The sequence below is a fragment of the Deferrisoma sp. genome, from assembly GCF_054681715.1.
In genome coordinates this window covers 1-47,498 of the sequence record NZ_BAAHFQ010000017.1, presented here as the reverse complement: position 1 = coordinate 47,498, position 47,498 = coordinate 1, and the positions used below count along the sequence as shown (strand labels likewise).

Below are 47,498 nucleotides of genomic sequence, written 5' to 3'. Positions count from 1 at the left end.
CTCCTTGTCCTTCCGGAGGATCGTGAACTCCCGCTCCCGGGTGCGGCCCTCCTTGTCGTAGATCACCATCTCGGCCCGGGCCATGCCGTCGTCCCCGGCGTAGTAGCTGGCCAGGTTGGCCTTGTGCACGATCTCGTCCACGGTGAGGGCCCCGGCAAGGGGGGCAACGAAAAGGGTCAGTGCGGCTGCGATCCAAACGCGCTTCATGGCGAACCTCCTGTCAGTTCGGTCGTCGGTCAACGGTCAACGGTCTTCGGTCGTTCTCAGGCCGCGGCCTTCTGCCCGAGCTCCCGGCGCTCCTTTCGGAACAGGGGGCCCCGGAGCACCTGGATCATGGCGGGCAGGATCACGAGGGTGGCCACGCCCGACACGGCCATGATGGTGGCCAGGAAGAAGCCCACGGTCTTGTAGGGCACCAGAGGCGCGAGAAGGAGCGGCAGGAACCCCACGGCGATCACGATGGCGTTTCGGGTGATGGCCCGGGTCGGGGCCATGGACATGAGGGTCGCCGTCTCGGCCCAGGAGCCGGTCTCGCGGAAGAGTTCCCGGGCCCGCTCGATGTAGTGGATGGCGAAGTCCACGCTCATGCCCAGGGTGAGGCTCGAGAGCACGGCCACCGGCATGTCGTAGTCCTTGCCCACGAGCCCGATGAGCCCGTAGATGAATGCGATCGTGACCGAGAGCGGGATCATCGACAGGAGCCCCCACAGCACCGACCGGAACAGGAACGCCATCATCACGAACACGATGGCGAAGCTCCCCAGGAGGCTCGAGAGCATGCCCTTCACCATCTTGTCCTGCCACACCACGTTGAGATACGTGAGCCCGGCCCAGGCGTGCTGGAGTGCCACGGGCGGCGGATTCTTCTCGAAGTACCGCTCCACCTCCCGGACCACGGCCTCCATGTCCTTGTTGTCCCCGCTCTTGAGCTGGAACCAGAGGTTCGTCTTCCGGAAGTCGGGGGTCACAAAGTGCCAGATGTCCTCCGGGTCGTGGCTCCCCTGGTACGAGAGGATCGTCTGGGCTACGGCGGCCGGCGTGTCGGGAATCCGGAGCGCCTCGGGTTTGCCCTCGAACAGCTCCATGTGGACCTTCTTCACGATGTCGGTGAGCCCGTTCGTCTTGCCCACGATGTGGTGCGTGGCGAGGTGCTTCTGGAAGGCCTCGATCCACCGGAGCACCTCGGGGTTCTTGAACGTGTGAAGGGCGGTGCGCTGGTCCTCGAGCCCTTCGGCGAGCACGTCCAGGGCGTCCAGCACCTCCACCTGGCCTTCCGGAACTTGGTCGTAGAGCCGGTTGAGTTCATCGGCCAGGGCTTCCACCACCCGCACGGGGCTCGGCCGCTCGGCCTTGGCCTCCTCGGCCTCCAGTTCCGCGAGTTTCCGGCGGAGCTTCATCACGGTCTCCCGGACGGCCTCGCTCTCGGCCGCCTCGGTTTCCTCGGCCAGGAACCGGTACACCGGCGCCAGGGAGGCCTTGAGGCTCTCGGCCGTGCCCGGCGCCTCGAGCACCAGGTAGGCCTCGTAGGTGCCGCCGAAGTGGCGGTTCAACACCTCATCGGCCACCCGGATGGGATGGCTTTTCGTAAACCATTTGACCGGGTTGTCGTTGATCTGGATCCGACTGATCCCGTAGGCCGAGATGGCGAGGATCACGCCGGTGAGGCCGAGCCACAGCTTCGCCCGTTGCCGGGTGATCCGGCCGCCCCACACCAGCAATCGAGCCAGCGGCGAGTGCCCCTCGTCCTCCTCCCCGTGGGCCGTGGCCCCGAAGTTCTCGAGCTTGCGCTCCGGGATGAAGAGGAGGATGTAGGCGGGGACCACCGTCACGGTGAACAGCCACGCCATGCCCACCCCGAGGGCCACGAACAGCCCGAACACCTGCACCGGCGGGATCGGCGTGAGCGCGAGGCTCGCGAACCCGGCCGCGGTGGTGAGGCTCGTGTAGAGCATGGGCATGAAGAGTTCGTCCATCACCACGTAAAGGGTTTGCTTGCGGTCCTTGTAGAGTTGGTACCGGTCGAAAAACACCGAGAGGATGTGCACCGAGTCCACGACCGAGATCGGCATGAGGAAGATCGGGATCATGGAGCTCATGATGTGCACGGTGTGTCCGGTGCTGATCAGCGCCCCCATGGTGAAGATCACCGTCAGCATGGCGACCACCATGGGCGAGACCACGAGCACGAGCTTCCGGAAGAAGAAGAGCATCAGGAGAAACACGATCAGGCCGGCGAGCGGCGCGGAGATGGCCATCTGCTTGAACATCTCCACCCCGAAGGTGTCCTCGGCCACCGGCAGGCCCGTGAAATGATACTCCTCAGCACCGGGGGGTTCGGCCGCGATGAGCTCTTGGATCTCCTCGCTCACCCGGTGGGCGATGCTCTTCTTCTCGATCGGCACGTAGATCGCGAGCGCCTTGCCGTCCTCGCTCACCAGGGTGCCGTAGAGGAGCGGGTTCGCCATGGCCCGGTCCCGGATGTGGAGCGCCTCGTCCCGGTCCTTCGGGGGCCGCTCCATGAGGTATTTGAACCGCACCGACCCCAACCCGGCCTGCAGGATGTCGTCCACCGTGCTCGGGGCCATGAGGTCGGAGGTGACCACCCCGTCGATCCGCTTGATCCCCTCGGTGATCCGGTAGACCTTGCCCAGGGTTTCGGGGTTGAACACCCCGTCGGGATCCTCCTCGTTCACCACCCCCAGCACGATCATGTCCGACAGGGCGAACTCGCGCTTCACCTGGTTGTGGAACACCCGGACCCATTCCTGCTCGCTCAGCATGTTCTCGGGGTCGGTGTCCACGCGGATCGTGTGGACCCGCACCAGGGCGGTGGCGGTCACGAGCACCGAGAGGAACACGACCCATTTCGGGTGGTTCACGGCGAACTGGGTGATCTTGCGGCCCATGGAAGCTCCTCCTCCAACGAAGTCGATGTGCCGGTTCGGGTTGTGCGCCCGGTTGGATGCAGGCCCGGCCGAAAGGATACAGGGCGGGAAACATACGTCGGATTCCGGGAATTGCAACCGGGCCTAAAGTTCCCGGGGGCCCGTGCCGAACCGAGACGAGATCGGCGAGGAGCGGGGGAGGGGGAGGACGGCGCATGGAGGCGGGACGCGTGGCGAAGATCCTGTGGTCGACGGCGGAGGCGGGGCCCGGTGGGTTCCCGGGGGGGGCGTACCGGGTGGAGGTGGAACCGGACCCCCTGCTTGTGATCGAGCGGGTCGAGGCGGCCCGGGCGGCCGACGACCCCTACGCCGTGTGCTTCGCGGCCTGGGGCCTGGGCCGGTGGGGCCGGGAGGAGGTGGCCGACCTGTTCCGCGCCGCGCCGGACCTCTTCCTGGTGCTCGAGGGGCCGGCCGAGGACCTCCCGGGCCTCGACGACCTGGGGGCCTGGGCCCGGCCCGACCACTGCCTGACGCTTCCGCTTCCCGCCCCGCCGGCGCTCCGGCGCTCCCTGGCCGAGCACCTGGCGGCCCGGTGGGTCCAGGAGGAGGCCGACCGCAGGCGGGTGGCCCTCCTGGAAACCGAGGCCCGCCGCGACCGGGCCCGGCGCCGGAGCCACGAGCAGCGGCTCCAGGTGCTCTACGGCATCGTGGAGAAGCTCCACGGCTCCGAGAGCCTCGAGGAGGCCCTCCACGTGGCCCTCGGGGAGATGAGCCGGTTTTTGGGAGCCACCACCGGGTCGCTGCTGCTCCTCGAGGGGGACGACCGGCTGCGGGTGGTCGAGGCCGTGGGGCCGAGCCGCCAGAAGATCCGGGGCATCGAGGTGCCGCTGGCGGAAAGCCGGGTGGCCCGCCACGCCCTGGCCGAGGGAAAGCCCATCCTGGTCGAGGACATCCGGGACAACGACCGGTTCCACGACGCGGCGGACGGTGTGCGGTACCGCCCCCGCTCGTTTCTGAGCGTGCCGCTCTTCGCCGACGGGGTGCCCCTGGGGGTCCTGAACTTCGGGGGTGACGACCCGGTGCGCCGGTTCGGCCCCCACGACGAGCGGCTCGTGGTGACCCTGGGGCGCCAGGTGGCCGTGGCGGTGGAGAAGGCCCAACTCCTGGACGGGCTGCGGCGCACGGTGACCGAGTCGATCCGGGCGCTCGCCGGGGCCATCGAGGCCAAGGATCCCTACACCCGGGGCCACTCCGACCGGGTGACCCACTATACCCGGCTGATCGCGAAGGCCCTGGGCCTCGCGCCCGACGAGGTGGACGTGGTGGTACGGGCCGCGGTGCTCCACGACGTGGGGAAGATCGGGGTGCCGAGCGCCGTCCTGAACAAGCCCGCCCGGCTCGACGAAGACGAGTTCCGGCTGATCCAGCGTCACCCGCTGGTGGGCACGGAGATCGTCCGGGAGATCCGGGCCATGGGGGAGACGCTGTCCATCATCCGGCACCACCACGAACGCGTGGACGGCCGGGGCTACCCCGACGGCCTGGCGGGCGAGGGGATCCCCCTGGGGGCCCGAATCCTGGCCGTGGCCGACACCTTCGACGCCATGACCTCCGACCGGCCCTACCGCAAGGGGCTCCCCAACGAGGTGGCCTATGAGGAGATCGAGCGCTGCTCGGGGATCCAGTTCGACCCCGAGGTGGCCCGGGTGTTCCTTGACCACGCCCCCTCGTGGCCCGACCTGGAGCCCGCCGCGCCCCCTGCCGAGGCAGCGACGGGATAATACCAAGTTGCGTTCAAACAGACACCCATCCCAGGCCGAATCAGGAAACGGCAATCGGGTATAAAAGGGGCTCCGGGCGGGCTCAGCCGGGTCGCCGGAGCACTAGGGCGGCCCACTCCCCCTCGGTTTCCTGCCGGACGGGTTCGAGCCCCTGTGCGCCGTACACCCGCGCTGCCGAAGCGGTCTCGGTGGTGAGGAGGCCCGACAGGATCAGGGTGCCCCCCCCTGGGGCCACCCGGCGGCCGAGTTCCGGGGCGAGGCCCAGGAGCACCTGGTAGAGGATGTTGGCCACCACGAGCGGATAGGCGCCCCGGAGGCTCCGAAGATCCCCGCACACCACCCGCAGCCGTTCCACCACGGCGTTCGCCCGGGCGTTCTCCCGGGTCGCCTCGGCGGCCAGGGGGTCGATGTCCAGGGCCACGGCGCGGCGCGCCCCCAGCAACAGGGCCCCGATCGAGAGGATCCCCGACCCGCAGCCCACGTCCAGCAGGTCGGCCCCGGGCCTCGCCGCCAGTTCCTCGTCCAGGAGCCGAAGGCACAGCCGGGTCGTCTCGTGGGTGCCGGTGCCGAAGGCCCGGCCCGGGTCGAGCCGGATCACCCGCACCGCCCCGAGTTCCGGCGGCCAGGTTTCCCACGAAGGGCACACCCCCAGCCGGGCCGAAACCCGGCTGGGCTTGTAAAAGGCCTTCCAGCGGTCCCGCCACCCCTCCTCGGGCTCGTCGTCCCACCGCCAGCCCACCGGCGCCCCCAGATCCAGGGCGTAGCGCTCGATCCGCGCCTGCACCCGTCCGCGCTCCCCGGCGGGGAACCAGGCGACGAGGGCCTCGCCCTCCTCCGCGGTCCCGGGGGCACCCCAGTCCACGAGGAGGGCGCCGAGGGCCTCCCGCACCTCGGCGGGGGCCGACACGGTCAGCCGCAGCCAGGGGTCCGTCGCGGTCATTTCGGGGCGGTCAGGCATCCGGGAGGCGGTCCAGGACCTCGGCCGCCCGGCGGATGGCGTCGAAGATGAGGGTCGAGCTGATGGTGGCCTGGGTCACGGCGTCCACCGCCTCGTCGAAGGTGAGATCCCGCATGGACCGGCCCACGAGCCGGGCCTCGATCGCCCGGCGGTCGGCCTCGGTCCAGGGCGCGTTACCATACTTGTACACCCGCACCGGGTCCACCCCCCGGATCGTGCCGTTCCGGGTGAAGGCGAAGAAAAAGTCCACCCCGTGGCAGATGGCGCACACGGCCTCGCGGCTCCGGGCCAGGGCGTAAAGATCCAGGGGGCCCCGGGGGCCCACGGCCCGAAAGAGGGGCAAGTCCGCGCCTTCCACCGGCTCTGCCGCCACGTCGGTTCCGGCCACCCGGCTCAGGAACGCGGCGGCCAGGCTTCGAAGTTCCTCGGGGTCCTGAAACGCGGCCAGGGGCGGGGTGGGGTTGGGCACGGGCTCCGGCGGGAGGTCCGGGTGGGTGCCGTCGAGGAAGCTCCGGGCCTCGGCCAGGAGCCATTGGGCGTCGTGGATCCCGAAATGGGAGTCGCCGAACGCCCAGTTGCCGTTGCGGCGGACGCAGAACACGGTGAACGGGGTGCGGCCCGGGCGGCCGAGCTTCGACCACTCGTCGAACCGGGGATCGGCCGAGATGGGAAACGTGAGCCCGCGTTTCTTCCGGAACCGGGGCAGGTACCGCAGTTGATTCCCGGCGCCCACGGCCAAGAGCCGCACCCGGCCCCAGAGGCCCTGGTCCCGTAGGGCGCGGTAAAACCTCTCGACGTGCCGGACCTGGGTCTGGCAGGGCACGCAGCTCTTGTTGAAGAACTCGATCACGAGGAGTTCCCCGCCGATGTCCCCGATCGCGACGGGGCCGGCGCGCCGGTCGAGCCCGAGCGCCTCGTAGTCGCCGGGCTCGAGGAGCGCCTCGAACCGCAGTTCCGGCATGGGGTCGCCGGGCCGCAGGGTCACGTTCTCGGTGAGGGCCCGAGCGGGCGGGGTGGCGGCTAGGAGCACCACTAGGGCGGTCAGGATCACGCGCATGGGACGCCTCCGTGCAAGCGGCACGGGGCCCTGGGGAAGCAAGGCGTGTGCCACGGGCGTCCCTTCCGGAAGGCGGGGAACCGCGCGCTGCCCCGGGGGAGGGGATGGAGACGGGGTGGGGGATATCGCGCAGCGTCACAGCCCGGGGGCGCGCAACCGCTCCCAGGCCCACCGGCCCAGGAGCACGGCCTCGGCGGCGTCGGGTTTGAGGGGCGTGGGCGGTGCCGCGCCGGCCTCCCGGGCGAAGCGTTGGGCCGCGGCCAGGGCGTGGCGCTTGGCCTCGGCGCCGGAGCGGCGCTGGCGGGGCAAGAGCATCTCGGCCCGCCACTGGTCGGCCTGGGTCACGAGCACCCCGAGCCCCCGGCGGCGGGCCTCGGTTTCCCAGAGGTCCCGGAGGGGCCCCCCGCCCTCCAGGACCACCCAGGCGAGATCGGGCAACTCGGCGAGCCAGCCCCGCACGGCCCGACGGAGCCGGGTACGGTCGGGCAGGTGCCGGGTGCGGGCCCAGAGCAGCCGGCCGTCGGCCGTGAACAGGGCGAGGCCCGTGGTGAGCCCCAGATCCACGGCGAGGAGCCAGGAAAGGGGGACTCCCCCCTTCGTTCTCCCGGCGGTGGGGGGAGATTCCCCGTGGGACGATCGAGAGTCGATCGACGAACGGTCAGCCATATTTCGGCCGTCAAACGGGCCCGCCCAGGGAATGGGGCATGCTGGAGCGGCGGACCTCGTTTCTCCAACGGTCAGATACTAACACCAACGGAAGCATTGTCAGATCCCCGTCGTTGCTACGGAAATCGGCGGGTGGGGGGCTGGTGGACAGCCGGGTGCCGCACTCACGCCCGGCCGGAACCAGCCCCCCCACCCGCCGCGGGCAATCCCTCTCAAAATTGCGATCGCGCGGGGCAGAAGCAAATCCCCCGGCCGGTGTGATCGCCTCCCCGCGCCCGGGTTCCAGGGAATCAGGCGGCTTGCTGTTCGACCGGCGGCAGGGGGAGTCGCACGCGGAAGGTGGTTCCCTGCCCCACGGCGCTCTCCACATCAATGGTACCGCCGTGGTTTCGGACGATCCCGTAGGAAACCGAAAGCCCCAGCCCGGTGCCTCCGGACTCTTTTGTGGTGAAGAAGGGGTCAAAAATCCTCGGCAGGTTTTCCTCCGGGATTCCCACACCGGTGTCGTGTATGGCTACCTCCACGAAATCGTTTGCTCGCAGAGCCTCCACGAAAAGGTCCCCAACGCCCTCCATCGCCTGGGCCGCGTTCAAGATCAGATTGAAAAACACCTGCTGCAACTGATTTGCGTCTACCATCACCTCCGGGAGGTCCGGTGCGTACGCTCGTCGGACCCGCACGTTGTGAAAAATGGCCTGTCCTTCAAAAAGCCGCAATGTCTGGTCGAGAAGTTTAGGCAGGGCGCAGGGGCGCTTCTCGGGCACGCTCTCCCTGGAGAAGTCCAGCAATCCCTTGACGATTCGCGCGCACCGGTGGGTTTCGCCCAGGATCTGCTCTAGGTCCTCCCGGATCCCAGGATCCACATGGTCGTTGTCCCGAAGTTCATCCCGGAGGAGGGAGGTCATAACCAAGATCCCCGTCAGGGGATTGTTGATCTCGTGCGCGATTCCGGCGACGAGCTCCCCCAGCGCGGCGAGTTTCTCGGCCCGCACCAGTTGGGATTGCATGTTTCGAATCTCCGCCGTGCGTTCCTTCACCCGTCGTTCCAGTTCTTGCGTCCAGGATTCGATCTGTTCTCTTGCGACCCTGAGTTTCTCGGTCATGTCGTTGAACGCGCGGGCCAGATCTCCGATTTCGTCCTTGGCGCCGGCTGGTATTTTGTGATGGAAATCGAGGTTGGCGACCCGGCGAGTGTGTTCGAGGATCTCGCTGACCCTGCGGCTTACGAGTCGCTGGACGAGCAAGGTGAGGGAACCCGCGAGCGCAAAAAGCATGACAAGGCTCGTTAAGATAAGGCGCTGTGTGTAGGCCGCTGTCTGCGCCAGTACCCTGTCCAATGAGACCACCGTGTCTAAGACGCCCAAAACCCTTTGCCCGTCGGGATGTACGTGACAGTCGGCCGAGGAGCACTGCGGGTTGTTGTAAATTGCCTTTGTGATGCCCATCACTTCGATGCCGTCAGGCCCCTGGAAGACCCGACTTCGGTTCATGGGGGGGGCATCGGCGAGCGGAATTTCGGACGAGTGACACACGTCGCAAGCGGCCGCAGATTTATCCAGGTACGAGCCGATTTCGTCTGCCATGGTGGAAAAGATGATGCGCCCCTCTTTGTCGATCAACCGGATCGTGCGGATTTCTTTGTGGTTTCCAGCCTCTTGGATCAACCGGTATACGCGTTCCCTGTTGTCTTGCAACATATCATAATGAGTTGTGCGAACGATGGTTTCGCTAACGTTGTCTGCGGCTGCAACGGCTTCTTCCATGAGCAGTTGCCGAATGGACCGGACCTTGAGGTAATAGAACGGTATGGTCGTGACAACGATTGCCGCGCTGATACCAATCGTCAGCTTGGAGGTCAGAGTCATCGGGTCGCTTCCGGCGAGGCCGCGTCCGATGCGCGGGCGTCTCGAAGGGAAATCCCCAACTTCCGCATCATGGCGTGGAAGTTGGGTCGGAGGATCCCGGTTTCCCGTGCAGCTTGACTGACGTTCCAGTTGTTCCGCTTCAGGGCTTCGAGAACGAAGGCGCGCTCCACCTCCTCCACGGCGCGTTCCCTCGCCCTTCGCTTCGCCTCCTTCAACTCTTCCACCGACTGGGGCGGGCCGATGTCGCCCGAAGGGGCACTTTTCGGTTCGTTCAATTCCAGGTCTTCCCGGCGGATCCGATCTCCCGGGCACAGCACGACCGCCCGCTCCACCAGGTTTTCGAGTTCCCGAACGTTACCCGGAAACGAGTAGGCAGTTAGGGCGGCAAGGGCGTCCGGATAGAACCCTTGGATTTCTTTCCCCAGCTCCGCCGCGTAGCGCTCCGCGAAGATCTGGGCGAGCAGTTCCACGTCTCCTTCCCGCTCGCGCAGGGGCGGCAAACGGATGGGGATCACGTTCAGACGAAAATAGAGGTCCTCGCGGAACTTCCCCTGCTGGACCAGTTGTTTGAGGTCCTGGTTTGTCGCGGCCACGAGTCGGACGTCGAAGGGGACGGGGGCGGTGGCGCCGATGGGGATGATCTTGCGTTCCTGAAGGGCTCGGAGGAGTTTTGCCTGGACCGTGAGGCTGATGTTCGACACCTCGTCCAGAAACAACGTGCCGCCGTCGGCTACCTTAAGGAGCCCCACCTTGGTGCGGATCGCGCCGGTAAACGAGCCCTTTACGTGTCCGAACAGTTCGCTTTCGAGGAGGGTCTCCACGAGGGCGGTGCAATCCACCGCCACAAAGGGACCCTTCGCCCGGGGACTGGCCTCGTGGATCGCCCGGGCCACCAACTCTTTGCCCGTCCCGCTTTCCCCCGTAATCAAAACGGTCGCGTCCGCGGCGGCCACCTGAACAATCCTCTGATAGACCTCCAGCATGGCGGCGCTGCGCCCCAGGATCGGGCCGTGGCCGAGGGAGTCGGGAGGCAGCGTGGGTGCTGGGGTGTCGGGTTCTGCCTCGGGGGACTCTAGCGCGGCCCGAACCTTTTCCCGGATCGATTCCGGGGTGAAGGGTTTGGCCAGGTAATCGAGCGCTCCCTCTTTCATCGCCTCGACCGCGGTCTCCACCGTGGCGTACCCGGTGATCACAATCACGCGGGCCCGCGGCTGGAGGATGCGGATCGCCTTGAGCACCTCCAAACCGCTCATCCCGGGCATCTTTAGGTCGGTTAGGACCACATCGAAGGGGACCTCCTGCACGCGTTGCAGTGCCTCGGCCCCGGAGGCGGCAACCTCCACCTCGTACGCCGGCCCCCTGAACACTTTGCGAAGGCTTCTCCGAACAATGGGCTCGTCGTCGACGACAAGGATCCGGTACGCCATGGGTCCTCCTCCCCTCTTGAAGCAAAAAAATCGCAACGGAAAGCCCGGCAGCTTGTTCTGTGTTGCACAATCTTGAGCCAATAAAGCGCGCGTCCAAGGGGGTGTCAAGGTTTTCATGTGAATTCTGCGTGAATGAATTGCCGAGAGATAACCTCGGTATTCACGCGGTCCGGGCGAGGCGTTGCGTCCGAACATGTTGGAAACACCAACCTTTCTTGGTTCTCAAACGGACCGGACGGATCGGAGCCGGGTGGGGCGGTGTATACCAAACCTGTACACCCTGGAGGCGCCCGCGTCCGAAAGATTCGGGGGGGTTGGATAAAATAATGAGCCATAACAGCTAATTAAGGAAATATCGGACGCGGCGGACGGATGCTGTGCGAGTTGGCACATACCGTGCACTCTCCGGGGGCGAACGCGGTCGGAAAGCGAAGGCCGGCGAAGGCCGGGAAAAGGAGGGACGCCATGAACACGAAGAGGATGCTTTGGGCGCTGGTTGGAACGGTGGTGGAAGGCGCGTGGGCGGTGGCGTTCGCGGCGGGGGGCGGGGCAGGGGGAGGCGGGGTGAGTTGGTTGACCGTGGCGTTTCTGGCCTTCGGCGGGCTGGTCGTTCTCACCCAGGCACTGCCGGCCGTCCTGATGGTGGCCGGGATGGTCCGCGGGTTAATCGCCGAACCCCGCGAGGAAGCAGGTCCCGCGCGGTGAATCGCCCCCGTTCCCCGGGGGCGGAAAGGAGAGGGACATGCGAGGCGTAATCGTGGCGGACGGCGACCCGGAAGCCCGGGTGCGATTGGTGACCCAGTTGCGGTCCGAAGGCTGTTCGGTGTTCGCGACCGACTCGGCGGCGGAGGCGGTTGCGGCGGTTCTGAGGGGAGAGGGCCCCGTGGTGGTTGTGGGATCCCGGGTGGCGGGCATGAGCGTCGTGGAGTTGTTGGGAATTTTGGAGCGGTGCAAACGCCCCTTACGGGTCATCGTGGCCACCGAGGAGACACGAATACCCGCGCTGCGGCGCATCCGGCAGGAGCGGGTGTTCTACATGCTGGCCAAGCCGTTGGAAGCCGACGACGGGGCGGAGATCCGGCAGGCGGTACGGTGCGCGCTGGCCTCGGTGGACACGGAGACCCGGCGAAGGGGTAACGAGGAACAGGTCGGTATGCTTCTCGACCCTGTCTTGTTGAGGTCCGGCTGAAGAGCCTTGTTTCGGCCTTTGGTGTCGGTGGGGAAGGGACTTCGCGAAGTGTTTTTCAACAGCGGTGCGCCGAGGGCGCACGGAAGGAGGCGACCATGTGGCGGGCGATCCGAACGACGGCGGCAGCGGCTCTTGTTCCGGTGGCTTGGGTGACAACGGCGGTGGCGGCCACGCCCGGGGTCCGCGAGGACCGAAGCGGTCTTCTGGTCTGGGCATTTTTCGGGGTATGCGCCGTGATCGTGGCGGCCCAGCTCATCCCGGCGATCCTCATGCTGATCGGTGCGGCCAAGGGCGTTGCCCAGGGCCTCACGGAAAAGCACCCGGCGACGGAGGAGGAAACGGTCGGACGTTGAGCAAGAGAACAGGCCGGTGGGACCACGGATCTCGCGCCCGCCGGCCTGCCTCGTTCCGGGATCAAGCGGCGTCGCCCCTTGGGGCACGCCCTATGGGGGTGGGAGGAGAAGCCAGAACGAATCTGCGACTCGTTTTCTTGGCGGTTGTTCGAACGCCGAGCGTTTCGGCGAAAGCAAAGGAGAAGGCCATGACAACTCGGCTGGCATCGAAGGGGCGCACGGCTGCGTGGGTTTTCGCCCTGGCGCTGTGCTGGGCGCCCGTGGCGGGCCTCGGGTGGGAGGCGGAAGACTGTGTCGACTGCCACGGGGATCGGACCATCGTGGAGGGTGGGAATCCCCGCCTTTTCGTGAATGTGGAAACCTTTGAACGGACTGCGCATGCGGAGGTGGGCTGTCCTTCGTGTCACGACGGGGTCACGGAAGACCATCCGGACGACGGCATCCGGCCCGGCCGGGTGCAGTGCGGGGAGTGCCACGCCGACGCGGACGGGGAATACCAGACAAGCGTGCACCGGGACCACGCAGCATGCACCGATTGCCACGACCCGCACCGGGTGACGTCGCTTGCGGGGACGCTGGCCATGGAGATGAACGACGCCTGCCGGGAGTGTCACGATCTCGACGGTGTGCTCGGCACCCATTCGCCCTGGTTGGCCCAGGCCGAACTACACCTCGTGCGAGTCCCGTGCATCACCTGCCACACCGGGTCCCGGGCTTACACCATCAGCTTCTATGTGGTCCGGAGGGGGCGGGTTTCCTTGGAACCCGGGGAATGGAGGCGGCTGGTGGAGGCGCCTGAGGTCGCGTTGGTAACGGGAATCCCCGGGCCGAGTCAGGCCGTTGACCGGGACGGAGACGGTGTTGTTTCGGTCCTTGAACTCGTGGAGTTCAACCGCCGGTGCCGGAAGGCCGGGTTGGCGTTGTGGGCCATGCTCACTCCGGAACGGGCGAGTCACCGGTTCGATATCCTCGACGATCGGTGGGACTGTACGTTCTGCCACGTTAAGGGGCGGGACGCGGCCCAGAAGAGCGCTCTGGTTCTGCCCGAGAGAGGCGGCTTCGTTCGGCTGCCGATCGAGCCCGGTGCCATCCTCGAGGCGATTTACGGGAGCCCGGATTTCCACATGGCCGGGGTGACCCGATCGCCGGTTCTCACCCGGCTGGGCCTTTTTATCGTTGCGGCGGGGGGCGCGTTCGTGCTGGCCCACGGGTCGCTTCGTCTCGTTACCCGCGGCCGCCGCAAAAGGGAGGAGGGCTGATCATGAACTCCAAGCATCGCGTGTACCTGACCCCCGCGCCCGTTCGGGTGTGGCACTGGCTGAACGCCTTTGGAATCCTCGTGCTGTGCGTTACCGGGGCCGAGATCCGGTTTCCCGACATTGTTAGCGTGTTCGGTGACTATCGGGCCGTGGTCCGACTCCACGACGCCGCCGGGGTGGTCGTGGCGCTGTCCTACACCATTTGGTTCGTCTACTACGCCGTGGTCGCCCGCCGGTTGGTGCGGCTGTACGTGCCGACGAAGCGGGAACTCCTGTGGGGGCTGCCGCGGCAGGCGGCGTATTACTTTTATCATTACTTCCGGGGGACTGCCCCCAACCCCCACCGCCCCGGGCCCAACGACAAGTTCAACCCATTGCAAAAATGTGCCTATCTCGTGGTCATGTTCATCCTCACGCCGCTGGTCATTGTGAGCGGCCTTCTGCTCCTGAATGTGGCCCCCCTGCGGGCCTGGGTGACCTCGGTGGGTGGGTTGCGATTCTTGGTGGAGTGCCATTGGCTTTTGGCCTGCATGTTTTTTGCCTTCGTGCTCGTCCATGTGTATCTCGCCACGATGGGGCACACGCCGGTTGCCCATATCGAGGCGATGTGGACCGGCTGGGAGGAGCACCCGGCCCACGACGCTACGGAGGCTGCGTAGCCCGTCGGGGCAACGGGAAAGCGAGGTGATCTCATGGCACGCACGATGTCCTTGCGGGCGTTGATTCCCATTGTGGTTGCCGTGGGGGGGTTGGTCGCGGTGTGCTCCCTGTTGCTGTACTCTGGAATCCGGGCGGATCTGATGAAGGGGTACGTCTTGCACGCGACCGAAACGGCCCAGTTGATCGTCAGGTCCGCGAAGGACGCCATGCTCAAGGACGACCGGGAGTCGCTTCAGAAGATCGTGGCGAACGTCGGGGAGGAGCAAACCGTCGAGCACCTCAAAATCTTCAACAAGAAGGGGGTCATTGTGTTCTCGAATCGGACGTCCGAGGTGGGGGGCATCGTGGACAAGTCCTCGGACGGGTGCGCGATGTGCCACGCCTCGGACGTGCCGCTCGAGCGAGTCGGCCTGATGGAGCAGGCTCGGGAGTATGTGAATCGGCAGGGGGAGCCGGTGCTGGCCATCACCGTTCCCATCTATAACGAACCCGGTTGCTGGAATGGGGCGTGTCACCGCCACCCGCCCGACCAGAACGTGTTGGGCACCCTGGATATTGGTCTTTCCACGGCGGCCCTCCAGGAACAGCTCGGCACCCTGAGGCACCGCCTCATCGGGTTTGCCGTGATGGTCACCGTGTTGTGTGCGGCGGGGGTGGCCGCCCTCCTCCTCCTCACCGTGATCGCTCCAGTGCGACGGTTGGCGAAGCAAGCGCAGGCCGTCCTCCGGTTGCGGGGTCGAGCGGACCTTCCGGGCGGGGAGTTGGAGGTGCTCTCCGAGGCCTTGCGCTTGTTGGAGTCTGGGGGGCAAGGCGGCCGGCCCGGCGGGTAGGGGGGCTCTGGGTTCAGCGGGCCCTTCGGCCCGCCGGGCCGCCCCACCCGCGCCGGGGCATCGGTTCAACGGTGGGAGTGACCGACGGAGCGCCGGGACATGACGAAGGGACGCCGGGGATCAAAGCGGCAAGGGGGAACCCCTCGGGGCCGGCTTCCCGGGCTGGTGGGGAGCGACAGGCCGGAGTGGGGGCTCTGGCCCATGGTTCTCTTTGTCGCTCTGTGTCTATGGGTGAGGCGCGGATGCCCCGGGGTTCCCGACTGGGTGCGCGGGTTGCTCGAGACCCTCGGTCCGCCGCCTCCCGTGGCGTGGATCGACGCGGTGTTCGTGTTGTACGCCTTCTCTGCCATGGTACTGAGTCTGACCCGAATGGCCCGCCCCGACCGACCCGGAACGGGCTTCCAGCACCTCGGGTATCTGGCAGGGTTTTTTCTCTTCTACGGGGCTGCGGGAGCGCTCCGCGACCACTACTGGGCCCTGCTGGTGGGAGGGTTGGTGATTCTCTCGTTGGAGGCCTACCGGCACTGGCTTTTCCTTCTGGAGGGCAACCAGGAGGGGAAACCCTAACGAGGTGCCCACTCCTTCGCAGGTGGGAGGCGCCCTCGCGCGGGCAAAATCGCCCCTCCCGCCCGGCGTACTCGTTCGTGGGTCTTTGTGCCCAGGGCGATTCCGGATTCCCCAGAGGGCCGTGCGCGACCTTCGAACGCTAGGCGGGGATCGCCAGTCCCTCGAACGAGGCCACGGCCACCCGCAACGCCTCGGGTACCCGGCGCACCTGCCGGGTGGGGTAGTGGAAGATCACGAGCGGGGTTTCGCCCTCGGCCGTCAGGGTTCCGGAGCGCTCGATCCGGTACTCCATCCGCAGGCCCGAGCGGCGGAGTTCGGTCACCCGCACCCCGATCTCGAGTTCGTCCCCCAGGAACATCTCGGCCCGGTACCGCACGTGGGCCTCGGGGATGATGAGGGCGCACCCCTCGCCCACGTCCATTTCGGAGAAGGGCCCCAGGTTCGCCAGGTAGGCGATCCGGGCGTCCTGGAAGTAGTAGAGCACCGCCGCGTACGACACGTGGCCGCCGTAGTTGATGTCCTGGATCCGGGGGCGGTAGGAGAGGGTGAAGCGAAAGCCGTCCATCGGTTCTCCGCTAGGATGCTGGGACGCTAGGAGGCTATTAACCCGGCGTCAATACAGGCGCGCAAGGAGATCGCGAGGGCATGGGGCCTGCTTCCGGCCGTGCGTGAGTGCGGCATCCGGCTTACGCTGCATCCGGCACTCAGCCGGATGGATGGAACCATTCGGGAACTCTGGGCGTTTTCGTCAGTCCGCTTGGCCGGAAGAGTCCCAGTCGTTGGCTGAGTGCCGGATGCAGCGACTGTAGGAGCCACGCCCGGCGCTCCAGCAGGCCCCATGCCCCCGGCCGTGGCTATTTAGCCGCCGGAGTAATAGAAGGCTAAAATCCTTTGGGATCCCAGCGCCGATGCCCGTCGCTGTGTGCACAGGTCCTGCTCAAACGGCGACCGGTCCTTAGGGCGGGCGGTCAGCCCGCGTCGCGGCGTGGGCGGCGCTGCCACACCGGGCCTCATCTCCCGCCCGTGTCAAATCCCGCAAAGGCCTAGGGAGGGACGCAGGGGAGAGCGCGTCGCCGCTCTTCGGTCCCCCCGTTCGAGCCCTGCCGGTCAGGCCGGCTGAGGGGCGGGCTGCCTCCGGCCCCGGGCGATCTGGCTCCCCAGCGCCGCGAGAAAGAGGAGATACCCGGCGGCGTCGGTCCAGAGGCTGGGCCAGAAGCACCCCAGGGCCGCGGCGGTGAAGAGCAGGGTTTCGATCCAGGTGGCGCTCCGCAGGAAGTACCGATCCAGGGCCGCCGCGAAAGCCATGAGGCCCACCGTGGTCGCGACCATCGTGGCCACCACCTCGAAGGGCGGGCCGTTCATGAGGAGCGGCCGGTAGGCCATGACAATGGGGATGATGTAGAGCCCCTTGGCGAGCTTCCACGACACGAACGCGGTCTTCATGGGGGGGGCGCCGGCGATCCCGGCGCCGGCGAAGCTCGCGAGGCTCACGGGCGGGGTCACGTTGGCGTCCTGGGAGTACCAGAACACGATCATGTGGGCCACGAGGAGCGGCACCCCCATGTCCACGAGCGCCGGCCCGGCCAGGATCACGAGCACGATGTACGACGCCGTGACCGGAAGCCCCATGCCGAGAACCAGCGAGGCGAGCCCGATCAGGAGGATCGCCAGGATCTCGTGGCCGAAGGAGAGCTCGAGCACGATGCTGCTGAACTTGAGCCCGATTCCGGTGAGCGACACCACTCCCACGATGATGCCGGCCGCGGCGCAGGCCACCGACACCACCACGGCGCCCCGGGCGCCCTTCTCGAGGGCCTCCAGGAGCTTGCGGGGGCCCATGCGGCTCTTGGCCCGGGCGAGGCTCGCGAGCCACACGCTCACCACGGCCAGGAACCCGGCCTTCATGGGCGAGACGTGGGCCAGGAGTGCGGCGACCAGAACGGCCACGGGAATCAAGAAATGGAGGTTTTCAGCGAGCACCTTGCCGGCTCGGGGTAGGTTCTCTTTTGGCTGGCCGTGGAGCCCGGTCTTTTTCGCCTCGAAGTGCACGAACAGCAGCACCGTGAAGTAGTAGAGCACCGCGGGTACGAACGCGATCTTGATGATCTCCAGGTAGCTCGTGTTCGTGAACTCGGCCATGAGGAACGCCCCGGCGCCCATGATCGGGGGCATGAGCTGGCCGCCGGTGCTGGCCGCCGCCTCGATGGCCCCGGCCACGTGGGGCTTGAAGCCGACCCGCTTCATCATGGGGATCGTGAACGCGCCCGTGGCCACCACGTTCCCCACGGCCGACCCCGACACCGATCCCATGAACCCGCTGGCGATCACCGCGGTCTTGGCCGGCCCGCCGCTGAACCGGCCGGTGAGGGCGTAGGCGAGGTCGATGAAGAAGTTCCCTCCGCCGCTCACCTCCAGGAACGCCCCGAACAGCACGAAGATGAACACGAAGGTCGCGGCCACCCCGATGGGGATCCCGAACACCCCCTCGGTGGTGAGCCAAAGCGTGGTGGCCATCCGCTCCACGCTGTAGCCCTTGTGGATGATGAGATCGGGCATGTAGGGGCCGAAGTAGGCGTAGAGCAGGGCAGCGGCGCAGATCCCGGCCATCACGGGCCCGATCACCCGGCGGCAGGCCTCGAGCACCAGGAGCACCCCGATTACCCCGACCCACACGTCCTGGGGTAGCCAATCGCCCTGGCGCTCGAAAATCTCAAGGAGGTTCACGTCGAGATAGAGGATGGAGTACAGCGTGAGCCCAACGAGTCCGAGGTCGAGCACCCACCAGAGGTTGAACCGGTCCTTGCGAACCCGCCGGAAGGGGGGGTAGGTCAGGAACACGAGGCATAGGATCGCCCCGAGGTGTACCGAGCGCTGGACCAGGGCCGTGAGGGCCGTGAGCCCGGCCGTGTACAGCTGAAACAGGCTTAAGGCCACGGCCAGCACGGTCACGACCCGGGCGACGGCGCGGGGGAAGGGGGTGTTCGCCTCCATGGTCACTCGTCCTTTCGTCGGGGATCGGCGGGAGGGGGAAAGACCGCCCGCACCCACCGGGTGAGCCGGTCCACGGGCCGGGCGGTGAACCGCACGGGTTCCCCCGCCGCCCGGGCCGAGAGGTTCACGGCCGTGCCCCTCCATTCGATCGTGTGGTCCACCCCGGGGCTGCCCACCCGGAGCACGAACTCGCCCACCGGGTAGTGCATCCCCTCGATCACCTGGAGCCCTCCGGCGCCGGTCCAGCGGCCCCGGCCCGGCAGGTCCCCCATGCCGGCGCCGATCAGGACGAACCGCTCGTCCTCGACGAAGATCCGGCCCACAGCGTCCACGGAGTGGACCTCCCAGATGGGTTTGCGGTCCACCGAATGGACATAGTGGAGCGTGAACCGCTCCCCGGGGTCAAGGAGGGCCGTCCACAGGGGCGGGCCTCCCCGCACCGGCACGACGGTGAGCTCCACGCCCCCGGGTCCGGCGGCCCAGGTCCCCAGGCCCACAGCAAACAGCCCGGCCAGCGCGCGAAGCGCCGGCCGGGCCCGAATGTCCCTCACGGGGGGCCGGGATCAGGGCCGCAGTTTCGCCGGCACGGTCACGCCCTTCTCCTCGATCGCCCGGATCGCACCCGGGTGGAGGGGGATCGGCGACTTGCCCACGGCGTTCTCGGGGGTGGTGTACTTGGCGAACGGGTGGATCTGCTCGAGGTAGGACCGGTTGTCGAACATCGCCTTCGTGAGCTGGTACACGAGGTCCTCGGGCAGGTCCTTCTGGCAGATGATCACGTTCCACACGCTGATCGTGGGTACGGGCTGGTCCACCCCCCGGTACACCCCGCCTTCCAGATCCCAGGCGGAGTAATAGGAATAGGCCTCCTCGACCTTTTTTTGCTGCTCCGGGGTGAAGCCCACGATCTCGATGTCGTGGGTGGTGGCGAGATCCATGATGGAGCTCGTGCCCGGCGCCACCACCCAGAACCCGGCGTCGATGGTGCCGTCCCGCAGGGCGTTCGCGGTCTCGTTGAACGACAGCCGGAACACGTTGAAGCTCTCGAGAGGCACCCCCAGGGTCGTGAGCACCGCCTCGGCCATGAAGGCGGTGCCGCTCCCGGGCGCGCCGATGCTCACCCGCTTGCCCTTGAAGTCGTTGACGTTCTTGATGCCCGAACCCTTGAGGGTCACGATCTGGAGCACATTGGGGTACATGGCCGCCATGGCCAGGATCTTCTGGGGCTTGCCCTCGAACTTGCCCTTGCCCTGGTACGCCTGGTAGGCCACGTCGCCCATGACCAGGCCGATCACGGTCTCGCCCTTGTGGGCGAGTTTGACGTTCTCGACGCTCGCACCCGTGACCTCGGCCACGGCCTTGACGCCCGGGACGTGCTTGGACCAGATCTCGGCCAGGCCGCCGCCGTAGGGGTAGTACACCCCGCCGGTGCCGCCGGTACCGATGGAGATGAACGTGGTCTTGGCCGCGGCCGGGCCGGCCACGAGGGCGGCGGCGACAAGTGCCAACAGCGCGGTTCGTTTGCGCATGGGAGTCCCTCCTGCTCTCCGAAACGGGGTTAGTCCGCCATGGTCTTGACGAGCACGGTGAGTTCGCCCGGAATCCGGGTGAGCCCCTTGACCGGGTAGGTGAAACTCGCCTCCTCGCCGGGTTTCAGCGCCGGCGGCTTCCCCTTGCGGGGAATCAGGCCGCCCACGGCCTTGCCGTCGTCGAGGAACAGGTTGACCCGGTACCGGTGGGGCGCCTGGGAGACGTTCTTGATCTTCACCTGGAAGTGGAGCGACGGCGTTCCTTTGTAGGGCTTGATCATGCAGGCCAGGTCCTCCAGGCTCGCCTCCGGCGCGATCTGCTTCTCGATCGCTCCGCTGGCGCAGGGGACCGGGCCCTCCTTGACCTGGGTGCCCGCACACCCCGCGGCCAACAGAAGGCCGGTTCCGGCCGCCAAGGCTGCCAGTTTCGTTCCCCATCGTTTCATCGCCATCCTCCTTTCCCCCATCTGGGTGCCGGCAAGGGTTCAACGCCAAAAAACGTTTGTATCTGGGGCGGGCGCGCTCAGGTTGCCATTCGGGGAAGGGCCTGTCAACCCTCGGGTCGGTTGCCGGGAGGGCCTTCCCGGCGGCCACAAGGCGGGTTCTGCTCCCGGCTTCCCTAGGCGGCCCGGGGCAGGATCACGGTGAAGGCGGCGCCGCGGCCCGGGGCCGAGTCGAGCACGATCCGGCCGCCGTGGTCCTCCACGATGGCGTGGGCGATGCTGAGCCCCAGGCCCGTGCCCTCCGATCGGGTGGTGTAGAAGGGGTTCCAGATGCGGTCCCGCTCGGCCGCGGGAACCCCCGGCCCCTCATCCTCCACCCGTACCCACACGGTGGCGCCGTCGTCGCCCCGGCCCGTCGCGATGCGCACGGTGCCGCCCCGCGGGGAGTGCTCGAGGGCGTTCACCACCAGGTTCGTGAGCACCTGCCGGAGCTTGTCAGGGTCGCCCCAGGCGGCCGGGAGGTCCGGGTCGGCCCGGGTTTCCACGGCCACCCGGTTCTTGCGGGCCTGGGGCGCGGCGAGCTCCAGGGTCTCCACCACCAGCCGGTGGAGGTCCACGGCCTCGCGGCCGGCCTCGGCCCGGGGCCGGGCGAAGGTGAGGAGGCTTGCCACGATCTTTTGGATCCGCTCCACCTGCTCGGCGATCGCCTGGGCCTCCTCGGCGATCTCGGGGTCGGCCTCGGCGCGAAGGAGCAGCAATTCGGTGTTGGCCTGGATCGCGGCCAGGGGGTTGTTGATCTCGTGGGCCACCCCGGCGGCCAGGGCCCCGAGGGCGGCCAGCTTGCCCGAGCGCACGAGTTCGTCCTGGGTGTCCCGCAGCCGCCGGAGCGACGCCTCGAGCTCCTCGTTCGTCTCGCGCTGGCGCTCCATGAGGGCGAGGAGTTCCGCCCGGGCCCGGAGGAGGTCCTCGTTTCGGCGCTCGAGCTCGGCGCTTCGCTCCCGGACCTTTCGCTCCAGATCGCGGTTCAGGGTTTCGATCTCCCGGTCCCGTTCCCTGAGGGCCTGGATCATGGCCCGGAACTCCCGGGCGAGTTCGGCCAGCTCGTCGTCGCCGCGAACGGGGATCTCGGCCTCGAGCCGGCCCCCGGCCACGTCGCGGGCCGCCCGGGCGAGCAGGCGCACGGGCTTTACCACCGAGCCGGCGAGCGCCGCGGCCACGAGGAGCACGGGCACGAGCCCGACGCCGTGGAGCGCCGCCACCCCTGCCAGGGTTTTCCAAAGGAGCGTCCGGTAGGGACCCTCGGGGAGCCCCACGTAGAGGATGCCCACCGGCTCGCCCGCCGCCGAGCGCAGGGGCGCGTAGGCCGAAAGGTACCACCGGTCCACCACGAAGGCCCGGTCGATCCACGGCTCCCCTCGGCCGAGCACCTGCCGGGCCACCTCGGCGCTGGCCCGGGTGCCCACGGCCCGGCCTCCCCCTGGGGCCGGCACGTTGGTGGCCACCCGGACGTCCCGCAGGAAGAGGGTGGCCGTGCCCGGGCTCGCCTCGCCGAACACCACCCGGCGGATCCGGTCCACGAGCCCGGGGTCGGCGCTCAGGACGTCCAGGGCGTACACGCACCCCCGGATCCGTCCCCGCTCGTCGGACACCGGCGCCGCGGCCACCGCCACCAGGGCCTCGTCGAGGCTCGAGGGCCCGCCGGGCGCGGCCCGGGGGGTGGAAACCACCTCCAGGCGGGCGGCCCGGGCCAGGTCGGGTGCTTCCCGTTCGAGGAGGGACAGCGGCACCGCCTCGGTGCTCACCGTGGCCTCCCCCAAAAGGGCCCGGCGCACGGAGGGCAGGGCGGTGACCGGGTCGCCCGTGCGGCTCGGGTTCCGGGCCCGGGCGAGCGCCAGGCCCCCGGGGCCGGCCGCCGACAGCACGTCCTCCCCCAGCCGGACCCTGGCCGCCTGGAGTTCGGCGGTGAGGTTCGGGGCGTCCCCCGCCACCAGGGCCCGGCGGACCCCGGGCAGGCCGGCCGCGAACCGTACCCCGTCGAGGAGCCGCTCGAGGCGGGCGTCGTAGATCTCCCGGGCGGCCCGGAGGTGGCCGGCCATCTGCGCCTGGACCTGGCTCACCAGCACCCCCCGCACCACCCACGCGGCCACCCCGGCCGAGATCACGAGCGACAGGAGCCCCAGGGCCCCGAAGGCCAGGACGACCCGGCGGTGGAACCCCCGGCGCGGGATCATGCCGGACCCTCCCCGGGGGCGAGCCCGTACTCCCGGATCTTGCGGTCGAGGGTCTTGCGGCTGATCCCCAGGATCCGGGCCGCCGCCGATTTGCCCCACCGGGTGCGGCGCAGCACCTCGGCGATGTAGGCCGCCTCCACCTCCCGCAGGGTCAGATTCCGGCCGGGCCACCGGATCTCGCCCTCGGCCGTCGGCCCGGCCGCCTCCCCCAGCGCCAGGAGGTCGGGGCCGATCCACTCCCCGGGGCACAGGATCACGGCCCGCTCCACCACGTTCTTGAGTTCCCGAACGTTTCCGGGCCAGGGGTAGGCCCGGCAGGCCTCGAGGGCGGCGGCCGAAAGCCCCCGCACGGCCCGGCCGGTCTTTCGGTTTGCCTCCTCCACGAAGGCCTGGACCAGGGCCGGCAGGTCCTCGAGCCGCTCCCGCAGGGGCGGCACCCGCACCGTGAACACGTGAAGGCGGTAGTAAAGGTCCTCCCGGAACCGCCCGGCCCGCACGTCGGCCGCCAGGTCCCGGTTCGTGGCCGCCACGATGCGCACGTCCACCCGGCGGGGCCGGGTGGCCCCCACCGGAAGGCACTCCCCCTCCTGGAGCACCCGCAGGAGCTTGGCCTGGAGCCCGGGGCTCACGTCGCCCACCTCATCGAGGAACAGGGTGCCGCCGTCGGCCTCCTCGAAGAGCCCCCTTCGGTCCTCTTCGGCGCCGGTGAACGCGCCGCGCACGTGCCCGAAAAGTTGGCTGTCGAGGAGCGATTCCGCCAGGGCGGCGCAGTTCACGGTGAGGAACGGGGCGTCCCGGCGGCGGCTCCACTCGTGGACCAGGGCGGCGAGCCGCTCCTTGCCGGCCCCGGTCTCCCCGGTGATGAGCACGGTGGCGTCGGTGGGCGCGGCCCGGCGCACCATGTCGAGCACCGCGGCAAACGCCGGGCTCTGGGTGGCGATGGTCCCGGACTTGCGGGTCTGGCGCAACTGGCGGCGGAGCCGCTCGTTTTCATCGAGGAGCCGCCGGCGCTCCAGCGCCCGCTCCACCGAGGCCAGGAGCTTCTCCCTGGGGAACGGCTTCATCAGGAAGTCCACGGCCCCCCGCCGCATGGCCTCCACCGCGGTCTGTACCGAGCCGTAGGCCGTGAGCACCAGGCAGGGAAGATCGGGCCGTGCCTGCCGGAACTCCTCCAGGAGTTCCAGGCCGTCGCCGTCCGGGAGCCGAAGGTCCAGAAGCGCGAGATCCAGGGCCTCCGGGTCGGCGTGGAAAGCCCGCCGGGCCGCCTCGGCCGTGGCAGCGGTCTCCACCTCGTAGCCCGCCAGGGCCAGGGACCGGGCCAGGGTGCGGGCGAGCACCCGGTCGTCGTCCACCAGCAGAAGTCGGTTGGGTTCCATGGGCACCTCCGGTCTGGAAGGGTACCCGATCGCCCCAAAATGGGTCAAAAGGAAACAAGCAGGGTCGTATTGACCCGGTTGGTCCGGCAGTTCAGAGGAGCTTGTGCGCACAAGAGCTTGTATCTACCTCGGTTTGACGGCTGGCACGGGCCTTGCTCGGGGAGACGGCGTGCGGCGGGGGCCGGTTAACGTGGGGCGCGAGTGGCGCCCCCCATCCCGGAAGGAGGGAACGCATGGCAAACGACCCGGTTTCCGGCCCCGGCGGGTGTTCCCGCCGGGGATTCCTGAGGGCGTGCGCCTGGGCCGCGGCGGCCGTGGGTCTGCCGCCCGGACTCGCCCCCCGGATGGCGGCCGCCGCCACGGCGCCCGACCGGCCGCCCGTGGTGTGGCTCCATTTCCAGGAGTGCACAGGGTGTTCCGGGGCCCTCCTGCGAGCGAGTCACCCGGACGTGGCGAGCCTGCTCCTCGAGGTGGTGAGCCTCGACTACCACGAAACCCTGATGGCGGCGGCCGGCCACCAGGCCGAGGAGGCCCTGCGGCACACCCTCGAGGCCGACCGGGGCCGGTACCTCCTGGTGGTGGAGGGGGCCATCCCGACCCGGGACGCGGGCCGGTTCTGTCGGGTGGGCGGGAAAACGGCCCTGGAAAGCCTTCGGGAGGCGGTCGAGGGGGCCGCCGCCGTCGTGGCCGTGGGCACCTGCGCCTCGTTCGGGGGCATCCCGGCCCTGCCGCCCAACCCCACGGGTGCCGCCGGGGTGGCCGACGTCCTCCCCGGAGCGGCCGTGGTGAACCTGCCGGGCTGCCCCCCGAGCCCCTACAACCTGCTCAGCGTGATCCTCTACTACCTCACCTTCGGGCGCCTCCCCGACCTGGACGACCGGGGCCGGCCCCGGTTCGCCTACGACCGGGTGATCCACGAGCACTGCGAACGCAGGCCCCATTTCGACGCCGGCCGGTTCGCCCGGGCCTTCGGCGACGAGGGCCACCGCAAGGGGTGGTGCCTGTACCACCTGGGCTGCAAGGGGCCCATCACCCATGCCAACTGCTCGGTCCAGGGATTCAACGACCTGGGGCTGTGGCCCGTGGGGGTGGGGCACCCGTGCGTGGGGTGCGCGGCTGCCGGCGGGTTCGGCCTCGGGGTGCACGACCTCGCCCCGATCCACGCGGCCACGCCCCCCGACACCTACCCCCCGGTGCCCTCGGGCGACCGTGGCGCCGGCCCGGAGCCCGCCGCGGTGGGGGTGTTGGGGGCCCTGACCGGTGCGGCCCTGGGGGCCGGGGCCGTGGCGGCCCGGAGGCTGCCCGACGGGGAGGACGGCGATGCCCAGGGGTAGGCGAGAGGTTCTGAAGACCCTGTGCGCGGCTGGCGCCGCGGTCGCCCTTCGGCCCCCCCGGGCGCGGGCCTCCGCCGCGCCGGTGTCCGACGAGGGGGTGGGCCTTCTCTACGACGCCACCCGGTGCGTGGGGTGCAAGGCCTGCGTGGCGGCGTGCAAAAGGGCCAACGACATGCCGGCCGAGCGGGCCGCCTTCGACGAGGCCGGCCTGTGGGACGCGCCCTCCGACCTGAGCGGGTCCACGCGGACCGTGATCCAGCTCTACGAGGGGCCCGAGGGCCGGTCGTTCGTGAAACGCCAGTGCATGCACTGCGAAAAGCCGGCCTGCGCCTCGGCCTGCCCGGTGTCGGCCATGGAGCGCGCGGCCTCCGGCGCCGTGGTCCATGACCCCGGGCGGTGCATCGGGTGCCGCTACTGCATGGTGGCCTGCCCCTTCAACGTGCCCCGGTTCCAGTGGGGCTCGGCCGCCCCCCGGATCGTGAAGTGCGACCTGTGCTTCGGCACGGCCCTGGAGCGCGACGGCCGGCCGGCCTGCGCGTCGGCCTGTCCGGCCGGGGCCGTTTCCTTCGGCACCCGCCCCGGGCTCTTGGCCGAGGCCCGCCGCCGGCTCGCGGCCGAGCCGGGCCGGTACCAACCCCGGATCTACGGGGAAACCGAGGTGGGGGGCACCCGGGCCCTGGTGCTCTCGGCGGTGCCGTTCGAGCGCCTCGGGCTCCCGACCCTGCCGGACCGGTCCTACGCGGCCCTTTCGGAAACCATCCAGCACGGCATCTACCGGGGGTTTGCGGCCCCCGTGGCCCTCTACGCCGGGCTGTTCTGGCTGGCCCGGCGAAACCGGCGCCGCAGCGAGAGGAAAGGAGGCGACCATGGCGACGGCCCACGCTGAGGAACACGCGGCCCTGGGGGGCCGGCTCTGGACCCTGCCGTTTACGGTGCTCGTGGCCGTGGCGGCGAGCGGCATGGCGGTGGTGGCCTACCGGTTCTGGGCCGGGATCGGGGCCGTCTCGAACCTGAGCGATGGCTACCCCCTGGGGATCTGGATCGCCTACGACGTGGCCACGGGCACGGCCCTGGCCTGCGGCGGGTACGCCCTGGCGCTGGCCGTGTACGTGGGGAACGGGTTCCGGTACCACGGCCTCATGCGCTCGGCGCTCCTTACCGGGCTGTTCGGGTACGGGCTCGCCGGGTTCTCGGTGCTCGTCGACCTGGGGCGGTACTGGAACCTGCCGAACCTCTTTCTCCACCCCAACCTGAACTCGGTGCTCCTGGAGATCGCCCTGTGCGTGATGAGCTACTGCCTCGTGCTCGGGGTGGAGTTCCTGCCGGCGGTGTGCGAGGGCGCGCCCGACACGGCCTGGGGCCGCCGTCTGCGCCGTCTGGGCCCGGCGCTGGAGCGGGTGCTCCTGCCAGTGATCGTGCTCGGCATGACGCTCCCCACCATGCACCAGTCGAGCCTGGGGTCGCTCTTTTTGATCGCCGGGACCAAGCTCCACCCGTTCTGGCACACCCCGCTCCTGCCCCTTTTGTTCCTGGTGAACGCCGTCCTCATGGGCTACGCCGTGGTGGTGTTCGAGTCGGTCACCTCGTCCTACGCCTTCGGCAGGCCCTACGAAACGGAGCCCTTGGCGGGCCTGGGCCGCATCGCTGCCGGCGCGGCGTGGGCCTGGACCCTGATCCGGGCCGCGGATCTCGCCTGGCGCACCCCCTGGGCCGGCACCGGCTGGAGCATGGCGGGGTGGGTCGCGGCCGAACTCGCCCTGACCGCCCTGCCGGCGGCGGCGCTCCTGGCAGGGCGGGTCCGGCGCTCCCCCCGGTGGCTCTTTGTGACGGCGGCGTCCCTTCTGCTCGGCGGGGGGCTCTACCGCATGGACGTGTACCTCGTGGGGTTCGACCCGGGGGGCGGGTGGCGGTACTTCCCGTCGCTCGCCGAGCTCTGGATCACGGTGGGCATCGTGGCCCTGGAGCTTGCGGGGTACCTCTTTTTCGTCAAGCGACTCCCGGTTCTTCCGGTGCACCACGGCCCGGCGGCCGTGGAGCCCGTGCTCGAAAGGAGAGCGGCATGACGCGACGTATCACGATCGACCCGGTCACCCGGATCGAGGGCCACCTGCGGATCGACGTGGAGGTGGACGCCGGCCGGGTGACCGACGCCTGGGCCTCGTCCCAGATGTGGCGGGGCATCGAGACGATCCTCCGCGGCCGGGATCCCCGGGACGCCTGGGTCATCACCCAACGGTTCTGCGGGGTGTGCACCACGGTGCACGCCATCGCCTCGATCCGGTCCGTGGAGTCGGCCCTCGGGGCGGCGGTGCCCGTGAACGCCCAGTGGATCCGGAACCTCATGATCGCCCAACACGCGGTCCAGGACCACATCGTGCACTTCTACCACCTCTCGGCCCTGGACTGGGTCGACGTGGTCTCGGCCCTCGAGGCCGACCCCCGGGCCGCGGCGCGCCTGGCCGAAACCGTGTCCGACTGGCCGGGGAACTCGGCCGCCGGGTTCCGGGAGGTCCGGGAGCGCCTGCGGCGGTTCGCGGGGTCGGGCCGGCTGGGGCCGTTCCAGAACGGGTACTGGGGCCACCCGGAGATGCGGCTTCCGCCGGAGGCGAACCTGATGGCCGCGGCCCACTACCTCCAGGCCCTGGAGGTCCAGCGCAAGGGGGCCCAGGCCGTGGCCGTGCTGGGGGGCAAGAACCCCCACATCCAGAACCTGTGCGTGGGAGGGGTGGCCACGGCCGTGGACCCGGACGGCATGGCGGCCCTGAACCTGGAGCGGCTCGCCCTCGTGCGAAGCCTCGTCGAGGAAACCCGGGACTTCGTGCGGCGGGTGTATCTGCCCGACCTCTTCGCCATCGCCCGGGCGTACCCCGAGTGGTTCCGGGTGGGCCGGGGGGTCGACGCACTGCTCGCGGTCCCGGAGTTCCCGGTGGACGAAACGGGGGGCGCGTTCCTCCTGCCGGGCGGGTTCTTCCCCACGGGCGGCCTCTCCTCGTGGCAGCCGATCCGCCGCCACGACGACGAGCGGCTGGTGCGGGGCATCGCCGAGTCGGCCGAGCACAGCTGGTACGCCGACCCGTCGCCCCGCCACCCGTGGGAGGGCGCGACCGAGCCCGTGCCGGCCGACTACGACCCGGAGGGCAAATACACCTGGTGCAAGGCTCCCCGGTTCGAGGGGGTGCCCGTCGAGGTGGGGCCCGTGGCCCAGGTGCTCGCGGCCTATGCCGACGGGGACGCTCGGGTCCGGGCCCTGGTCGACGGGGCCTGCGGGGCGCTCGGCATCGGGCCCGACGATCTCCACTCGGTGATGGGCCGCATGGTGGCCCGGGGGCTCCGGGCCGCCCTGATGGCCGACCTCTCGGTGGAGTTCCTGAACCGGCTCGAGGCCAACCTTGCCGCGGGCGACCGGGAGTACGCGCGGCCGGCCGAGATCCCGGCCAAGGGCGAGTTCCGGGGCGTGGGGTTCCACGAGGCGCCCCGGGGCATGCTGTCCCACTGGATCGTGATCGAGGACGGCCGGATCGGCCGGTACCAGGCCGTGGTGCCGAGCACCTGGAACGCCTCGCCCCGGGACGCCCAGGGCCGCTCGGGGCCCTACGAGGCGTCGCTGGTGGGGCTCCCGGTGGCCGACCCCGAGCGGCCCCTGGAGGTGCTGCGGGCCATCCACAGCTTCGACCCGTGCATCGCCTGCGCGGTGCACACCCTGGACGTCCGGGGCCGGGAGATCGCCCGGGCCCGGGTGCTTTAGGGACACCCTCCGTCGCGAAAGGAGTCGCCATGACACTCACAACGCTCGTCCGACGCGCCCCCCGGCTGCACCGGGCCGGGTTCACCCCCTTCGTGCCCGAGGCCCCGGCGCTCCTGCCGGTGTGGCAGGCCCTCGAGGACCTGGTGACGGCCGAGCCCGGCCCCTGGGAGGTCGTGACCGACGGCCGGCGGGTCTGGGCCGTGGAGGAGGCCGCCGAGGGCCGGTTCCGGGCCGTGGAACTGGGCCCCGGCGGCTGGGCCGAGGTGCCCGCTCCGCCCGACGCCCTCGCGGCGGCCTACGACGCGGCCGCCGACGCCGTCCGCCGGCCTCTGGTGGTCGGGGGCCGCACCGTTCTCGTGCTCCGGCATCCGGGCTTCGCCCGGCGCCTGGCCGAACTGGGGGCCCGGGCCGCCTGACCCCACCCCCCTTCCTCAAACCGATTTGACCTCCGGCGGGATCGGGATAGGCTGGTTTCGTGCCCCGACCCCCACCCCGCCGGAGGTCTCCCCATGTACCTGGACCGGTTCGACCCCCTCAAAGGCGAGCGGCTCGAGATCCTCGACGCCGACGGCAACATCACGGACGAGTCGCTTCGGCCCGACATCCCCGACGAGCGGATCCGGGAGCTCTACGAGTGGATGGTGGCCATGCGGGCCGCCGACGACATGGCCATCCGGCTCCAGCGGGAGGGCCGGATGGGCACCTACGCCCCCGTGGCCGGCCAGGAGGCCGCCCAGTGCTCGGCCGCGGCGCTCGCGCCCCAGGACTGGCTCGTGCCCTCGTACCGGGAGACGGGTGCGCTGTGGCTCCGGGGCGTGCCCCTCCACCGCCTCTACCTCTACTGGGCCGGCGACGAGCGCGGCTCGGCCTGGGACCCGGAACTCCGGACCCTGCCCATCTCGATCCCGGTGGGGAGCCAGGCGCTCCACGCGGCGGGCCTCGGATGGGCCCTGCGCCTCAAGGGCGAGCGCGCGGCCGCCCTCGTCTACTTCGGCGACGGGGCCACCTCGGAGGGCGAGGTGCTCGAGGCCATGAACTTCGCCGGGGTGTTCCGGGCCCACACCGTATTCTTCTGCCAGAACAACCAGTACGCGATCAGCGTGCCCCGCCGCCGCCAGACCGCCGCGCCCACCATCGCCCAGAAGGCCCTGGCGTTCGGGTTCCCGGGGATCCAGATCTACGGAAACGATCTCCTGGCCGTGCTCGGCGCCGTGGGGGAGGCCCTGGAGCGGGCCCGTTCGGGGGAGGGCCCGACCCTGATCGAGGCCCTGACCTACCGGTTCGGCCCCCACACCACGGCCGACGACCCCACCCGGTACCGGAGCGACGAGGAGGTGGAACGGATGCGCCGGTTCGACCCCCTGGTGCGGGTGCGCAGGTACCTGGAGGCGAAGGGCCTGTGGTCCGAGGCGGACGAAGCCGCGCTCCAGGAGCGGGTGAAGAAACGGGTCCAGGACGAGGTGGACCAGGCGTTCGCGTTCCCCGAGCCCGACCCGGCGGAGATGTTCGACTCCACCTGGGCCGAGCGCCCGGCCTACCTGGAACGCCAGCGCCGGGAGTTCCTCGAGGCGCTGGGCCGGGACGGGTGAGAACCCGGGAGGACTGCCATGGCCAAGCTCAACATCGTGGGCGCGATCAACCAGGCCCTGGACCAGGAGATGGGCCGTAACGACCGGATCGTCCTCCTCGGGGAGGACGTGGGCGGCGAGGGGGGCGTGTTCCGGGTGACCGAGGGGCTCCAGGAGAAGTACGGGCCCGACCGGGTGGTGGACACCCCGCTCGCCGAGGCAGCGATCGTTGGCACCTCGGTGGGGCTCGCCCTGGGCGGGTTCCTCCCGGTGCCCGAGATCCAGTTCGAGGGGTTCCTGTTCCCGGCCCTGAACCAGCTCTGTAACCACATCGCCCGGTTCCGCAACCGCACCCGGGGCCGGCAGACCCTGCGGATCGTGCTCCGGTGTCCGTGGGGCGGGGGCATCCACGCCCCCGAGCACCACTCGGACTCCCCCGAAACCCTGCTCGTCCACACGCCGGGGCTCGCGGTGGTGACCCCCTCGAACCCCTACGACGCCAAGGGCCTCCTGCTGGCGGCCCTGCGGCACCCCGACCCGGTGGTGTTCTGCGAGCCCAAGCGGATCTACCGGGCCATCCGCCAGGAGGTGCCGGAGGAGGACTACACCGTGCCCATCGGGAAGGCGGCCGTGGTGCGGGAGGGCACGGACGTCACCCTCGTGGCCTGGGGCGCCATGGTCCGGGAGGCCGTGGCGGCGGCCGACGCGCTAGCGGCCGAAGGGGTGGGGGCCGAGGTCATCGATCTCAGGACCCTGTCCCCCATGGACTCGGACACCGTGATCGCCTCGGTGCGGAAGACCGGGCGGCTGGTGGTGGCCCACGAGGCGCCCCGCACCCTGGGGCTCGGCGCGGAGATCGCCGCCCGGGTCATGGAGGACGCCCTGACGGATCTCCTGGCCCCGGTGATCCGGGTCACGGGGTACGACGTGGTCATGCCCCTGTTCCGCCTGGAGGACTACTACCTGCCGGATGCCGGCCGCATCGCCGAAGGCGTGCGCCGGGCGATGGCGTTCTGACGGGGAGCCTGGGACACGCTGGAAAGCTGGGAAACCGGGAGGCTGGGAAGCGAACGCCTCCTTGCGACCCGGGCTTCCGGTGGACCCCGGCGCGCGGGAGCGGTTTCCATTTCAGGAGTCAGGGGACAGACGACAGGGGGAGAATCCTGTTCTCGGACTTCTGCCGTCTGACAAGGGGGCTGGTGCCGCAGGTTGGCGCAGGCGATCACGCCGGTATCCCGAAAGGGGTCAGCCGCCTGGCCGCCCAGCGGAAGTTCCACGCGGGTTGCAACGCCCGAAACGGAGGCGACGCCATGCCGTACGAATTCCGATTTCCCGACGTGGGGGAAGGGATCGCCGAGGGCGAGATCGTGGAGTGGAAGGTGCGGCCGGGCGACCGGGTCGAGGCCCACCAGACCCTGGTGGTCGTCGAGACCGACAAGGCGGTCGTGGAGATCCCGTCCCCGGTCTCCGGCCGGGTGCTGGAGACTCGGGGCGAGCCCGGCGACGTGATCCGGGTGGGTGACGTGCTCGCGGTCCTCGACACCGAGGAAACGGCGGAGGAGGTCGCCCCCGAGGCCCCGAAGCCCGGGCCCGGCCCCGGGCCGGCGGACATCCCGGTTCCCGGCGGGCGGCCGAAGGCCGAACGGCCCAAGGGGCCGGCGGCGCCGGTGGTGCGGCCCTCGGTGGGGGTGGTGGGCCGGCTCGAGGAGGCCCCGGAGGACGAGGGCGAAGAGGCAGGGGCAGCGCCCGAGCCGGCCGGGGCGCGGCCCCTGCCCAGGCGGGCGAAGGTGCTCCCGCGCGACCGGCTCCTGGCCCGGGAACTCGGGGTGGACGTGGACCGCCTCGAGGGCACGGGCCCCGGGGGCCGGGTGACCGAGGCCGACATCCGGCGGGCCGCGGCCGAGGGCCGGCCGGGCCGGGGGGTGACCCCGGTGGAGGGCCGGCCCGACCGGGACGCGCACGGGCCGGTGGAGCGGGTGAAGCTCCGGGGGGTGCGCCGGCGGGTGGCCGAGAACATGGTGCGGTCGCTCGCGACCGCCGCCCAGGTGACCACCACCGACGAGGCCCGGATCGGGCTCCTCGTCCACATCCTGGAGAAGGAGCGGGCCCGGGCCGGGGAGCGGGGCGTTCGGCTCACGCTCCTTTCGTTCGTTCTGAAGGCGACGGCCTCGGCGCTCGGGGAGGTCCCCTGGCTCAACTCCGGGTACGACGACGAGGCCGGGGAGGTCGTGCTCAAGCGGTACGTGAACCTGGGCGTGGCGGTGGAAACCCCCGACGGCCTCGTGGTGCCGGTGGTCCGGGACGCCGACAAGAAGCCCGTGCTGGCGATCGCCCGGGACCTCCAGGACCTGGCCCGCAGGGCCCGGGAGCGCACCCTCACCTTGGAGGAGCTGCGGGGCGGCACGTTCACGGTGAGCAACTACGGGTCCATCGGGGGGATCTTCGCGACCCCCATCCTGAACCCCGGGGAGGCGGGGCTCCTGGGGGTGGGCCGGGCCCGGGAGGCGCTTCTCGTGGACCAGGGCGCGATCCGCCCCGGGTGGGTCCTCCCCCTCTCCCTCACCTTCGACCACCGCATCGTGGACGGCGCCACGGCCCAGCGGTTCCTCCGGGAGGTGGTCCGGAACCTGGAGGACCCCGACCGGGTGCTCCTCGGGGGGTGAGGGGAACCGGGGGCCCGCTGCGCCCCGGGGGAGTGGGGGCGTGTCTCCCCCTTCGGCCTGCGGGCGACGGCCCACGAGGCCCCGTTCCTTACTCCCCGGGGTGGTGAGGTTCCACCTCGGGCTCGAGGGCGAAGGCCCCCCGCAGGGCCACCGGGGTGACCACGAGGCTCAGGGCCATGTTTAGGAGGGCCACGGCCGTCATGAGGTCGGCCAGGCCCCCCGTGAACACCCCCTGGCGCACGGCCACGGCCACCACCACCAGCGACACCTCCATCCGGGGGAGCATCCCGATCCCGATCTGGAGCGCCCACACGGGCTTGAGCCGGCCCAGGAGCGCCCCCAGGGCCGAGCCCAGGAACTTCCCGGCGAAGCTCACGGCCACGAAGAGGGGGCCCACCCGGCCCAGCCCCCCGAGCCTTCCGAGGTCCAGCGACGAGCCCAGGTGCACGAAAAAGAGCGGGATGAACACCCCGTAGGCCACGGCGTGGACCCGGTCGAGGAGCTTTTCCTCCCCCATGCGTTCGCGCACGGCGAGGCCGGCCACGAACGCGCCGGTGATGCCGGCCAGGCCCATGGTTTCGGCCAGGGCGGCGAGCCCCAGGGTCACGATCACCACGAAGGTGAGCGGGGCCTCCGGCAGATGGATCCGGCGGAACCGGCGGTAGAGGGGGGGCAGGGCCTTCCAGGCGAACAGCCCGGCCAGCACGAAATACCCCGTGGCCTTCCCCAGCACGGCCTGGGGGGAGCCCGTGCCGAGCACCACGGCCAGAAGGCACAGGGCCAGAACGTCGTCCAGGATGGCCGCGCCCACCAACGTGGCCCCTACCCGGGTGCGGATGCGGCCGGCCTCGAGCAGGGTCACGGCGGTGATGCCGATGCTCGTGGGGGTGAACAAAGCGCCGGTGGCCAGGGCCTGGGGCAGCCCGAACCCCAGCCACCGGGCGGCGGCCACCCCCAGGGCGAACGGGACGGCCACTCCGCCCAGGGCCACGAGAGTCGAGGGCCCCCCGGCCCGGCGGATCTCCTTCAGGCTCGACTCGGTACCGGTGAGGAGCAGCAGGAACACGAGCCCGAGGTCGGAAAGGGCCGTGAACGCCTCGCCCCGGAGCACCTCGGCCGGAAATCCCCCGACGGAGGCGAGGAGGATCCCGGCCAGGATCTGGCCCAGGATCGGCGGCAGCTTCACCCGGTCGAAGGCCTGGCCCAGCACCTTGGCCGCCGCGAGCGCCAGGGCCAGGGTCCCGAGGAACGCGGCCGGGTTCACCGGGGCTCTCCTGTCCGGAGCCGGTGGAGGGCCCGGATCACCTGGAGCGACCCGATCTCGCCCACGAGTTCATCGCCGTCCACCACGGGCACCCAGAGCACCGACTTGGACTCCATGAGGTGCACCACCTCGCCGCAGGGGGTGTCGGGGGCCACCCGGTGCACGACCCGGCCCTCGGTGAAGCAGCAGGTGCAGTCGGCCGCGCCGTGGGCGAGGCTCCGGAACCGGAGCTTCAGGAACCGGGAGTAGGAGGCCTCGGCCGGCTCCAGGGCCCGGAAGAGGTCGCGCCGCAGGAGGATGCTCTGGAGCCCCGACCGCGCCGGTGGGTTGGGCACGATCCAGGCGTGGTCCACGGTGAGGAACACCTCGATCGCGTCCAGGACCGGCATGTGGGGCGGCAGAAACGCGGCCGCGGCGAAGGTGGGGTCCATGATCTCCCGGGCCGGGAGGTCGTGGAACGCCTCGACGAGTCGGCGGATGTCCTCGGGGGTGTGGTCCATGGCGGGCCTCTGGGGAAACCGTGCGGACGTTGGGACGTTCGGACGTGCGGACGGGGAAACGTCGTGCGGCCTCCGCGGCGTTCGCCTCGCGAGCGCGACGTAGGAGGTGCGGCCTGCGGGGTTCCTGCCTCCTATTCCGGCCCTCCGGCCTTCCGCCGCAGGCGGTTTCGCCGGTGCTCCAGGCGGGCCCGGTCGGCCGGGGGCCAGTGGGGGAACCCGAGGGCCCGCTCGACCCAGGAAAGGGCCTGATCGAAGGAGCGCAGGTGGTGCTCCAGTACCTTGGCCGCCTCCTCCACGGGTTCGAGCCGGCCCGGCTCCAGTGTGGCCCATTCCTCCCAGACCGCAAGGGCCTCCCGCCAGGCGCCCCGGCGCTTGTGGGCCCGGCCCAGTTCCCGCAGGGCCCGCGCGCGCCCCCCCCGGCCGGGGGCGTGCCGGAGCCCGGCCGCCAGGGCCTCGCAGGCCCGCTCGGTCCTCCGGGCCCGGGCGTGGAGGAACCCCACCCCCAGGGCCTCGGCCCCCGCCGGACGGCGGGCCGCGCACCCGGCGGCCCAGAGGAGCCCCGCGAGGCTCAGGATGTCGAGGCGGTTGTGGGAGAACACCCGGGCCAGCGCCTCGTCGGCCCCCCGGCGCAGGAACCGCTGGTACACGGAGGGGATCTCCGACCCGGGCACGTCGCCCCGGCGGCGCACCCCGAGCACCCCGGCCTCCAGGGTCACGAGTCGGCAGTCCGGGTGGGTGGGCTTCCACAGGGTGCGGGCCGGGGGCAGGAGGTCGAGGTGGGGCGCCCCGTCCAGGGGCCAGGTGAGGCGGTTCAGGATGTGGCGGGTTTCGAGGAGGGGCACGTCGAACCGCCGGCCGTTGTAGGTGACCAGGCACCCGACCCCCTCGAGCTCCCGGGCCAGGGCGGCGAGAAGCGCGGCCTCCCGGTCGAGGTCCTCCAGGAAGAGCTGCACCACCCGGAATCCCCCCCGGTCCGGGTCCCACCGGCCGACCCCCACCAGGAAGGCCACGGTGCCCGCGCCGCCGGCGAGCCCCGTTGTCTCGGTGTCGAGGAACGCCAGGGCCTCGGGCCGGTCCACCCGGCCGAGTTCCCCGGGAAACAGTTCCCGCAGCGCCCCGTCGGGCGGCTCCCCCAGGGCGGCCACCGGGAGCCGGCCGTGGAACCGCCCGGCCCCGGCGACGACCTCGGTGCGGAACACGGGGCCGAAGGGGGTCTCGGCCCGCGTCCCGGCCACGAACCGCTCCAGGGGGACCCGCCGGCCCGGCCGGTCGAGGCGCTCGAGCCGGGCCCGGAGGTCCGGGTTCCCGGGGGAGGGGGCGCGGTCCAGGCGGCGCAGCCGATCGGCGAGCCGGCTCATGCGGTCCGAAGCAGCCGCTCGAGGATCCGGCGGGCGGCCCCCTTGGCCTCGGGCCCCACCTCCCCCGGGGGGCCCACGCACGAGGGGCAGCCGGCCTCGCACCGGCAGGCCCCGAGGAGGTCCAGGGCCGATTCCAGAAGGTCTCGGCCCCGGCCGAAGATGCCCTCGGCGAGGCCGCTCCCGCCGGGATAACGCTCGTAGAGAAACATCGTCGGCTCGAGGGCCTGCACGGCCGCGTCGGGGCTCACGGGGCCCGGCCCGGCGTCCCACCGGCCCTCCCGGTCGCCCAGGGCCCGGCCCAGGTCCCCGGTGTCGCACAGGCAGTGGAGCGCGGCCAGGTGGTGGAGCGCGTGGCCGAGGCCCGCGATGCCGTCGAGGAACGCGGCATCCGTGAGACCCAGGGCCTCGGCGAGCCCCACGGGGAAGGTCCACCAGGCCGCCGTGGTGTGCATCTCCTGGTCCGGCAGGTCCACCTCGCCGTACCCCACGTTCTCCACGGTGTAGAACTTGAGCTTCTTGTACCCCGGCACCCGGCTCACCACGTGCACCTCGCCCCACTCGGCCCGGGCCCCCGGCAGATCGGCCGCACCGAAGGCCTCCAGGATCCGCACCTTGGCGTAGGTGATGGCCTGGGTGTAGTAGTCCGGGTCCACGGGCCGCACATAGGCCTTGCGGCCGTCCCAGTCGAGCTGGTCCACCTGGTGGGGCCGGCCCTCCACCATGTAGATGGCCCCCGGATGGATCGTGGTGGGCGCGCTCTCCAGGTCCACCTGGGCGATCACCCGGGGCCGGGGGCCCGAGGTGTCGATCACGGTGAAGTTGTCGGGGTCGGCCGTCCGCAGCGCCACCTGGTCGGCCGGGTAGGCGTCCTCGATCCAGTGCCACCGCCGGCCCGCCCGGCGCACCACGCCCTTCTCCTCGAGGTAGGCCAGGATCTCCTCCAGGGGTTCGGCGCCGAAGGCCTCCCCCTCCTCGAAGGGCAGCTCGAAGGCGGCGCACCGGATGTGGCTCACGAGCACGTGGAGGTTGTCCGGGTCGATGAGCCCCAGCTCCGGGGGCGCTCCCAGCACGGCCTCGGGGTGGGTCACCACGTACTGGTCCAGGGGCTGGCTCGAGGCCACCAGGACGGCCGCGCTCACCCCGGTGCGCCGGCCCGCCCGGCCGGCCTGCTGCCAGGTGCTCGCCACGCTCCCCGGGTACCCGGTGAGCACGGCGGCCTCGAGTTGGCCGATGTCGATCCCGAGTTCCAGGGCGTTCGTCGCCACCACCCCCCGGATCGTGCCGTCGCGAAGGCCGCGCTCGATCTCCCGGCGCAGGTCCGGCAGGTACCCGCCCCGGTAGCCCCGGACCCACCCCTTCCGGTCGGGCCGGCGCTCGAACTTGTCCTTGAGGTACCGGGTCAGGATCTCCACCTGGAGCCGGCTTCGGACGAACGCGATGGTGGACACGTTTTCCCGGAGGAACCGGGTGGCGATCTTCCGGGCCACACCCACGGCCGAGGCCCGAAGCCCCAGGGCCGGGTCGATCACGGGCGGGTTCACGAAGAGGAGGTGCTTTTTCGCCCGGGGTGCCCCCGACTCGGTGATCTCCACGAGGTCCTCGGCGCCGGTGAGCCGCCGGGCCAGGTCCCCGGGGTTCCGGAGGGTGGCCGACGAAAGCAGGAAGGCGGGGTCGCTCCCGTGGAACCGGCACACCCGCCGGAGCCGCCGGAGCACGTTGGCCACGTGGGAGCCGAAGATGCCCCGATACACGTGCATCTCGTCGATCACCACGTACCGGAGGCTCCCGAAAAACCGGGCCCACCGGGGGTGGTGGGGCAGGATGCCCTGGTGGAGCATGTCGGGGTTGGTGAGCACAATCCGGGCCTGGTCCCGGACCCGGCGGCGGATGTCCTGGGGCGTGTCGCCGTCGTAGGTGAAGGCCGGGAGGTCCCGGCCCAGGGCCCGGGCGAGGTCCTGGAGTTCGGCCAGCTGGTCCTGGGCCAGGGCCTTGGTGGGGAAGAGGTAGAGGGCCCGGGCGTCGGGGTCCCGCAGGAGCGTGGTCACGACGGGGAGGTTGTAGCACAGGGTCTTGCCCGAGGCCGTGGGGGTCACGGCCACGAACCCCCGGCCGGCCAGGGCCGCCTCGGCCGCGGCGGCCTGGTGGGTGTAGGGCCGCTCGATGCCCCGGGCCCGCAGGGCCGCCACCAGCGCCGGGTGGACCCCTTCCGGGAACGCCGCCGTGCGCGGCGGCAGGGCCTCCAGCACCTCGTGGCGGGTGACGCACGGCCCCAGGTTTCGGTCGCGCAGGATGGACTCGACGATCTGCTCCACACCGGCTCGCATGGGATCCGAGGATAGCAGAGCGCCGCAGGGAGGGGGAAGGAGAGGGGCGGGATTGGGGAATGGGGAATCGGGGATGGATTCCCGTGCGCCGACCGCGAACCGCCGACCTTACGCCTTGAGGTCCAGCACGTGGCCCTCGGCGACCTCGGGCGGCGGTTCCTCGGGTTCGGGGGGCTCTCGACGCGGGTCGCGGCGGTCGTCCGGGTTCCCCCGGCGTCCTCCCTCCCGGCGCTCCCGGTCCCGGATGCGGGCTTCCTCGGCCTGTTCGGTGCCCGTGACGTCCCGGTGGACCTCCTCGACCCGGTGCACCGCGGCCTGGGTGGCCAAGCGGTTCGCCAGCACCTTCTGCTCGGGGTCGAGCCGCTTGAACTCCTCGAGGCCGCGGCTCATGGCGGCCAGGTCCATCATCCGCACGCCGTCGGGCATCGGACCCCTCCGGGTTTCGGGTTCACCTTTCGTTTCGGCGGGTTGGGAGCCGGACTTGAACCGTCTCCCATCTGGGCTATCCTGGGGCCCGTGTCGGTTCTCAACGTCTCGAGGGAGGATGTCCATGTGGACGACGGTCCGGACGGCGGTGGTGCTGGCGGCGGTGGGGTTGGCGGCGTGCAGCGGGGGCGGAGGCGGAGGCCACGAGACGAAGGCGATGTCCATCAAACCGTCGGAGGACCTGAGCGCGGAGGCGCTCGAGATCCTCAACGCCAAGTGCACCGCCTGTCACACGAGCGAGCGGTTCGAGGCCCGCCAGTTCTCGGCCGAGGAGTGGAACGAGGTGCTCGAGCGGATGGTCACCAAGGGCGCCCGGCTCTCGGGCGACGAGCTCGACGTGCTGCGACACATCCGCAAGTAGGGACGGGTAGGCTCAGCCGATCTCCTCCGGGGTGAACGCCACGACCCGGTCGATCCGGTCGGCGCCGGTCAGGAGCATCACAAGCCGGTCCACGCCCAGCGCGATGCCGGCGCAGGGGGGCGGCACCCCTTGCGGGGGGCGGAGATGGGGCCCCCGGGGCGACCGTTCCGGGAGGTTCGCGAATCCGGGTCCGTGATCCTGGCGGGGGTTGGACTTCTTGCATCGTGGGGATAGTATCGGCTCGCGCGGGCGGGCGATGCGAGCGACAGGAGCATGGGGACGATGCGAGCGACGGTAACGTTGGACGACGACCTGGTTGCGAAGGCGATGTCCTTGAGCGATCTCAAGACCGCAGACGAACTCGTGCGCGAGGCGTTGAAGGCGTTCATCGAACGGGAGGCCGCAAGGAGTCTCGCGCGACTCGGCGGGTCTGAACCCGGGCTCCGGAGACCTCCTCGTCGCCGCCGCGGTGTCGGATCGTGATCCTTGTTGACACGTCCGTTTGGGTGGATCACTTCCGTACGGGGCTTCCATCCCTCCAGGTTCTCCTCGAGAAGGGGGAGGTCCTGATCCACCCGTACGTGATCGGCGAATTGGGGTGCGGGCACCTTCGGCAGAGGCGTAAGATCCTCCAACTGCTTGGAGATCTTCCGGCGATTCCGGTGGTTCCCCTCGATGTCGTCCTGGAGTTCGTGGAAACGCAAGGGCTGATGGGGAAGGGCCTTGGCTTCGTGGACGTCAGCCTGCTTGCCGCGGTCCGCGAGTTTGGGGGTAGCTCCATTTGGACGCTGGACCGCCGATTAAACGCCGCGGCGAAGCGGCTTGGTGTGGCCTGGAACCCGTAGTCGACCCCGATCCCGTTTCGGCCAGCTCCTCCGGGGTGAACGCCACGACCCGGTCGATCCGGTCGGCGCCGGTCAGGAGCATCACGAGCCGGTCCACGCCCAGCGCGATGCCGGCGCAGGGGGGCAGCCGGGCGAGGTCGGCCAGGAACCCCTCGGGCAGGGGGCCGGTCCAGGCGCCCCGGGCCCGCCGCAGGGCGAGTTCCGTTTCGAACCGGGCCCGCTGCTCGGCGGGGTCGGTGAGCTCGGTGAAGGCGTTGGCGAGTTCGAGCCCCCCGGCGTAGAGCTCGAACCGCTCGGCCCGGTCGGGCCGGTCGGGCCGCCGCCGGGCCAGGGCCGCCTGGTCGAGGGGGTAGTCGCAGAGGAACGCGGGCTTTCCGAGCTCCGCGAGGGCCGGCTCCACCCGTTCCACCAAGAGCTCCTCGAACATCCCCCGGGCCAAGGCCTCCTCCGGGTCGGCGCCGGCCCACCGCCGAAACGCCTCGTCCACCGGGATCCGGGGCCAGGGGGGCGCGAGGTCCACCTGCCGGCCGGCGGTCCGAATCCCGGGCCCCACCCCGGCGGCCCGGGCGACCGCGGGGATCAGGTCCTCGCACTCGGCCATGAGATCCTCGTAGGTCGCGCCGACCCGGTACCACTCGAGCATCGTGAACTCGGGCAGGTGGAGCCGGCCCCGTTCTCCCGCACGCCAGCACCGGCAGATCTGGAAGATCCGGTCCCACCCCCGGGCCAGGAGCCGCTTCATCGCAAGCTCGGGGCTCGGGTGGAGCACCCCCCCCTCGGCCGGCACCGGGTCGATGTGGGCCTCGGGCAGGGGGGCGGGCAGGAGGTGGGGGGTCTCCACCTCCACGTACCCCCGTTCCACGAAAAAGGCCCGGACCGCCGCGACGATCCGGGCCCGGGCCCGCAGAAACGGCTCCCGCGGATCGGCCACCGCTACTCCTTCACCCGGGTCACGTACTGGCCGGTGCGGGTGTCGATCTGGATCTTGTCCCCTTCCTCCACGAAGGCCGGGGCCTGGAGCTCGTACCCGGTCTCCACCTCCACGGGCTTCGTGACGTTGGTGGCCGTGTCGCCGCGGGCCGCCGGGTCGGCCCGGGTCACGGTGAGCACCACGAAGTTGGGGAGCGTCACGCCGATGGCGCGGCCCTGCCAGAGCACCACGTCCACATCGAGGTTGTCGGTGAGGAAGTACCGGCTGTCGCCCAACTGGTCGGCCGACACCTGGTACTGCTCGTAGGTCTTCTGGTCCATGAAGGTGTAGAACTGGCCGTCCGTGTAGAGGTAGTTCATCTTGCGCTCCTCCACGTCGGCCGGCTTGAAGGTGTCGCCCGAGCGCCAGGTGCGGTCGAACTGCACGCCCGTGAGCATGTTCTTGAGCCGGCACTTGTAGAGCGCCTGGCCCTTGCCCGGCTTCGAGAACTCGAAGTCCACGATCACGTAGGGCTCGCCGTCGAGTTCGAGCTTCAAGCCCTTGCGAAGATCACCCGCCTTGTACATGTCGAAAAGCTCCTTGGCCGGAGGTTGGGAAAGGGCGTATTTTTACCGCCCCTCCGGGTGCCCTGTCAAAACGAAAGGAGCTGAAACTGAACGCGTTTCCCGTGCGCTGGCCGCCCGAGTACCGGCGGACGGCCGAGGCCCTGGGGCCCGGAAGCCCGCTTCACGCCATGGGGGACCCCGGGCCGGACGAGGACGGGCCCGATCCCGACGCCCTTGCGGACCCCACGGGGGAGGAGGCGCTCCACCCGGTGCCGTTCGTGGTGCAAAAGCACGCGGACCGGGTGCTCGTGCTCGCGGCCCACCGGTGCTTCTTTTACTGCCGGTTCTGCTTCCGGCGGGGCGGTCCGGCCCACCGGGAGTCCCCGGGTGCGGCGGACTGGGAGCGGATCTTCGCCTGGCTGGGGGAACGGGGCGAGGTCGAGGAGGTGATCCTCTCGGGCGGCGACCCGCTCACCCTGCCCGACCGCGCGATCGCGTGGATCGGGGGGCGGCTGGCGGCGATCCCGCACCTGCGGCGCTGGCGGATCCACACCCGGGCCCCGGTGGTGGTGCCGCGGCGGGTGGGACGGGGGCTCCTCGAGGCGCTCGCGGCCGGCCCCCCCTGCCGGGTGGTGCTCCACGCGAACCACCCGGCCGAACTGCGGCCGGCCGTGGCCGAGGCGGTGGGGCGCCTCCGGCAGGCCGGGGTCGCCGTGGAGAACCAGGCCGTGCTGCTCGGGGGCGTGAACGCCGACCCGGAGACGCTGGCGGGGTTGGTGAAGGGGCTCGAGGCGTGGGGGATGAGGCTGCGCTACCTGCACCACCCCGACCGGGCCCCGGGCACGGCGCGGTTCCGGGTGAGCCTGGCCCGGGGGCTCGAAACGGTGCGGTCGGCCGAGCGCAGGCTGGGCCCGGAACTGCCCTACGTGGTGGATTTGCCCACGGGCCACGGAAAGGCGTTCGTCCGCGACCTGGCGCCGGTGGCCGAGGAGCGGGCCGGCGGGCGCCGGCGCGTGCGGTACCGGTGGGCCCGGCCTTCGGGGTGGCGCTCGCTCGTGGCCGGCGACCGGGCCGAGTGGTGGGACGTGTGGGAGCCGGTGCCCCCTCGTTGACCGGTTTTCCGCCGGGTTGTTAGGATCACATCCCCGTTTTTTACCACGGAGGGCACGGAGGACACGGAGGGACGCGTTTTCGGACCTGCCCCCTCCGTCGCGGGCCCGTACGGCGCCCCGCGAGGCCGTGCCCCTGCCGTCGACCGTAGACCGACGACCGGAGACCGATCCTCCCATGATTCCCGTTCTGGACGCCGTGGAGATCATCCTGGGGGCCGTGAGGCCCCTACCCCCCGAAAAGGTCTCGATCCTCGAGGCCGACGGCCGGGTGCTCGCCGAGGACATCGCGGCGCCCCGCGACCTGCCGCCCCACGACAACTCGGCCATGGACGGCTACGCCGTGCGCCACGCCGACCTCGCCCCGGGGGTCGTTCTCGAGGTGCTCGAGGAGATCCCGGCCGGCACGGATCCCACCCGGGGCCTGGGGCCGGGCCAGGCCGCGAAGATCATGACCGGGGCCCCGATCCCCGCCGGGGCGGACACGGTGGTGCCGGTGGAGGACACCCGGCCCCTGGACGGCCGGGTCGAGATCGTGAGCGTTCCCAAGGCCGGGGCGAACATCCGGCCCCGGGGCGAGGACGTTCGGGAAGGGGAGTTGGTGCTCCCCCGGGGCACCCGGGTGCGGCCGGCCGAGGTGGGCATGATGGCGAGCCTGGGCCGGGCCTTCGTGCTGGTGCACCAGAGGCCCCGGGTGGCCGTGCTCGCCACCGGCGACGAGATCGTGGATCTCGACTCCCCGGCCCAGGGGTCCAAAATCATCAACTCGAACTCCTACGGCGTGGCGGCCCAGGTGGCCGAGGCCGGCGGGGTGCCCGTGGTGCTGGGCATCGGACGGGACGACCCCGACGGGCTCCTCGAGATGTTTGAGCGGGCCCGGACCTGCGACGCCGTGATCACCACCGGCGGGGTCTCCATGGGCGACTACGATTTCGTGCGGCCCGTGCTGGCGAAGGCCGGGGTGGCCGTGCAGTTCTGGAAGGTCGCCATGAAGCCCGGAAAACCGGTGGTCTTCGGGCTCCGGGGGGCGTCCCCCGTGTTCGGGCTCCCCGGGAACCCGGTGTCGGCCATGGTGGCCTTCGAGCAGTTCGTGCGGCCGGCCCTCCGGAAGATGCAGGGCCACGCCCGGCTGTTCCGGCCCGTCGTCGAGGCCGTGCTGGGCGACGAGGCCGGCCCGGTCAAGACGAAGGCCGGCCGGATGGACTTCGTGCGGTGCCGGGTGGAGCGCCGGGGCACCGGGTTCCGGGTGGTGAGCGTGAAAAAGCAGGGCTCCGGGATCCTGAGCACCCTGGTGGAGGCCAACGGGCTCTTGGTCATCCCGTCTGACTCCACGGGCGCGAAGCCGGGGGACCTCGTGCGGGTCCAGATCTACGACGAGGGGTTCCTCGACCAGACGGAGCCGGGGATCGGGCCGTGAAGCCGGCCGTCTGCCTCGTGTGCGGGCCCTCCGGAAGCGGCAAGACGACGCTCCTGGAGCGCCTGGTGGGGGAACTCACGGCCCGGGGCCGCCGGGTGGCCACTGCCAAGCACCACCGGGGCCGGGTGGAGGTGGACCGGCCGGGAAAGGACACCTGGCGCCACCGGAAGGCCGGGGCGGTGGCCACATTCTTCGTCACGGCCGACGAGGTCGTGGTGTTTCGCGACCGGCCGGCCGACGTGTCGCCCGCCGTTTTGGCGGGGTGGTGCCCGGCCGGGACCGAGCTGCTTTTGGTGGAAGGATTCAAGGGCCTCACCGGATATCCCCGGATCGAGGTCGTGCGGCGGGGGTTCGAGCGGGAGATCGCATGGAACAGGGACGTAATCTGCGTCGCCACCGACCTCGCCGGGTTCGGGGCGCCCTGCCCGGTGTACGGCCTGGAGGACGCGGCCGGCCTGGCCGACCTCCTGGAGCGGGCGCTCCTCACGCCCGCTACCTCCGGCTGACCGATCCCCCCTTCCCGGAAGATCTCGCCGGTTACGACGGGGTGGCGGTGGGGGCGGAGTTCTGCCCCCGCCGGCTCGCCGCTCCGGGCGAGTTGGCGCCCTACCTCCGGCGGTGGAAAAGCCAGGGGCTCGGCGTCCAGTTCGTCACCCCGGCCGTGCGGGAGGGGGCGTTCGAGGCCGTGTGGGCGTGGCTTCGCGCCGCCCTCGAGGTCGCCCCGGGCGCCGAGGTGGCCTTCAACGACTGGGGGCTTTGGGAGAGGGCGCGGGCCGAGGGGCTCGCCTTTCGGGGGGTGGCCGGCCGGCTCCTCTCCCGGCAACGCCGGGGTCCCCGGGTGCTCGGCATGGTGGCGGCGGCCGCCCCGCGGGAGGCCCGGGAGCTCCGGGGAAGCGTCTGGGACGAGCCCGAAGGGGTGCGGCTCCTGGAGGAGTTCGGGGCCGTGGGGGTGGAGCTCGATCTCATCCTGCCGGGGCTCCGGGTGCCCGCGCTCCCCGGGGGGGTCACGCTCCGGGTCCACGCCCCCTGGATCCCGGTGGCCGTGGCGTTGGCGTGCCCCTGGACAGAGGCGCCGCTGGCCTGCGATCGGCCGTGCCGGGCGGCCGAACCCGCGTGCCTGCGGAACGACGAAGATCCCCACCCCCTCTGGTCCCGGGGCAACACGCTGTTCCTCCGGCGGGAGAGCGAACCCCCCGCCGCCTACCTCGCCCGGCTAGGAGCCGAGCGGCTCCTGTGGTCCCCCGAGATCCCGGGGTAGGGCGCCGGAACCGGGTTGCCAGAGCCCCGTCCGCGGGGCAACCTCCCGGGGGCATCACCGCGTCCCGGGGGCCGTGCCCCCCGGCTGGGACTGGCCGTGAGGTCTCGCGCTCCGAAATTGCGAGCCGCCTGGCTGCCCGGCCGCCTAGCCGCCCGGCGGGTCCGGCCCCTCAGTCGTCGAAGTCGCCCTGGGGGCCTTCCTCCTTGTGCAGGGTCTTGGCCCGCGCCCGGATCTTCTCCTCGGTCCACTCCGCCGGGTCCTCGATCCGCTCGGCCTTGGGTCCGAGGTCGTAGGACTCGGCCCGGAGGATGGCCTCGATCGCCAGCGGGGCCGTGTCGGCCGCGTTGAACACCTCGGTCAGGAGCCGGTAGGTGAACTCCTCCACCCCCCGGATCATCCGTTCCCGGATCTCGGCAGGCTGAGCCCAGAGTTTGTTCTCAAAGGGGAGGTTGAGCTTCTTGTAGTCGCCCTTCTTCCACCCCTTCTCCTTGGCGAAGGCCACCATCTCGGCCCAGAGTTCGTCGGTCACCCCCGCCCCGGGTTCCCGCACGAACTCGCCCTGGTCGTCGAGGATGGCGTTCCCGTACTCGTTCACCTTGACCCCCCAGGAGATCATCTGGAGCGCCGTGGCCACGTTGGCCTTGGTGGTCCGGGTCTCGGCCGCGATCCGCCGCAGGCGCTCGAAGCTGTTCCCCGAGGTGCCGTGCTGGGCGCCCGAGACCCCGTAGGGCTCCAGGGCCTTGTGGATCTCGGCGGTAAGTTCCACCTGGATCCCGGCGTCCGAGTCCTGGATGCCGTGGGAGGTGCCGTTGTTGAGGGCGATCCAGTCGGGGAACACCCCGTGGGCGTTGAGGCCCCGCACCAGGAACAGGGCCTCGTCGGGGGTCGAGAGGCCCGACTCCCCCTTGATCTCTCCCACCTCGGTCTCGAGGCCGGCCCAGGCGGGCACGTACCGGTAGAGGTCGAGGTTCGTAAGCAGGTTCTCGTCGTCGGGCAGGTGGGAGGCGTCGATCGCGATCGAGGTGATGCCGGCGTCGAACATGCTGGGGATCTCGGTGCGGGCCGTCTCCACGTCCTTGGGTTTCTTGAGGGTGTAGTGGTCCGCGTGGATCGCCACGGGCACGGTGATCCCCAGCTCGTTGGCGGCTTGGTCCACGTAGGTCGCCATGTTCCAGTAGTTCACGGCGCAATAGGCGCCGGTGCCGCCCTCGCTTTTGGCGATCTCGATGATGACCGCGGCGTTGGCCCGCTGGGCGGCCCGCAGCACCCCGTAGATCACGAACCGGTTCCGGGCGTTGGCCGCGATGGCCATGGCGCCGCCCTTGGCGAGCATGGCCCGGTCGATCACCTTGCCGCTCACCAGAAGCGCCCGGGAGTGGGGGAACAGCTTCCGGACGTTGGGCGGCCGGCCCACCTCGAGGGCCCTCTGGAACTCCTGGGAAGCGGACGACACGATCTGGCTCATGGAGATACCCCTCCGTCGAGGAACGGGGCCGCCCCGGGGCGGCCGAATCGATGGAAACCGCCGGAGACACCTACTTTTACGGAATCCAACGGGGCGGGTCAATGGTGTCCGCCGGGCGTCGGCCGGGCGAGGGGCCCGGCGGTACGCGTCGTGGACCGTAAGCTCGTAGAGCCTGGCCGTGCGTGGATCTGGGGGCGTTGTCTTCGCTGACCCCCTCGCAGGGGCCGCCTCGGCTCGGTCCGCTGCGGCGCGTGAGGG

General features: G+C 70.5%; 44 protein-coding genes and 2 pseudogenes. 23 read left to right on the top strand and 23 right to left on the bottom strand.

The window, feature by feature from the left end; all coding sequences use genetic code 11:
* Nucleotides 1–207 (bottom strand): annotated as a pseudogene (locus ACY0I8_RS04695) (outer membrane lipoprotein-sorting protein); the annotation flags it as partial.
* A gap of 56 nt (nt 208–263) precedes the next feature.
* The gene (locus ACY0I8_RS04690) at nt 264–2,906 is read right to left on the bottom strand and encodes an efflux RND transporter permease subunit (protein ID WP_461393800.1); all 2,643 of its coding nucleotides are present in this window, start codon (nt 2,904–2,906) and stop codon (nt 264–266) included.
* Nucleotides 2,907–3,100: 194 nt separating this feature from the next.
* Here ACY0I8_RS04690 and ACY0I8_RS04685 point away from each other — a divergent pair, with 194 nt between their 5' ends.
* Entirely contained in the window at nt 3,101–4,666 is a 1,566-nt protein-coding gene (locus tag ACY0I8_RS04685) for an HD-GYP domain-containing protein (RefSeq protein ID WP_461393799.1), read from the top strand.
* A gap of 82 nt (nt 4,667–4,748) precedes the next feature.
* On the opposite strand, the gene prmA is transcribed toward ACY0I8_RS04685, so the two are convergent.
* From prmA to ACY0I8_RS04660, 5 genes are all read right to left on the bottom strand, one after another.
* Complete coding sequence (prmA, locus tag ACY0I8_RS04680; protein ID WP_461393798.1) at nt 4,749–5,624, bottom strand: 50S ribosomal protein L11 methyltransferase; 876 nt, start codon at nt 5,622–5,624, stop codon at nt 4,749–4,751.
* Nucleotides 5,617–6,681 (bottom strand): hypothetical protein, encoded by a 1,065-nt coding sequence (locus tag ACY0I8_RS04675; RefSeq protein WP_461393797.1) that lies wholly within the window; start codon nt 6,679–6,681, stop codon nt 5,617–5,619. The genes prmA and ACY0I8_RS04675 overlap by 8 nt, the downstream gene beginning before the upstream one ends.
* 135 nt (nt 6,682–6,816) lie before the next feature.
* A complete protein-coding gene (locus ACY0I8_RS04670; RefSeq protein ID WP_461393796.1) occupies nt 6,817–7,347 on the bottom strand; it encodes a hypothetical protein in 531 nt (176 codons plus the stop codon).
* A 290-nt stretch (nt 7,348–7,637) separates the two neighbouring features.
* Nucleotides 7,638–9,212, bottom strand: coding sequence for a sensor histidine kinase (locus ACY0I8_RS04665; protein WP_461393795.1), 1,575 nt, complete (start codon nt 9,210–9,212; stop codon nt 7,638–7,640).
* Nucleotides 9,209–10,639, bottom strand: a complete 1,431-nt coding sequence (locus ACY0I8_RS04660; RefSeq protein WP_461393801.1) for a sigma-54-dependent transcriptional regulator — start codon at nt 10,637–10,639, stop codon at nt 9,209–9,211. The genes ACY0I8_RS04665 and ACY0I8_RS04660 overlap by 4 nt, the downstream gene beginning before the upstream one ends.
* Nucleotides 10,640–11,104: 465 nt before the next feature.
* On the opposite strand from ACY0I8_RS04660, the gene ACY0I8_RS04655 reads away from it, so the two are divergent.
* The 7 genes from ACY0I8_RS04655 to ACY0I8_RS04625 all read left to right on the top strand — a co-directional run bounded on the left by ACY0I8_RS04655 (nt 11,105) and on the right by ACY0I8_RS04625 (nt 15,497).
* Nucleotides 11,105–11,344 carry a hypothetical protein gene (locus ACY0I8_RS04655; RefSeq protein WP_461393794.1) on the top strand — a complete coding sequence of 80 codons (240 nt, stop codon included), beginning with the start codon at nt 11,105–11,107 and terminating at the stop codon, nt 11,342–11,344.
* 37 nt (nt 11,345–11,381) lie between these two features.
* Nucleotides 11,382–11,828, top strand: a complete 447-nt coding sequence (locus ACY0I8_RS04650) for a DNA-binding transcriptional response regulator (protein WP_459942356.1) — start codon at nt 11,382–11,384, stop codon at nt 11,826–11,828.
* 95 nt (nt 11,829–11,923) lie between these two features.
* Nucleotides 11,924–12,181: a hypothetical protein gene (locus tag ACY0I8_RS04645; protein ID WP_461393793.1), complete on the top strand. Its 258-nt coding sequence runs from the start codon at nt 11,924–11,926 to the stop codon at nt 12,179–12,181.
* 188 nt (nt 12,182–12,369) lie between these two features.
* A complete protein-coding gene (locus ACY0I8_RS04640) occupies nt 12,370–13,440 on the top strand; it encodes a cytochrome c3 family protein (protein ID WP_461393792.1) in 1,071 nt (356 codons plus the stop codon).
* A 2-nt stretch (nt 13,441–13,442) separates the two neighbouring features.
* Nucleotides 13,443–14,099, top strand: a complete 657-nt coding sequence (locus ACY0I8_RS04635) for a cytochrome b/b6 domain-containing protein (protein ID WP_461393791.1) — start codon at nt 13,443–13,445, stop codon at nt 14,097–14,099.
* Between the two features lie 33 nt (nt 14,100–14,132).
* The gene (locus ACY0I8_RS04630) at nt 14,133–14,930 is read left to right on the top strand and encodes a HAMP domain-containing protein (RefSeq protein WP_461393790.1); all 798 of its coding nucleotides are present in this window, start codon (nt 14,133–14,135) and stop codon (nt 14,928–14,930) included.
* A gap of 99 nt (nt 14,931–15,029) precedes the next feature.
* Nucleotides 15,030–15,497, top strand: a complete 468-nt coding sequence (locus ACY0I8_RS04625; RefSeq protein ID WP_461393789.1) for a hypothetical protein — start codon at nt 15,030–15,032, stop codon at nt 15,495–15,497.
* Between the two features lie 139 nt (nt 15,498–15,636).
* Here the strand turns inward: ACY0I8_RS04625 and ACY0I8_RS04620 are convergent, their stop codons facing one another.
* The 7 genes from ACY0I8_RS04620 to ACY0I8_RS04590 all read right to left on the bottom strand — a co-directional run bounded on the left by ACY0I8_RS04620 (nt 15,637) and on the right by ACY0I8_RS04590 (nt 24,067).
* Nucleotides 15,637–16,062, bottom strand: coding sequence for an acyl-CoA thioesterase (locus tag ACY0I8_RS04620; RefSeq protein WP_461393788.1), 426 nt, complete (start codon nt 16,060–16,062; stop codon nt 15,637–15,639).
* Nucleotides 16,063–16,604: 542 nt separating this feature from the next.
* A complete protein-coding gene (locus ACY0I8_RS04615; protein ID WP_461393787.1) occupies nt 16,605–18,488 on the bottom strand; it encodes a TRAP transporter permease in 1,884 nt (627 codons plus the stop codon).
* Between the two features lie 2 nt (nt 18,489–18,490).
* Complete coding sequence (locus tag ACY0I8_RS04610; RefSeq protein WP_461393786.1) at nt 18,491–19,039, bottom strand: DUF1850 domain-containing protein; 549 nt, start codon at nt 19,037–19,039, stop codon at nt 18,491–18,493.
* Between the two features lie 12 nt (nt 19,040–19,051).
* The gene (locus ACY0I8_RS04605; protein ID WP_461393785.1) at nt 19,052–20,017 is read right to left on the bottom strand and encodes a TAXI family TRAP transporter solute-binding subunit; all 966 of its coding nucleotides are present in this window, start codon (nt 20,015–20,017) and stop codon (nt 19,052–19,054) included.
* A gap of 29 nt (nt 20,018–20,046) precedes the next feature.
* Nucleotides 20,047–20,463 (bottom strand): hypothetical protein, encoded by a 417-nt coding sequence (locus ACY0I8_RS04600; RefSeq protein ID WP_461393784.1) that lies wholly within the window; start codon nt 20,461–20,463, stop codon nt 20,047–20,049.
* Between the two features lie 173 nt (nt 20,464–20,636).
* Entirely contained in the window at nt 20,637–22,691 is a 2,055-nt protein-coding gene (locus ACY0I8_RS04595; RefSeq protein WP_461393783.1) for a cache domain-containing protein, read from the bottom strand.
* Nucleotides 22,688–24,067, bottom strand: coding sequence for a sigma-54-dependent transcriptional regulator (locus ACY0I8_RS04590; RefSeq protein WP_461393782.1), 1,380 nt, complete (start codon nt 24,065–24,067; stop codon nt 22,688–22,690). Before ACY0I8_RS04590 ends, ACY0I8_RS04595 begins: the two co-directional genes overlap by 4 nt.
* 233 nt (nt 24,068–24,300) lie before the next feature.
* Here ACY0I8_RS04590 and ACY0I8_RS04585 point away from each other — a divergent pair, with 233 nt between their 5' ends.
* The 8 genes from ACY0I8_RS04585 to ACY0I8_RS04550 all read left to right on the top strand — a co-directional run bounded on the left by ACY0I8_RS04585 (nt 24,301) and on the right by ACY0I8_RS04550 (nt 33,377).
* Nucleotides 24,301–25,401 carry a hydrogenase small subunit gene (locus ACY0I8_RS04585; RefSeq protein WP_461393781.1) on the top strand — a complete coding sequence of 367 codons (1,101 nt, stop codon included), beginning with the start codon at nt 24,301–24,303 and terminating at the stop codon, nt 25,399–25,401.
* The gene (hybA, locus tag ACY0I8_RS04580) at nt 25,388–26,287 is read left to right on the top strand and encodes a hydrogenase 2 operon protein HybA (RefSeq protein ID WP_461393780.1); all 900 of its coding nucleotides are present in this window, start codon (nt 25,388–25,390) and stop codon (nt 26,285–26,287) included. The genes ACY0I8_RS04585 and hybA overlap by 14 nt, the downstream gene beginning before the upstream one ends.
* Nucleotides 26,268–27,464 carry an NrfD/PsrC family molybdoenzyme membrane anchor subunit gene (gene nrfD, locus ACY0I8_RS04575; RefSeq protein WP_461393779.1) on the top strand — a complete coding sequence of 399 codons (1,197 nt, stop codon included), beginning with the start codon at nt 26,268–26,270 and terminating at the stop codon, nt 27,462–27,464. Before hybA ends, nrfD begins: the two co-directional genes overlap by 20 nt.
* On the top strand, nt 27,461–29,146 hold the full coding sequence (locus ACY0I8_RS04570; protein WP_461393778.1) for a nickel-dependent hydrogenase large subunit: 1,686 nt from the start codon (nt 27,461–27,463) through the stop codon (nt 29,144–29,146). Before nrfD ends, ACY0I8_RS04570 begins: the two co-directional genes overlap by 4 nt.
* 29 nt (nt 29,147–29,175) lie before the next feature.
* Nucleotides 29,176–29,562 (top strand): hypothetical protein, encoded by a 387-nt coding sequence (locus ACY0I8_RS04565; protein WP_461393777.1) that lies wholly within the window; start codon nt 29,176–29,178, stop codon nt 29,560–29,562.
* Nucleotides 29,563–29,655: 93 nt separating this feature from the next.
* On the top strand, nt 29,656–30,735 hold the full coding sequence (gene pdhA, locus ACY0I8_RS04560) for a pyruvate dehydrogenase (acetyl-transferring) E1 component subunit alpha (RefSeq protein WP_461393776.1): 1,080 nt from the start codon (nt 29,656–29,658) through the stop codon (nt 30,733–30,735).
* An 18-nt stretch (nt 30,736–30,753) separates the two neighbouring features.
* On the top strand, nt 30,754–31,731 hold the full coding sequence (locus ACY0I8_RS04555; RefSeq protein WP_461393775.1) for an alpha-ketoacid dehydrogenase subunit beta: 978 nt from the start codon (nt 30,754–30,756) through the stop codon (nt 31,729–31,731).
* Nucleotides 31,732–32,024: 293 nt separating this feature from the next.
* Nucleotides 32,025–33,377, top strand: a complete 1,353-nt coding sequence (locus ACY0I8_RS04550; protein WP_461393774.1) for a dihydrolipoamide acetyltransferase family protein — start codon at nt 32,025–32,027, stop codon at nt 33,375–33,377.
* 88 nt (nt 33,378–33,465) lie between these two features.
* On the opposite strand, the gene ACY0I8_RS04545 is transcribed toward ACY0I8_RS04550, so the two are convergent.
* From ACY0I8_RS04545 to ACY0I8_RS04525, 5 genes are all read right to left on the bottom strand, one after another.
* Nucleotides 33,466–34,641: a cation:proton antiporter gene (locus ACY0I8_RS04545; RefSeq protein WP_461393773.1), complete on the bottom strand. Its 1,176-nt coding sequence runs from the start codon at nt 34,639–34,641 to the stop codon at nt 33,466–33,468.
* Entirely contained in the window at nt 34,638–35,141 is a 504-nt protein-coding gene (locus ACY0I8_RS04540; RefSeq protein ID WP_461393772.1) for a CBS domain-containing protein, read from the bottom strand. Before ACY0I8_RS04540 ends, ACY0I8_RS04545 begins: the two co-directional genes overlap by 4 nt.
* 131 nt (nt 35,142–35,272) lie before the next feature.
* A complete protein-coding gene (locus tag ACY0I8_RS04535; protein WP_461393771.1) occupies nt 35,273–36,499 on the bottom strand; it encodes a ribonuclease H-like domain-containing protein in 1,227 nt (408 codons plus the stop codon).
* Complete coding sequence (locus tag ACY0I8_RS04530) at nt 36,496–38,823, bottom strand: DEAD/DEAH box helicase (RefSeq protein WP_461393770.1); 2,328 nt, start codon at nt 38,821–38,823, stop codon at nt 36,496–36,498. Before ACY0I8_RS04530 ends, ACY0I8_RS04535 begins: the two co-directional genes overlap by 4 nt.
* Before the next feature lie 108 nt (nt 38,824–38,931).
* Entirely contained in the window at nt 38,932–39,249 is a 318-nt protein-coding gene (locus ACY0I8_RS04525) for a hypothetical protein (RefSeq protein WP_461393769.1), read from the bottom strand.
* Between the two features lie 124 nt (nt 39,250–39,373).
* On the opposite strand from ACY0I8_RS04525, the gene ACY0I8_RS04520 reads away from it, so the two are divergent.
* Nucleotides 39,374–39,670: a hypothetical protein gene (locus ACY0I8_RS04520; protein WP_461393768.1), complete on the top strand. Its 297-nt coding sequence runs from the start codon at nt 39,374–39,376 to the stop codon at nt 39,668–39,670.
* Nucleotides 39,671–39,682: 12 nt separating this feature from the next.
* Here the strand turns inward: ACY0I8_RS04520 and ACY0I8_RS04515 are convergent.
* Nucleotides 39,683–39,790: pseudogene (locus ACY0I8_RS04515) on the bottom strand (amino acid--tRNA ligase-related protein); the annotation flags it as partial.
* A gap of 162 nt (nt 39,791–39,952) precedes the next feature.
* Here ACY0I8_RS04515 and ACY0I8_RS04510 point away from each other — a divergent pair.
* Nucleotides 39,953–40,153 (top strand): type II toxin-antitoxin system VapB family antitoxin, encoded by a 201-nt coding sequence (locus tag ACY0I8_RS04510; protein WP_461393767.1) that lies wholly within the window; start codon nt 39,953–39,955, stop codon nt 40,151–40,153.
* Complete coding sequence (locus ACY0I8_RS04505; RefSeq protein WP_461393766.1) at nt 40,150–40,515, top strand: PIN domain-containing protein; 366 nt, start codon at nt 40,150–40,152, stop codon at nt 40,513–40,515. The genes ACY0I8_RS04510 and ACY0I8_RS04505 overlap by 4 nt, the downstream gene beginning before the upstream one ends.
* Here the strand turns inward: ACY0I8_RS04505 and epmA are convergent.
* Both epmA and efp read right to left on the bottom strand, forming a co-directional pair.
* Nucleotides 40,409–41,446: an EF-P lysine aminoacylase EpmA gene (gene epmA / locus ACY0I8_RS04500; RefSeq protein WP_461393765.1), complete on the bottom strand. Its 1,038-nt coding sequence runs from the start codon at nt 41,444–41,446 to the stop codon at nt 40,409–40,411. The genes ACY0I8_RS04505 and epmA overlap by 107 nt on opposite strands.
* Before the next feature lie 2 nt (nt 41,447–41,448).
* Nucleotides 41,449–42,012 carry an elongation factor P gene (gene efp / locus ACY0I8_RS04495; RefSeq protein WP_461393764.1) on the bottom strand — a complete coding sequence of 188 codons (564 nt, stop codon included), beginning with the start codon at nt 42,010–42,012 and terminating at the stop codon, nt 41,449–41,451.
* Between the two features lie 101 nt (nt 42,013–42,113).
* Between efp and ACY0I8_RS04490 the strand changes: the two genes are divergently transcribed.
* The 4 genes from ACY0I8_RS04490 (at nt 42,114) to ACY0I8_RS04475 (ending at nt 45,775) form a co-directional block, all read left to right on the top strand.
* Nucleotides 42,114–43,103 carry a KamA family radical SAM protein gene (locus ACY0I8_RS04490; RefSeq protein ID WP_459941418.1) on the top strand — a complete coding sequence of 330 codons (990 nt, stop codon included), beginning with the start codon at nt 42,114–42,116 and terminating at the stop codon, nt 43,101–43,103.
* A 175-nt stretch (nt 43,104–43,278) separates the two neighbouring features.
* A complete protein-coding gene (locus tag ACY0I8_RS04485) occupies nt 43,279–44,517 on the top strand; it encodes a molybdopterin molybdotransferase MoeA (protein ID WP_459941417.1) in 1,239 nt (412 codons plus the stop codon).
* Nucleotides 44,514–45,023, top strand: a complete 510-nt coding sequence (gene mobB / locus ACY0I8_RS04480) for a molybdopterin-guanine dinucleotide biosynthesis protein B (RefSeq protein WP_461393763.1) — start codon at nt 44,514–44,516, stop codon at nt 45,021–45,023. The genes ACY0I8_RS04485 and mobB overlap by 4 nt, the downstream gene beginning before the upstream one ends.
* 47 nt (nt 45,024–45,070) lie before the next feature.
* Nucleotides 45,071–45,775: a hypothetical protein gene (locus tag ACY0I8_RS04475; protein ID WP_461393762.1), complete on the top strand. Its 705-nt coding sequence runs from the start codon at nt 45,071–45,073 to the stop codon at nt 45,773–45,775.
* Between the two features lie 169 nt (nt 45,776–45,944).
* Here ACY0I8_RS04475 and ACY0I8_RS04470 read toward each other — a convergent pair whose 3' ends face one another.
* Complete coding sequence (locus tag ACY0I8_RS04470; RefSeq protein ID WP_459941414.1) at nt 45,945–47,240, bottom strand: class II fructose-bisphosphate aldolase; 1,296 nt, start codon at nt 47,238–47,240, stop codon at nt 45,945–45,947.
* Nucleotides 47,241–47,498: the final 258 nt, after the last annotated feature.

Bases quoted from the DNA above. Each gene is read 5' to 3' on its own strand.
- efp (WP_461393764.1), bottom strand. From the start codon at position 42,012: ATGTACAAGGCGGGTGATCTTCGCAAGGGCTTGAAGCTCGAACTCGAC.
- prmA (WP_461393798.1), bottom strand. From the start codon at position 5,624: ATGCCTGACCGCCCCGAAATGACCGCGACGGACCCCTGGCTGCGGCTG.
- ACY0I8_RS04645 (WP_461393793.1), top strand. From the start codon at position 11,924: ATGTGGCGGGCGATCCGAACGACGGCGGCAGCGGCTCTTGTTCCGGTG.
- ACY0I8_RS04550 (WP_461393774.1), top strand. From the start codon at position 32,025: ATGCCGTACGAATTCCGATTTCCCGACGTGGGGGAAGGGATCGCCGAG.
- ACY0I8_RS04675 (WP_461393797.1), bottom strand. From the start codon at position 6,681: ATGCGCGTGATCCTGACCGCCCTAGTGGTGCTCCTAGCCGCCACCCCG.
- ACY0I8_RS04685 (WP_461393799.1), top strand. From the start codon at position 3,101: ATGGAGGCGGGACGCGTGGCGAAGATCCTGTGGTCGACGGCGGAGGCG.
- ACY0I8_RS04615 (WP_461393787.1), bottom strand. From the start codon at position 18,488: ATGGAGGCGAACACCCCCTTCCCCCGCGCCGTCGCCCGGGTCGTGACC.
- ACY0I8_RS04655 (WP_461393794.1), top strand. From the start codon at position 11,105: ATGAACACGAAGAGGATGCTTTGGGCGCTGGTTGGAACGGTGGTGGAA.
- ACY0I8_RS04520 (WP_461393768.1), top strand. From the start codon at position 39,374: ATGTGGACGACGGTCCGGACGGCGGTGGTGCTGGCGGCGGTGGGGTTG.
- nrfD (WP_461393779.1), top strand. From the start codon at position 26,268: ATGGCGACGGCCCACGCTGAGGAACACGCGGCCCTGGGGGGCCGGCTC.
- ACY0I8_RS04605 (WP_461393785.1), bottom strand. From the start codon at position 20,017: ATGCGCAAACGAACCGCGCTGTTGGCACTTGTCGCCGCCGCCCTCGTG.
- ACY0I8_RS04470 (WP_459941414.1), bottom strand. From the start codon at position 47,240: ATGAGCCAGATCGTGTCGTCCGCTTCCCAGGAGTTCCAGAGGGCCCTC.
- ACY0I8_RS04640 (WP_461393792.1), top strand. From the start codon at position 12,370: ATGACAACTCGGCTGGCATCGAAGGGGCGCACGGCTGCGTGGGTTTTC.
- ACY0I8_RS04630 (WP_461393790.1), top strand. From the start codon at position 14,133: ATGGCACGCACGATGTCCTTGCGGGCGTTGATTCCCATTGTGGTTGCC.
- ACY0I8_RS04625 (WP_461393789.1), top strand. From the start codon at position 15,030: ATGACGAAGGGACGCCGGGGATCAAAGCGGCAAGGGGGAACCCCTCGG.
- ACY0I8_RS04530 (WP_461393770.1), bottom strand. From the start codon at position 38,823: ATGCGAGCCGGTGTGGAGCAGATCGTCGAGTCCATCCTGCGCGACCGA.
- ACY0I8_RS04555 (WP_461393775.1), top strand. From the start codon at position 30,754: ATGGCCAAGCTCAACATCGTGGGCGCGATCAACCAGGCCCTGGACCAG.
- hybA (WP_461393780.1), top strand. From the start codon at position 25,388: ATGCCCAGGGGTAGGCGAGAGGTTCTGAAGACCCTGTGCGCGGCTGGC.
- ACY0I8_RS04570 (WP_461393778.1), top strand. From the start codon at position 27,461: ATGACGCGACGTATCACGATCGACCCGGTCACCCGGATCGAGGGCCAC.
- ACY0I8_RS04525 (WP_461393769.1), bottom strand. From the start codon at position 39,249: ATGCCCGACGGCGTGCGGATGATGGACCTGGCCGCCATGAGCCGCGGC.
- ACY0I8_RS04620 (WP_461393788.1), bottom strand. From the start codon at position 16,062: ATGGACGGCTTTCGCTTCACCCTCTCCTACCGCCCCCGGATCCAGGAC.
- ACY0I8_RS04565 (WP_461393777.1), top strand. From the start codon at position 29,176: ATGACACTCACAACGCTCGTCCGACGCGCCCCCCGGCTGCACCGGGCC.
- ACY0I8_RS04585 (WP_461393781.1), top strand. From the start codon at position 24,301: ATGGCAAACGACCCGGTTTCCGGCCCCGGCGGGTGTTCCCGCCGGGGA.
- ACY0I8_RS04690 (WP_461393800.1), bottom strand. From the start codon at position 2,906: ATGGGCCGCAAGATCACCCAGTTCGCCGTGAACCACCCGAAATGGGTC.
- ACY0I8_RS04590 (WP_461393782.1), bottom strand. From the start codon at position 24,067: ATGGAACCCAACCGACTTCTGCTGGTGGACGACGACCGGGTGCTCGCC.
- pdhA (WP_461393776.1), top strand. From the start codon at position 29,656: ATGTACCTGGACCGGTTCGACCCCCTCAAAGGCGAGCGGCTCGAGATC.
- ACY0I8_RS04600 (WP_461393784.1), bottom strand. From the start codon at position 20,463: ATGAAACGATGGGGAACGAAACTGGCAGCCTTGGCGGCCGGAACCGGC.
- ACY0I8_RS04665 (WP_461393795.1), bottom strand. From the start codon at position 9,212: ATGACTCTGACCTCCAAGCTGACGATTGGTATCAGCGCGGCAATCGTT.
- ACY0I8_RS04635 (WP_461393791.1), top strand. From the start codon at position 13,443: ATGAACTCCAAGCATCGCGTGTACCTGACCCCCGCGCCCGTTCGGGTG.
- ACY0I8_RS04650 (WP_459942356.1), top strand. From the start codon at position 11,382: ATGCGAGGCGTAATCGTGGCGGACGGCGACCCGGAAGCCCGGGTGCGA.
- ACY0I8_RS04540 (WP_461393772.1), bottom strand. From the start codon at position 35,141: ATGGACCACACCCCCGAGGACATCCGCCGACTCGTCGAGGCGTTCCAC.
- ACY0I8_RS04660 (WP_461393801.1), bottom strand. From the start codon at position 10,639: ATGGCGTACCGGATCCTTGTCGTCGACGACGAGCCCATTGTTCGGAGA.
- ACY0I8_RS04485 (WP_459941417.1), top strand. From the start codon at position 43,279: ATGATTCCCGTTCTGGACGCCGTGGAGATCATCCTGGGGGCCGTGAGG.
- ACY0I8_RS04595 (WP_461393783.1), bottom strand. From the start codon at position 22,691: ATGATCCCGCGCCGGGGGTTCCACCGCCGGGTCGTCCTGGCCTTCGGG.
- ACY0I8_RS04535 (WP_461393771.1), bottom strand. From the start codon at position 36,499: ATGAGCCGGCTCGCCGATCGGCTGCGCCGCCTGGACCGCGCCCCCTCC.
- ACY0I8_RS04670 (WP_461393796.1), bottom strand. From the start codon at position 7,347: ATGGCTGACCGTTCGTCGATCGACTCTCGATCGTCCCACGGGGAATCT.
- ACY0I8_RS04510 (WP_461393767.1), top strand. From the start codon at position 39,953: ATGCGAGCGACGGTAACGTTGGACGACGACCTGGTTGCGAAGGCGATG.